This window comes from Candidatus Chloroploca asiatica (genome assembly GCF_002532075.1).
Taxonomy (GTDB): Bacteria; Chloroflexota; Chloroflexia; order Chloroflexales; family Chloroflexaceae; genus Chloroploca; species Chloroploca asiatica.
Map to the genome: position 1 here is coordinate 1 of NZ_LYXE01000031.1, position 55,056 is coordinate 55,056.

Below are 55,056 nucleotides of genomic sequence, written 5' to 3' on the forward strand. Positions count from 1 at the left end.
AAGAAGGTCTGCGGTTTGCCATCCGTGAGGGTGGACGTACCGTTGGCTCCGGTGTCGTCACCAAGATCATAGCGTAAAGGGTACGTACCCTGGGTAGGTTACACTCGCTAGCGTAGTGTTTTATAGAGGAACACCATGGCCAAACAGAAGGTGCGTATTCGCCTCAAGGCATACGACCACAAAATCCTGGATCAGTCGGCACGCCAGATTGTTGACGCTGCCGAACGGACTGGTGCGTTGGTCGCCGGCCCTGTGCCGTTGCCAACCCGCATCGAGAAGTATAGTGTGATGCGATCACCGTTTATCGATAAAGACTCGCAGGAACAGTTTGAGATTCGTACGCATAAACGCTTAATCGACGTACTCGATCCGAGTCAGCAGACGATTAATGCGTTGATGAAACTCAATCTGCCCGCAGGTGTTGATATCGAGATCAAACTGTAGTTGTAACTGAAAGAAAAGGCAGCCGCTGCGCAACGACGTAAGCTGCGGAGGTAGCAGTATGGTTCATGGAATGTTGGGTCGCAAGGTGGGGATGATGCAGGTCTTCACCGAAAAAGGGGAGGTTGTCCCTGTTACGGTGATTAACGCTGGACCCTGCGTTGTGACACAGGTACGCGTAGCTGAACGCGATGGCTACGATGCAGTGCAGATTGGCTTTGAAGAAGTCCCAGCTCGTAAGTTGACCAGGCCTCAGCAGGGTCACTTGAAGCCAGCTGGTGTCCTGCTCCGCATTTTGCGTGAATTCAGTGCCGATCACCCACAAGACCATAAGCCTGGCGATGTTATCAAAGCTGATCTCTTCCAGCCCGGTCAGAAGGTTGATATTGCGGGTAATTCCAAGGGTCGCGGTTTTGCCGGTGTTGTCAAACGCCACGGCTTCCGCGGTGGCCCCAAGACCCACGGACAGAGTGACCGCCATCGTGCCCCAGGTTCGATTGGTGCCGGCACGACCCCTGGTCGGGTCTGGAAGGGGCAGAAGATGGCCGGTCGTATGGGTGGCAAACGGGTGATGGTTCAGAATCTCGAAGTGGTTGATGTGCTGCCCGAGAAAAACCTCATCCTGGTCAAGGGCTCTGTCCCTGGTGCCCGCAACGGCCTGTTGCAGATCCGCAAGGCAGTGAAGGGCTAAGGGGGAACAAAATGCAGGCAGAGTTGTATAACCAGTCAGGTGAGCAGATCGGGACGATCGAGCTCAATGCGTATATCTTTGGCGTTGAGCCAAATGTGACGTTGATGCATCAGTACGTGGTGATGCAGCAAGCGAATGCTCGCCTTGGGACACATAGTACGCGTGGACGTAGTGAGGTCAGAGGCAGTACCCGCAAGCTTTATCGCCAGAAGGGTACCGGTCGTGCGCGCCAGGGTTCGGCACGTGCCCCCCATCGCACCGGTGGTGGCGTTGCCCACGGTCCGCACCCGCGCTCCTATCGGCTCAATATGCCCCGTAAGATGCGTCGCCTTGCAGTGCGCTCCGCTCTTTCGGTCAAATACGCGGCGGCTCAGATCCGTTTTATTGACGACTTGAGTTTTGAGCGCCCACGTACCAAAGATACGATTGCGTTTCTCAACGCACACGGACTGGAGGGTAAAACCCTGATCGTGCTCGATAGCAAGAGTGAGCAGAATATGGTTGTTCGCCATTCGGCGAGCAATCTTCCCAAAGTTGGAACCCTGCTCGCCAGTTATCTCAATGTGCGCGATCTTCTGCACTACGATAATATTGTGATGCCGCAAGCCGCGTTGACCGTGGTTGAAAGCATCCTGGGTAATGGCACCGGCGCGGCGGCGGCGGTGAGCGAGGAGGAGTAGCGATGCCAACGCCGCACGAAATTATTGTGCGCCCTCTCATCACTGAGAAGAATACGGGCCTGATGGAGTATGGCAAGTATTCGTTTGAGGTGCTCCGTGCTTCTTCGAAACCGGAGATTAAGAACGCGGTCGAGACCATCTTCAATGTCACCGTGCTCAAAGTTCATACCATGGCGGTGCGTGGCAAGATGAAGCGCCGCGGTCGTGAGTCTGGCTATACCCGCGATTGGAAAAAAGCAATTGTCACGCTCGCTCCGGGTGATCGTATCGAGATCTTCGAGAGCTAACGGAGGAGATCTATGGGTGTGCGCAAATATAAACCAACTTCGGCAGGTCGCCGGAATATGTCAGTCTCAACCTTTGATGAACTGACGAAGAAGCGACCTGAACCGGGTTTGATCGAGCCCCTGCGTAAACGCGCTGGGCGTAATAATCGGGGGCGCATTACGGTGCGCCATCGTGGCGGTGGACACAAGCGCTTTTATCGCATTATTGATTTCAAGCGCAATAAGGTTGGTATTCCTGGCAAGGTTCAGGCACTCGAGTACGATCCTAATCGCTCGGCTCGCATTGCCCTGATTGCCTATGTCGATGGCGAAAAACGCTATATCATCGCTCCAGTTGGCTTGAAGGTCGGCGATCAGGTGATGAGTGGTCCCAGTGCTGATATCCGAGTGGGCAATGCGCTGCCGCTGAGTGCTATTCCCCTTGGTACGCAGATCCATAATGTCGAACTCGAAATCGGCCGTGGCGGGGTTCTGGTGCGCAGCGCCGGTACGTCGGCTCAGTTGATGGCAAAAGAGGGCGATTATGCCACGTTGCGGATGCCTTCAGGTGAAATGCGGATGATCCACGTCCGCTGTATGGCGACGATTGGCCAGGTTGGCAACCCCGATCACCAGAATGTCCGCATTGGTAAAGCTGGCCGTTCGCGTTGGCTCGGTCGCCGCCCAACCGTCCGCGGTACGGTGATGAACCCCCGTGACCATCCCCACGGTGGTGGTGAGGGCCGCGCACCAATTGGAATGAGTACGCCAAAGACTAAATGGGGCAAGCCAGCTCGTGGCGTCAAAACCCGCAATAATAAGCGCAGTGATCCCTTCATTGTGCGTCGGCGCAAGCCAAATCGTGGCTAAGGTAGTGATGGAGGAGTGTTATGTCCCGTTCGTCCAAGAAGGGGCCGTACGTAGATATTAAACTGCTTGAGCGGATCGAGGGCATGAACCGCGCGAACGAAAAGCGGGTGTTGCGCACCTGGTCGCGTGACTCGACCGTCTTTCCGCAGATGATTGGACACACGATCGCAGTGCATGATGGCCGCCGCCATGTGCCGGTCTATGTCACCGAAAATATGGTTGGCCATAAGCTTGGTGAGTTTGCGCCCACCCGCCTCTTTCGTGGTCACGGTGGCAAGAAGGCTGATAAGCGCGGTAAGATGAAGTAGGCTAGGCCACAGCAAGCCGTTCGGCTTCCTGTGGTACAATGGACGGGTTTGTGCCTCGTGCTGCCCGTGCCTGGAGTACAAACGAGTACAATGATGGAAGTCAAAGCTGTTACCCGTTATGTGCGCATCTCGCCGCTCAAAGTCCGTCTGGTGATGGATGTCGTGCGTGGGATGCCTGTGGATAAAGCCCTGGCAACGCTCGATTATATGCCCCAGAAGGCGGCACGTGAGGTCGCTCGTACAATTAAGTCGGCTGCCGCTAACGCTGAGCATAATTTTGATCTTGATCGCGATACCCTCACGATCAAACAGATTTATGCCGACCAGGGGCCAGTGCTCAAGCGCTTTATGCCTCGTGCCCGCGGTATGGCAAATCAGATTCGTAAGCCGACGACCCATATTACAGTGATCGTTGATGATGGATCTGAGTACTAAGAGCCTTTCCGGGATCATCGTCTCGGCTAGCCTGGTGGCTCACGACAAGTAGGTGGCCCGGATTGATGCGAAGTACCAGAAGTGAGGAGGTCCTCGTTGGGACGTAAAGTGCATCCGATAGGCTTTCGCCTCGGTTATATCAAAGATTGGCAGTCCAAGTGGTTTGCCGAGGGCGAGATGTATACGGCGCAACTTCACGATGACCTTGCCCTCCGCAAGTTGATCGCGAAGGAGTTGGCGAATGCCGGAGTTTCACGGATTGAGATTGAACGCTCGGCTAATAAGGTCGAGGTGACAGTCTATACCGCGAAACCAGGGATTGTGATTGGGAAACGTGGTGCAAATGTTGATCTGCTCAAGAGTACGCTTGAACAGCGCACAGGCAAAAAGATTAAGCTGAATATTCAAGAAATTCATCAGCCTGAACTGGATGCCCAGCTTGTTGCCGAAAGCATTGCTGAGCAGATTAGCAAGCGTGTCAGTTATAAGCGTGCGATGAAGCAGGCTGTGCAGCGGGCGATGCGCCTCGGTGCTCAGGGTGTGCGCATCAAGTGCTCGGGTCGCCTCGGCGGTGCCGAGATGTCACGTATCCAGAGTGAGAGTGAAGGTCGGGTTCCCCGCCATACCCTGCGCGCTGATATTGATTACGCTCAGGTTCATGCCCATACGACCTATGGACGCATCGGCGTCAAGGTCTGGATCTATAAGGGTGAGGTCTTTCCTGATCAACTCGCGAAGCTTCAGGCTGAACAACAACTTGCAGCCTCGAGCCAACCCGAACGCAGTGAGCGCAGTGAGCGCGGTGAGCGCCGTCCGAGGAGGGGTGATAATGCTTCTGCCTAAGCGTACGAAATATCGCAAGATGCAAAAAGGCCGCAGCGAAGGCCTCTCCTATCGTGGCAATAGCGTTGCGTTTGGTGATTATGGCCTCATGGCGCTTGAACCAGTCTGGATTACCAGTCGTCAGATTGAGGCGGCCCGCCGTGCAATTACTGGTTATGTGAAGCGTGGCGGTAAGGTCTGGATTCGGATCTTTCCCGATAAGCCTGTTACCCAGAAACCTGCCGAGACCCGTATGGGTGGTGGCAAGGGGAGTGTTGATCACTGGGTGGCTGTGGTCAAACCAGGACGTGTGATGTTTGAATTGGCGGGTGTCCGCGAAGATATTGCCCTTGAGGCGATGCGCCGCGCCGCCCAGAAATTGCCGATCAAGTGCAAAGTTATTACACGTGATGAAGTTGAAGCGGAGGTGAGCAGTGAAGAGAGCGAGTGAACTGCGTAGCCTCGAGGACCCTGAATTGCGCGATCAACTCAAGGCGAATCTTGAAGAGTTGTTCAATCTGCGCTTTCAGAAGGTCATGGGGCGAATGACCAATACCGCTCGCCCGCGCCAGGTCAAAAAAGAGATCGCACGGATCAAGACCATCTTGCGTGAGCGAGAGTTGGAGCAGGAGTAGGCGATGAGCGAGTTGGTACAGCAAGGCCCACGCAAAGTCCAGAAGATTGGCCGGGTCGTGAGCGATAAGATGGAAAAAACAGTGGTGGTGGCCGTCGATTATCTTAAGCCCCATCCCCTCTATCGCAAGATTATTCGGAAAACCAGTAAGTTTCATGCCCACGATGAAGAAAATGCGTGTAAAGTGGGCGATCTGGTGCGGATTGAAGAGACTCGACCCCTCAGTCGTACGAAACGGTGGATGGTCGTCGAGATTATGCAACGTGGCGAGGAGTAACTGCTATGATCCAGCCTCAGTCACGCCTGAAGGTGGCCGATAATACCGGGGCCAAGCAGATTATGTGCATCCGTGTGCTTGGTGGCTCATGGGTAAAGTATGGGCGCGTTGGCGATGTTATTGTCGCTAGCGTGAAACAGGCTGCACCCGGTGGATCGGTTAAAAAAGGCGAAGTTGTACGGGCCGTGATTATCCGTACTGCGAAAGAGTTTGGGCGCCCTGATGGTTCGCATATCCGCTTTGATGATAATGCGGCCGTGATTATTGGGAAAGAGAATAATCCTCGCGGTACCCGTATTTTTGGCCCGGTGGCGCGTGAACTGCGCGAAAAACAGTTTATGCGCATTATTTCTCTGGCCCCTGAGGTGCTCTGAAAGACGTGTGACCCGCGTCTTGTACCGCCGCTCCAAGCGGCAAGGTGCTGCGCAGTTCCTACGGTAACTGGGCCACCTAACCAGGAGAATGTCTTATGCATGTCAAGACCGGAGATGAAGTCCTGATCATCACGGGCAAAGATAAGGGCCGCAGCGGTAAGATCAAACGGATGTTTCCGTCTGAGGGCCGTGTGGTGGTTGAGGGTCTCAATATCGTGAAACGGCATACCAAAGCTCGTGGCCCCGGTAAGCCCGCTGGCATTATTGATATTGAGGCGTCCCTCGATATGTCGAATGTGATGCTCATTTGCCCTAGCTGCAAGCGTGCTTCACGTACTGGGTACCGCTTTCTCGAAGAGACTGACCATAAAGGTCGGCCCCGTAAGGTTCGTTTCTGTAAGGCGTGTGACGCGACCATTGATTAGGACGTTTATCAGGGCCGGAGTCGTCTCGTGGTTCGATGCCTCCAAGCCCCTGGAGATGTAGTATGACCGTTCGTTTGCGCGAGAAGTATCAGCAAGAGGTTGTCCCCGCGCTGATGCAAGAATTTAAGTTTACGTCAGTGATGCAGGCACCCCGGCTCACCAAGATTGTGATCAATATTGGTGTCGGTGAGGCGGTGCAAAATTCTAAGGCGCTTGATGCCGCCGTGAATGATCTGACGATCATTACCGCTCAGAAACCCGTGATTACCCGGGCGCGTAAGTCCGTTGCTTCGTTTAAGCTCCGTGAAGGAATGCCCATTGGGGTGATGGTGACGATTCGCGGGAATCGGATGTATGACTTCTATGATCGTTTGGTTAATCTGGCCCTGCCCCGCATTCGTGATTTTCGTGGGGTGAGCCGCCGTTCCTTTGATGGCCGTGGTAACTATAGCCTCGGCCTCCGTGAGCAAATCGTGTTCCCTGATATCGACTACGATAAGATTGATAAGCTCCGTGGCATGGAGGTAGTCATTGTGACGACTGCCCCTGATGATGCTCAGGCCTATGCCTTGCTCAAGCGCCTCGGAATGCCATTTCGTGATTAGTCTGGACCAGGAGCAAAGGCTTACCAGTCCAACGGTTTAGGAGGAAATACCTTGGCGAAGACGTCCTGGATCGTTCGTTCAGAACGCCCACAAAAATACAAGGTGCGTGAGTATAACCGCTGTAAGGTATGTGGTCGCTCGCGCGGCTATATGCGTAAGTTCGGCATGTGTCGCATCTGCTTCCGTGAACATGCGCTCAAGGGCATGATTCCGGGTGTGGTCAAGTCGAGCTGGTAATAGCATCTGTGAGGAGGCTCGCTGTGAGCGTGAACGATCCCATTGGTGATATGCTGACTCGTATCCGTAATGCCTGTATGGCCCGCAAGACGGTCGTTGATGTTCCGGCATCAAAGATGAAAATTGCGATTGCGGATATTCTTAAGCATGAGGGTTTTATCAAAGATTACACCGTGATCGAGGGGACTCCGTATCATACGATCTCGATTACGCTGAAGTATATGCCGGATCGGCGCCCGGCTATTACTGGCCTGCGCCGGGTGAGTAAGCCGGGTTTGCGGATCTATACCGGTCGTGATGAAATTCCGCGTGTCCGCGGTGGCCTGGGTCTCAGTATTCTCTCGACACCCAAGGGGGTGCTCGCTGGTCACGACGCCTGGCGCGAGCGCGTGGGCGGTGAGGTGCTCTGCTATATCTGGTAGAGCCTACAGGGAGGCTACAATGTCGCGAATTGGAAAAAAACCAGTCACCCTCCCCAAGGGTGTAGACGTGCAGATTGCTGAGGGGAATTTGGTGACGGTGAAGGGTTCGAAAGGAACCCTCACCCAGCAATTGCATCCCGATATGATTATTGTGCAGGAAAATGGTGAGTTGACAGTGCAACGGCCCTCTGATACTAAGTTGCACAAGTCGCTCCACGGTTTGACGCGTACGCTGATCGCGAATATGGTGGTCGGTGTAACTGATGGCTGGCAGCGTGCTCTCGAGATTAATGGCGTTGGCTATCGGGCGGTGCTCGAGGGCCAGACGCTGGTGCTCAGCCTGGGCTTTTCACACCAGGTGCGCCGTGAGCCGCCACCAAATGTGCAGTATATCGTTGGTGAGCGTAAGAGCGCGAATGAGCCGCTCGGGTTGATCGTCCGAGGAATCGATAAGCAGGTTGTTGGGGAAGAGGCGTCCCGTATTCGAGCGCTCCGTCCACCTGAACCCTATAAGGGTAAGGGTGTGAAGTATGCCGAAGAGAAGGTGCGTCGTAAGGCTGGTAAGGCTGGTAAAGCACGGTAGTGCAAGGAAGATAGACGTATGGCAAGGCGATCTCCCCGTGAGTTGCGTGTCCGGCGCCACTTTCGCCTGCGAAAGCGGGTCAGTGGTACTCCGGAACGCCCACGGCTCAATGTTTTTCGCAGTAATGCCCATATCTATGCCCAGGTGATTGATGATGTCGTTGGCCAGACCTTGGCTGCTGCATCATCGAATGAAAAGGGTTGGGCAGGCGAAGTAGGAACCAAGACCGATGAGGCCGCTGTGGTGGGCCGGCTTGTTGCCGAACGCGCCATCGCAGCTGGGGTCTCGAAGGTGGTCTTTGACCGCGGTGGCTATAAATATCACGGTCGTGTGAAGGCGCTCGCTGAGGCGGCGCGTGAAGCTGGCCTGAACTTCTAATGGCCCCCAAGGGCCACACGTGCGGAGGCAATGTGAGACGAGAACGTATTAACGCCGATGCCCTTGAGCTCGAAGAGCGGGTTGTCCAGATCAATCGTGTTTCCAAAGTGGTCAAGGGCGGTCGCCGCTTTAGCTTTAGCACCGTGGTGGTGGTGGGCGATGGCAAGGGCCACGTGGGCGTCGGTATGGGTAAGGCCTCTGAGGTTCCTGAAGCTATTCGCAAGGGAACTGAGGCCGCCAAGAAGAATCTGATCCGTGTGCCACTTGTGGGGAGTACGGTGCCCCATGATGTGCAGACGAAGTATGCCGCAACCAAGGTGATGATCCGCCCGGCTGCCCCCGGTACCGGGGTGATCGCCGGACGTGGGGTTCGCCCGGTTGTTGAGGCCGCCGGAATCAAGGATGTGCTCTCCAAAGTCTATGGCAGCAATAATCCGGTGAATGTGGTCAAGGCTGCGTTCCAGGCCCTCAGTGAGCTCAGTTCGCTCAGTGATATGGCCCGACGCCGCGATATGACGCCGCAAGAGTTGCTCGCACGCCGTTCTCGCCGGGAGTCTGCACCAGTCAAAGAGGAGACGTCGGCATGAGTAAGCTGCGTATCACATACCGTAAAAGTATGATTGGTTACGCTAAAGACCAGAAAGAGACGATTCGTTCGCTTGGTCTGCGGCGTCTTGGCCAGTCAACGATTAAACCCGATAATCCGTCGATCCGGGGCATGATCTTTAAGGTCAGGCACCTTGTGGTCGTTGAGGAATTACCTGATGAGGTGACAGCATGAAGCTGCACGATCTGCGTCCCGCCGAGGGCTCACACCGCAAAAGCAAACGTATCGGTCGCGGTCATGGCTCGGGCAAAGGCAAGACGAGCGGCAAAGGTATGATGGGCCAGAAAGCCCGCCGTGGCCCCGGCCCCTATCGTACCTTTGAGGGTGGGCAAAATCGCCTCGTCAAGCGAATGCCTTTCCGTCGCGGTTTTACTAATATTTTTGGGATCGAGTACGAAATTGTTAATCTCGAGCGCCTGGCGGCATGGCCCCAGGACGTTGAGGTGACGCCTGAAGCGCTGCTTGAACAGCGTGTCGTCCGTAAGAAGAATCTTCCGGTCAAGGTGCTTGGTCAGGGTGAGCTTGCATTGCCCTTGACGGTCAAGGCACATAAATTTTCGGCTAGTGCCAAAGCAAAGATCGAAGCTGCTGGCGGCACCGTGGTTGAGTTGCCATGGGTCGTTGAACGTCACTCGCGCTCACGAGGGCCAAATCCCTCGATGCGCAATGCCGAGCCGCGTGAGTCTAAACGCACGCGCGAGCAGGCTTGATTTCTTCATACTAAGGGATACATAACCAATGCTCCAGGCTCTTGTTCGCGCCATTCAGTTGCCCGATCTGCGAAGACGTGTTCTCTTTACCCTGGGAATGTTGATCGTCTTTCGCTTTATCGCGCATATCCCGGTGCCGAATATTAATCCTGACTCGCTCCAGCAGTTGCGTGATGCGCTGGCTTCGAACCAGTTGGCGCAGTTGCTCAATATCTTTGCGGGTGGGGCACTGCAGAATTTCTCGGTCGCGGCTATGGGAGTCTATCCCTATATTACCGCTACGATTATCATGCAGTTGCTCCAACCGCTCATTCCTGCGCTTCAGGAGTTACAAAAAGAGGGTGAGCAGGGTCGCCAGCGTTTGACCCGGTATCAGGTTATTTTGACCATTCCACTCGCGTTTTTGCAGGCCTATGGTCAGACCCTGACCCTCGAACGAACGATTAATCCGACTGGTGATCCTTTTCAGTCGCTCTTTCGCTCGCCCTTTGATCTGGTCAATAACTTTTTTCCTACCTTTACGATCCTGGTTTCGATGGTCGCAGGAACAATGTTGCTGGTCTGGCTCGGTGAGCAGATTAATGAGCGTGGTATCGGGCAGGGCATTTCGGTGATTATCTTCGGTGGCATTGTCTCTGGTTTGCCAGGCCTCTTGGTGCAGGGTTGGCAGATTAGCTCCACTGGTGATGTGGGGACGATCCTGGGGCTGATTGGGTTCCTAGTGATCGGGTTGCTGACGATTGTGGGCATTGTGTTGATCCAGGAGGGTCAACGCCGCCTGCCTGTCCAGTATGCGAAACGCGTCCGTGGCAATAAGGTCTACGGTGGGCAGAGTAGCCATATTCCGCTGAAGGTCAATATGGCTGGGATGATCCCGCTTATCTTTGCCCAGAGCATTATTATCTTCCCTGGGATCGTTGCTTCCTGGTTCTACCGTGAAGGTGAACCTGGCATTGGCAACGCCATTGCAGGCTTCTTTTATAACACCTTTAACCCGACAGGGGTGGGTGGTGGCTTTGTCTATATTTCGTTGCTTTTCCTGCTGACAGTGGGTTTTACCTACTTTTATACGATGGTGCTTTTTCAACAGCAGGATATTCCAGATAATCTGCAGCGCAACGGGGGTTTCATTCCGGGTATTCGCCCAGGAAAAAATACCGAGATCTATCTCAAGCGGGTGTTGAACCGGATCACGCTTGCCGGCGCACTCTTCCTTGGTTTGATTGCTGTCTTGCCTTTTATTACACAGTCGGTGACCGGGCTACAACTCGGTCTGGGCAGTACAGCACTTCTCATTGTCGTGGGTGTGGCTGTGGATACAATGCGCCAGCTCGAATCGCAGTTGATAATGCGTGACTATGAGGGTTTCTTGAGCCGGTAGATGTGGACGGTGGCGCGGGCCATGTTCGCCGCCACCTTCTGCACCTCATTGTATCGGAGCAGCTTACAATATGGGAGTATCAGGCCTGATGTCTGGCAATGGTGCCCTGAGATCGACCTGCAACGTAGCCTTCTCAGGCTGAACATCAACCGTATGGGTTGCGCCGATGGGTGTTGCAATCTACTGAGCGAAAAGAGAGCTGTTATGACTACCAACGTAATCTTGCTAGGGCCTCCAGGAGCTGGGAAAGGAACACAGGCAAAAACGCTCGCGGAACGTACCTCATTATCTCATGTTGCCAGTGGTGATCTCTTTCGGGCGGCCCTGCGTGAAGGTACCGAGCTCGGCATGCTTGCCAAATCATATATGGATCGCGGCGAGTTGGTTCCTGATGAGGTGGTCATTAATATGATCCTTGAGCGTATTCAGGCTCCTGATTGTCTGGCCGGGGTCATCTTTGATGGCTTTCCTCGTACGCGCGAACAGGCTGTGGCCCTCGGTGAGTCGCTCGCCGCCCACGATGGCAAAATAGATGCTGTACTTTATCTTAGTGTGCCTAATGAGGTGCTCCTCCGACGGATAGCTGGTCGTCAGACTTGCAAAACCTGTGGGGCTACGTATAATATCTATTACTTCCCGTCCCATCGGCCGGGAATTTGTGATGCCTGTGGTGGCAAACTCTATCAGCGGAGCGATGACTCGATGGAGACGGCGCAGCATCGTCTTGATGTCTATTTTGAACAGACGATGCCTTTGATTGAGTATTATCAGCGCCAGGGTATTTTGCACGAAATTGATGGACAACGTGAAATTACCTGGGTAAATGAAGAAATGCTGAAGGCTTTGAGCCAGTATCTGGTCACCTCGCCTCAGCCAGAGGAGTGATATGTCGAAAAAGAAGGATGTGATCGAAATGGAGGGCACTATTACGGAGCCGCTGCCCAATGCGATGTTCCGTGTAGAGCTTGAGAATGGACATGAGGTGCTTGCCCATATTTCGGGCAAAATGCGCATGAACTATATACGTATTTTGAAGGGCGATCGGGTGCTTGTTGAGCTTTCACCCTATGATCTGACCCGTGGACGTATTACATATCGTTATAAATAAGGTGCGAGCGATGGTATGGTTTTCGGGAGATCGACTGCCGGAACCCATATCGACGTGGAAAAATCGCTCGGGAGAGATGCGAACAAGGAGGCTGTTGTGAAAGTGCGCGCTTCAGTAAAGCCTCGCTGTGAATATTGCAAGGTCATCAAGCGTAAGGGTGTGATCCGTGTGATCTGCTCACGTACGCCCAAGCATAAACAGCGTCAGGGCTAAGGTACACCCATGGAAGGATCGGGCTGGTTGATCCAGGCCAGCCACGGCTTCGTACACGAGGATAACACGTGGTTTCTCGTATCCGTGCTTGACTAGAAGCCGGGTAAGGTTCCAGGAGGACGAAAAGTTCATGGCACGAATCGCCGGGGTTGATATCCCCCGCAACAAGAAGGTTGGTATCTCGATTACCTATATCTTTGGGATCGGGCGCTCGAATGGTGCCGATGTTTTGCGTAAAGCAAATGTCAATCCTGATGCGCGGGTACGCGATCTAACCGAAGAGGAAGTCGGTCGTATCCGTGAAGTGGTTGATCGTGAGTATCGCGTCGAGGGTGACCTGCGCCGTGAGGTGCAACTCAATATCAAGCGTTTGATGGATATCGGCTGCTATCGTGGCCTCCGTCATCGCCGTGGGATGCCTTTGCGCGGTCAGCGTACCCGTACCAATGCACGTACGCGCCGTGGTCGTAAGGGCCAGGCCATTGGGATCAAGAAGAAGGTCAAGAAGTAAGCGCGATCCGACAACTTTTGTGGGCACAGGTTGGTGCAATGCACCTGGCCTGTGTTCGTGTGTGTTGAAAAAGCTCAAGGTAGTCAGTCAGTTAGGTAAGGAGAGCGAACATGCCCCCAAAGGGACAGAAGAGTGGAGCAGCAAGTCGGCAGCGCGGCAAGCGTCGTGAACGCAAAAATGTGCCCCGTGGTCAGGCACATGTGCTGAGCACTTTTAATAATACGATTGTTACGATCACTGATCCACAGGGTGCAGTGATTTGCTGGGCGAGCGCCGGGCAGTCAGGCTTCAAGGGTTCACGCAAGAGTACCCCCTATGCGGCCCAGGTGACCGCCGATACTGCAGCCCGCAAGGCGATGGAAAACGGGATGCGTTCACTTGAGGTCTTCGTCAAAGGTCCAGGCTCTGGGCGTGAAGCAGCAATCCGGTCGCTCCAATCGGCTGGTTTGCAGGTCTCATCGATTACTGATGTGACGCCGATTCCGCACAATGGGTGCCGTCCACCCAAGCGGCGGCGTGTGTAGTGATCGTGGACATTGGTGTGATCCGGCGAGATGTTGTGCGGACGGTACCGCAGGGTTATTGGCCCTGGCGCCCCCCGCGCTGACAGAAAGCGCCCTTCTCGTCGCACTGGTAGGAATAGTTGCTGTTTTTGGGGCAGCGTTTGGCTGTCTCTGTCTATGGAGGTTGTAAGCAGGTATGGCGCGTTATCATGGACCGGTCGGCAAGGTTAGCCGACGACTTGGCATTGGTATTACCGAAAAAGGTCAGCGCATTCTGAATAAGCGCCCCTTTCCCCCTGGGCAACACGGCCCGTCGGCTCGCCGCCGTCAGGTCTCTGACTATGGGTTGCAGTTGCTTGAAAAGCAAAAGGCAAAATATATTTATGGCGTGCTAGAACGACAGTTCCGCCGCACGTTTGAACAGGCTTCGCGGCGCAGTGGCGTGACAGGTGAGTACCTGCTCAGTTTGCTCGAGCGTCGTCTTGATAATGTGGTCTATCGCCTTGGCTTGGCCACGACGCGTGCTCAGGCCCGCCAGCTTGTCGCCCACGGGCATATTATGGTTGATGGCCGGAAGACGAATATTCCCTCGTATACGGTCAAGATTGGGCAAACGATTTCGATTCGCCCCGAGAGTCGCCGTCGAACCTATTTTAAGAATCTGGTTGATAGTGGTGAACTGAATAAGTATCGGGCTCCTGAATGGCTCCGCCTTGATGCTCCTGAAATGACGGGAACGATTGTTTCGTTACCCCGCCGTGAAGATGCAGAGGCTGGCATTAATGAGCAGTTGATCGTTGAGTTCTACAGCCGCTAGACCAGCGCGATGGATGTCGGCTGGCGAGACGGTAGCTGTGGGTGCCTTAAGCCAGGATGGTTATGCGTGTTCAGAGAGCGAAGTGTCGCTTGCTGTTGCGGTGATCTTCTGGTTGTGCCTAATGCTGGTAAGCCGTGTCAACCCTGGCTTCTGTCTGCGACTGCTATAAAGGAGGCGTGACGTGCTTGACATCGCCATGCCCAAGATCGAGGTTGTGCAGACGGCCGAGAACTACGGGCAGTTTCGAATCGAGCCCCTTGACCCAGGCTATGGTCATACGCTCGGCAATGCATTGCGACGAGTCTTGCTCTCGTCTATCCCAGGATATGCGATCACCAGAATTAAGCTTGCAGGCGTGTTTCAAGAGTTTGCACGGCTTGAGGGTGTCACAGAAGATGTGACCGAGTTTGTCTTGAATGTCAAAGGGGTGCGTCTCCGTGTCCATGGGCATCAGCCGGTCAAGCTTCAGTTGAGTCGCCATGGTGCGGGATATGTGACCGCTGGCGATTTGATTATTCCTGAAAATGTGGAGGTGATCAACCCTGATCACTATCTCTGCACGCTTGAAACAGATGATGCTCGCTTTGAGGTTGAGATGACGGTGGAACACGGGCGTGGCTATCTTGCTGCTGATCAGCGTGAGATTGTACCGCTTGGTGAAATACCTGTTGATGCGATCTTTACGCCTGTGCCACGAGTCATCTATACGGTAGAGAATACTCGTATCGGGCAGGCAACCGACTTTGATCGTCTGCTGCTTGAAGTTTGGACCGATGGGACGATCAAACCTGGTGATGCCTTAAGCTATGCGGCCCGCGTCCTAGTGCAGTATAGCCAGACCGTAGCTGATTTTAATCGGCTGGGGGCTGAACCTGAGCCTCAGTTGGCACCGAGTGGGCTCACTATTCCGGCGGATGTGTATGATAAAACCATTGAGGAACTGGATCTTTCGACCCGCACCTATAATTGTCTGAAACGTGCCGAAATTACACGGGTTGGCCAGGTTCTGCAAATGGATGAAAAAGCGCTGCTTTCGGTACGAAATCTCGGCCAGAAATCAATGGAAGAGATTCGCGATCGCTTGATCGAACGTGGGTATATTCCACGGCTGACGATAGCCCTGGATGGAGTGTAAGTGCAGGGCAATGAGTGGCCGCAAGGTTGCTGATTGCACTGGTGAGGATATAAGTATGCGACACCGACACGCTGGTAAGTTGCTCGGCCGTTCGTATGAGCACCGTAAGGCGCTCTATCGCAATTTAATGATTGCACTGATCGAGCATCGCAAGATTACAACCACCCTCGCTAAGGCGAAGGCAGTTCAGCCCGAGATGGAAAAATTGATTACGCTGGCCCGTGAGGATACCCCTCATACGCGGCGGATGGCCCTGTCGAAGTTGTCAAGCAAAGATGCCATGCGTAAGCTCTTTACCTTTGCGCCTCTCGACTATGCGGATCGTAATGGGGGCTATACCCGCATTACCAAGCTCGGCCCTCGCCTTGGTGATGGGGCACTGATGGCCGTTATCGAGTTGATCTGATGCGAAATATTGCGCTACTGCTCGCCTATGATGGCACTGACTTTATTGGCTCGCAGTGGCAAAATCAGGGCCGCTCGGTACAGGGTGCCCTGGAAGAGGCCTGGGAGGCCCTGACTCAGGAACAGAAACGGATAACTCTTTCAGGCCGCACTGATGCTGGTGTCCATGCCTATGGTCAGGTGGCAAGTATCCGTAGCACGACCCGTCATCCTCCCTTGACGATTGTCCGTGGTTTGAATGCCAGGTTGCCCGAGGATCTGCGGGTACAGGATGCTTGTGAGGTTACGCCTGATTTTCATGCTCGTCATAGCGCAATCAGGCGCGACTATCGTTATCTGATTGATGCGAATATGGTGCCTCTGCCCGCCTTGCGTCATATGGTGTTGCATGTGGAAGGACGTCTTGATCTGGCGCACATGGCCGAGGCGCTGCAGATTCTGGAAGGGACGCACGATTTTGCGGCCTTTACCGTTCAGTCACCTGACCAGAAACGTACGGTTCGCACGATGCATTGTGCCAAATTGACCGAGATCGAATTGCTGGGCGGCCGTTTGATTGCGCTTGATGTAGCCGCAAACGCGTTTTTACAGCACATGGTGCGGGTGATCGTCGGTACAGTGCTGTTGGTGGGGCGGGGACGAATGACGGTGAGTGCGTTTCAGCAGGTGCTCGAAGGCGGCGAACGTAAAGCGGCAGGGCCAACCGCTGCGGCCCACGGGCTCACCTTGATGGCGGTACACTATCCGCCGGGCTTGGTGCGCTGGGAGAGTAGACAGGCGTGAGCCTCTCACGAGCAATAAGGATTGGAAACAGTGAAAACATATCATCAGAAAGCCTCTGAAATCCAGCGCGATTGGTATGTCGTTGATGCGACCGACCAGGTGCTGGGGCGTTTCGCAACGCAGATTGCGACGTTGTTGCGTGGCAAGCATAAGCCAACCTATACACCCTCCAATGACGGTGGGGATTTTGTCGTGGTTGTCAACTGCGAAAAGATCAAAATCATGGGCCGTAAGGCCGACCAGAAGATCTATTATCGTCATACCGGCTATCCTGGGGGGCTGAAAGCCACCCCCTACCGGATGATGCTGGCCAAGCATCCGGATCGTATTTTGCGTACCGCTGTGAAGGGTATGCTGCCGAAAAATCGTCTGGGTCGTCGCCTGCTTGGCAAGTTGCGTATCTATGCTGGCCCGAACCATCCGCATACCGCTCAGCAACCCAAGATCTGGACGCCCCGTTATAGCTAAGGAGAGCTCGCCCTATGGAGGCTAAACGCTACTATCAAGGAACCGGACGACGTAAGACGTCGGTGGCGCGTGTGCGCCTCTTCCCTGGGAATGGGGAGATCGTAGTCAATAATAAGACACCCGAAGACTATTTTGGCCCTCGTGATCTGTTGCAGCACGAGATTCGTTCGCCACTGCAATTGACTGAGATGCTGTCGAGTTTCAATGTTCTGGTGAAGGTTCATGGTGGTGGTGTCCACAGCCAGGCTGGCGCAATGCGCCACGGGATTGCCCGGGCTTTGCTTGATCATGATCCTGAATTGCGCCCGGTGTTGAAAAAAGCAGGCTTCCTGACGCGCGATCCGCGTGTGAAAGAGCGCAAGAAACCTGGTCTCAAGCGTGCCCGTAAGGCTCCGCAGTATACCAAGCGGTAGCAATGTTCCTGTGCTGGCAAATAAGAGCGCACAGTGCTCTTGTTTGCCAGTACCAGACGAGGAACCTGATGCGAGTAATCACAGGTCGCGCCAAAGGCCATAAACTCAAAGCCCCGAAAGGTATGGGTACGCGCCCGATGCTTGACCGGGTCAAAGAGTCGCTTTTTTCGGTGCTTGAAGGGTATCGTCCGATGCGTGGACGGGTCCTTGACCTGTATGCTGGGACCGGATCGCTCGGGATCGAGCTCCTCTCGCGTGGGGCAAGTTTCGCTGACTTCGTCGAACAGAATCCTCATGTCTGTTCGATTATTCGGAGTAACCTTGTTCATACCCGGCTTGATGCGTTTGCCCGCGTGCATCATATGCCAGTCGAACGGTTTCTTCAGGCCCATCGTGGCAGTGCAGCCTATGACTATATCGTGATGGATCCACCCTATGCTGACCCGATGATCGAGCAGACCATCGCGACAATTGCGACAGGGGCCTTTGGCCGTCCTGAGATGCTGCTGATTGTTGGGCATTCGCCACGGGTGGAACTGGCCGAACAATATGCCGACGTGACACGGATCAAATTTCGTCGCCTCGGTGATTCTTGCTTTTCCATCTATGGGTATGGTGAAGAGGAAGCACAGGCTGAAGAGTTGACAACCGAAGAGGCCGCGTGTCCCACGGTCTCATAGTTACGCATCAGTGGGGTCGCGTCGCGAAGGAGAGTCAGGCCTGTCATGCGTATTGCAGTCTATCCCGGTAGCTTTGATCCGGTCACGTATGCCCATCTTGAGATTGCTGAGCGTACGTGCCGTATCTTTGACCGCGTTGTGATGGCGGTCTTTGATCAGCCTAAGAAGAACCTGCTCTTTTCAACCGAAGAGCGCCTGGCCCTCTTGCGCGCATCGCTGACCGATCTGCCGCAGGTTGAGGCGACCTCTTACACCGGATTGACCGTTGATTTTGCTCGTTCGATCGGGGCGATTGCGCTGGTGCGCGGGTTGCGGACAGTCAGTGACTTCGAGGTTGAATATAATATGGCGCAATTGAACCAGACACTTGATGCAGAGATCGAAGTGGTGGTTTTGATGGCTAGTCGTCAGTTTGCCCATATTAGCTCGAGTGCGGTTCGTGAAATCGCTGGACTCGGGCGAGACCCGGTCGAGTTTGTCCCGCCACATATTATTCCCGTGTTGCGGCAGAAGTTTGCACAAAGGGGGTGACAGCCATCGAGCTTGATGATTTAATCGACGAGCTAGAGGATGCCCTCGCCGAAGGTCGCCGGGTACCGTTTAGCACACGGCTCCTGGTTGATGAAGAGCGTATTCTCGATATCATTGATCGTATGCGTGTGGCGATTCCTGAGGAACAGAAGCGGGCGCGCCGGATTGTGCAAGAACAGGAACGCCTGATTGCCGAGGCGCAGATGCGCGTGCAACAAGTGCTTGAAGAGCGCGGTCTGCTCGAGGCAGTGGAGAGTGAGCGGAGCCGGTTGCTTGAGGCAGCCGAGTATGAAGCCTCGCTGGTGCGTGCCGGGGCTGATGACTATGCCCGCCAGGTGCTCGAAGAACTTGATGAACGCCTGACGCGTCTGGTGACAAGTGTGCGCAATGGCCTCTCGACTCTTGGCACGCGACAAACCGATGCGGATCACGAAGCTTGACAGGCAAGCCTTCTCTCGCCTATAATGCAGTGTTTGTAGCGCTCTGTTGCATTGCTGCGCTTGTGTTGCCATGACTGACCTGAAATTTAATGTTGCGCAACTGCTCCGTGAAGAGATGGGATCGCGTCGGGATTATACTTTTACCGAAGCAGCCTTGGCGCTTGATGAGCAGTTGACCTTGCGTGATATCAGTGGCACCGTTCGTTTTACCCGCACGGCGACAGGTGTGTGGGCGAAGGTGCATACCGAGGGGGTTGTTCAGCTTCTGTGTGTTCGTTCACTGGAAGAGTTTGAATACCCGATCACGGTTGAATTTGCCGATCAATTCCATTCGGTGGTAGATGTCTTCTCCGGGGGGGGCTTGCCGCCACCGATTGAAGAAGATCCGTTCTTTCTCAATGAGTTGCATATGGCCGATATCGGCGAAGCGCTCCGTGAGTATACCTTGCTTGCGCTGCCGCTCAATCCGGTCAGTCCAGCCTATCGCGATCGACCTATCCAGTATACGGTGCAGTCTGATGGGCTTGAAACTGATACCGAAGTTGCTGCGGGTGAGGGTGAAGAGACTGAAGTTTCGCTTGAGGCTTTGAAGGCCTGGGCTGAACGCCATAATCGTAAGAATAAATAGGAGAGTAGAGAGATGGGTGCAGTTCCAAAACGAAAAGTGTCGCGCCATCGTCGTGGCAATCGTCGCCAGCATCTGGCCCTGACGCCACCAGTGATGGTGACATGTCCGAATTGTGGCAAGCCAATGCGCGCTCACTACACCTGCAAAGCCTGTGGTACCTACAAAGGCCGTCAGGTTGTGGTGATGCCCCAGCCAGAATAGGCTGACTGGTGACACTCACTATGCCACGTTATGCGGCAATTACTGGCTGGGGCCTGGCCGTCCCGCGTCGTGTTGTGACCAATGCTGAGCTTGCTCGGCAGATGGAAACTTCTGATGAGTGGATTCAGAGCAGGACGGGGATTGCTCAGCGCTATGTTGCCAGTGCTGATGAACCGACTTCAATGTTAGCTGCGGCCGCTGGTCGTCATGCCCTGGCGCAAGCCGGTGTGTTACCTGCGGACGTTGATACGGTTATTGTCGCGACGTGTACGCCTGATCGTCCTTTTCCCGCTACTGCGTGTAGTGTTCAGCGCCTGCTTGAGATTCCTCGGGCCGGGGCGTTTGATCTTGCTGCCGCGTGTAGTGGGTTTGTGTATGGCTTGAGTGTTGGTTCCAGCCTCGTGCAGAGTGGGATGAGCCGGACGCTCTTGCTTATCGGGGCCGATATTTTCACCCACCTGATCAACTGGCAGGATCGTAATACGAGTGTCCTGTTTGGTGATGGGGCCGGGGCTGTGGTGCTACAGGCGACTGAGCAACCCCTGGGGTTGCTTGCCTCAAACGTAGGGTCGTGGGGTGATGGCGAAACCATGATGGCCGTGGATGCTGGTGGGACGCTGCTGCCCGCGACCCCCGAACTGCTGGCAGAGGGGCGCCAGTATGTCTATATGAACGGGCGCGAAATCTTCAAGCACGCTGTCCGTGGTATGTGTGAATCGTCAGAGCGGGCTCTTGCCGATGCTGGTATCACGCTCGATGAGATCGCCCTGGTGGTGCCACATCAGGCCAATGTACGCATTATTGAAGCGGTGGCAAAACGGTTGGGCTTGCCAATGGAACGCTGTTTTGTCAATCTGGATCGTTATGGCAATACGTCAGCTGCTTCTGTCCCGATTGCACTCAGTGAGGCGGCCCAGCAGGGGCGCATTGTTCCAGGTGATCTCGTGTTGCTGACTGCTTTTGGCGGCGGGTTAACATGGGGGTCGGCTGTGATACGCTGGGGTAGCCCGACACACCGTGGTTGAGGCGGGATTATTCGCAGGCATTGTTTGACGATCCGAAACGCAACGACGCAAAGTTGTCAGTCCAGTGCGCTTACGCCCACGTTCTGAACCTTTGCGTTTTTGTGTGCGGGTCACCAAAACCTATGAAAGGTGCAGTGGCATCTCTATGACACAGGCATGGATTTTTCCAGGGCAGGGCTCACAAATAGTGGGAATGGGACGGGATCTCTATGATCAATCGCCTGCGGCGCGGGCCGTCTTTGATGAGGCTGATGATGTGCTTGGGTTCGCATTGAGTCGTCTCTGTTTCGAAGGTCCTGAGCATGTCTTAATGGCGACCGAGAATGCACAGCCGGCCCTGCTCACGATGAGCACGGCCGTGTTGCGTTCGCTCGAAGAAGCTCGGGGGATGTCGCTACCGCCGCCAGCTGCTGTAGCCGGGCATAGTCTTGGGGAATATTCCGCCCTGGTTGCAGGTGGGGCGCTCGATTTTGCCGATGCAGTGCGGCTGGTGCGGCAGCGCGGCGAACTGATGGCCCAGGCCCGTGATGGGAGTATGGCTGCTGTAATCGGGTTACCCGAAGACGATCTCGACCAGGTTTGCCGGGAAGTGAGTGCGTCGCTTGCCGATCATCCTGAACCGGTACGCACGATTGTGGTTGCCAACTATAATGCGCCTGACCAGTTGGTGATCAGTGGCAGCACCCTGGCCGTTGAGCAGGCCTCGATCCTGGCAAAGATTCGTGGGGCCAAGCGCGTATTGCCGCTGCGGGTCAGTGCCGCCTTTCATTCGCCCTTGATGCGTCATGCCGCTGATGGCATGGCACGGGCAATTCGTTCGGTGGGCGTACGTGATCTGCATATCCCGTTGATTGCCAATGTTACGGCTGAGCCGCTGCTCAAGGCGGACGAGGTGCGTTACGAAGCCGTTGCTCAGGTGGTGGCCCCGGTACGCTGGATTGCGTCGGTACAGCGCATGGTGCAGGATGGTGTCTCAGCCTTTCTTGAGTTGGGCCCGGGCAAAGCGCTTACCGGGCTTGTCCGGCGGATCGCTCCCAACACCCGTTTGATCAACCTCAGCACGAGTGATGATGTCCGTGCCTTTGTGCTTGACCGCGAGGCGGAGTGAAAGTGCAGCGTCCTTCTTGTTATGGACGTGTGACGGCAAAAGCCGGAGGAACTTCCTCCGGCTTTGCACTGAATGAACAAGCTTTGTATTTCACGTAACAACCGATACCAAAAGTTCCAACGTGCGTGCAAGATCCGAGAGACTCCCATGTACGTTCAGTTTACCGAGCTTCCGTCATACGTACAAGTTCCCCTAGAAATACACCCTTCGTTCAGTTCCCTTCTGATTGCCGACGTGCAAATCCAACCTTATTTGATGCCTCAAGGGTATGTGATCGACCCTTTGAGTAGCGTAAACTTATCTACTTATCTCTAGCAGACCCTAGGCTGCTCCACCATTTGCAGGAACGACAAACATTCCTACTGGCTAGCTTTTGCTTGCGGGTATGGCTCATATCTATGCGTGGGTTTAGTTTCTGTACCACACGGCTTGAGCTTTGCCACGAGAGGCAACCATTGCACGCGCAGAGCATCTGATCACTCAGTCAGCGATCCAGCGCTTGTCTGTCAGTCTCCCTATGATAACACCCGGTGCCTATCATATTTCCCCTGACGTACGCAACCCCCTCAAAAAACCTTTTTCTTTACAACGAGAGGATAGCGCTTGTGCATTTGTTGCACGTTTTCGATTGTTTATGTACTCTGGTTTCGAGCTGTTCCCTTGAGGCTTCATCCAGATCATAGCATTCTTACGCCAAATATGCAAGACCTTCATCGCCTCTTAACGATAATAAACTTTTTTTTGCGGCATTACGCGCCTTGTATGCGCCAAAAGACACAAAGAATGCACACGGGTTTTTCTTGTAACTGTAAAGCGTTTATGTGCGAGGATGGGCGTGATCGGCGAGCACGCGTTCGGCCACAGCACGGCCAGAGAGCAGCACCAGGGGAATGCCGCCACCTGGATGGGTACCACCACCAACAAAATAGAGGTGACGGAGGCCACGTGCGCGCAGGGGAGGGCGGAGGAAGGCCGAGAAACGGTTATTCGAGGCAAGGCCATAGATAGCGCCGCCAGCGGCATTGTAGATCGTTGCGATCGTTGCCGGTGTCCAGATCTGCTCGTACACAATCTCGTCCTGCAAGTTTGTCAGCCCCATCCGTTCCAGCTTGCGCACCACCAGATCGCGGTATGGCTCAGCCTCGCGTTGCCAACAGACACGGTCGTTGACGACAGGGGCATTGACGAGGACAAAGAGATTCATGTGGCCGGGAGGGGCGTGGCCGGGATCGGTGAGGCAGGTGGCCGCCACGTAGACCGTCGGGTCAACAGGGGGGACACCTTTCTCAAAGATGGCTGCAAACTCGCCAGGATAATCAGTGCTAAAGAAAATGTTATGATGCGCCAACTGTTCGTAGATTCGTTTGACACCAAGAAAAAGCACGAAACCACTACATGATGGTTCGAGGCGGGCCAGTTGACGGGCTATGCGGGTTTGCCCAGGCAAGAGCGCCTGATACGCATAGCGTGGATCGGCATTGACAATGACCTGCTGTGCCCAGAGCACCGCGCCATCGGTGAGGCGGACACCCATTGCTGCACCGTCGTGCTCGAGAATCTCGGCGACTGGACTATGGCAGCGTATCTCGACGCCCAGTTCTTCGGCGAGGCGTTGCAGGGCAACCGCGAGGGCATACATGCCACCGCGCACATACCAACCGCCCTCGGCCATTTCGATATAAGCAATGACATTGAAGGTTGCCGGTGAGAGATAGGGCGAAGAGCCATTGTACGTAGCATAGCGATTGAAGACCTGGCGCAGATACGGGCTACGGAAGAACGAACGCACTGCGGCATCGACACTTCGCAGCGCATCAATGCGCGGGCCATCCTGCAGCAGGCGAGGGGTGATCAGTTCACGCAGACCATCGAAGGGTTTGAGTAAAAAATTATCGGCCACCGCATCATAGATTTGTGACGTATGGGCCAGAAAGCGAAAGAAACCGGTCACATCAGCGGGGGCGAGGTGCTGGATCTCCTGGATCAACTGAGGCAAGCGTTGCCAGGCATTGAACGACGTACCATCGGGCCACTGATAGCGGCAGGTTGGTTCGATCTGTTCAAGGTGCAGATACGCATCAGCCTGGCGCCCAGCGGCAGCGAAAAGCTCTTTGATGACCCAGGGCATCGTGAGCAATGAAGGCCCTGTATCAAAAGTATAGCCCTCGTCAGTCACGAGATTGAGCTTGCCACCGACGCGAGCATTCTTCTCGAGGATCAGCACGCGGTGGCCTTGTGCAGCGAGGCGAATCGCTGCAGCGAGGCCACCGAGTCCTGCGCCAACAATAATGATTGGTTTTGTTGTTGCCAGGGATGTACGCACCATCAAGCTTAGCGTCGTTTCTGGCCCGGGATCTGGGCTCCAAAAATACTGGGGGGCAACTTAAAGCCGTGGGCTTCGAGACGCGGAGTAAAGCGTGGGCGCACCCCGGTCGGACGCATTTCGGTCTCAATTTTGCCTTCGGGCGACTTGCCGAGCATTTCGAGCTTAAAGATATCCTGGAGGACCACCGTATCGCCTTCCATGCCCTGAACTTCGGTAATGTAGGAAATCTTGCGTTGCCCATCATCGAGGCGTGTCTGCTGGACAATAATATCAATGGCCGAGGCGATCTGCTCACGGATGACCCTGAGGGGCAGATCCATACCGGCCATCATCGACATCGTCTCCATACGGGCGAGGGCATCGCGGGGTGCATTGGCGTGGAGCGTCGTCAGCGAGCCATCGTGGCCAGTATTCATTGCCTGGAGCATATCGAGCGTTTCGCCGCCACGGCACTCACCGATGACGACGCGTTCGGGGCGCATACGCAGCGAGTTAATAACCAGGTCGCGGATCTGCACACGACCACTGCCGTCCACTTCAGCGGGCTTGGCCTCGAGGCGCACGACGTGATCCTGGGCTAGTTGCAACTCGGCGCTATCTTCGATGGTCACAATGCGCTCGTCCTCGGGAATGAAATTTGAGAGCACATTGAGCAGGGTCGTTTTACCAGAGCCAGTACCACCAGAGACCACAATATTGAGGCGTGACACCACACAGGCACGCAGAAACTCGGCCATCTCGACCGTGAGCGACCCATAGCGGATCAGGTCATCAATTTTGAGTTTATTCTTGGCAAACTTACGGATCGTGACGGTTGATCCATCAATTGAGCAGGGAGGAATAATCGCATTGACACGCGAGCCATCAGGCAGACGGGCATCCACCATCGGCCACTTGCGATCCACGCGGCGTCCAAGGGGGCGAATAATACGGTCAATCACTTTCAAAACATGCTCTTCGCTCGCAAAGTTCACGCTCGTAAGCTTAACCTTGCCCTTCTGTTCAACGTAGACCCGATGGGGCCCATTGACCATAACCTCACTGATGCTATCATCATTAAGCAACTGTTGGATTGGCCCAAAGCCCATCAGTTCATCACAAACCATCGTAAAGAGATGCTTGACTTGATCGGGCGGGAGACTCACGCCTGACTGCTGATAGACACGGGCGAACCGTTCTTGCAGCAATTTTTCGGTTTCAGGTGAATTGTTCAACTCGCTCTGATTACCGAGAGAAGCCTGAATGCGGTCGACACACCAGAGCGAGAGTTCGAGCATGCGTTGCTGATCATCAGGTTGAACCGCATCCTGCACCACCGGAGTGGAAATAGCGGTGCCACGAGGCGACTCAACCGGTGCAGCGGGCGGTGGCATGGGGGTTTGCACTGGTGGTGGTGGAGCCACAGTACTCAACGGAGTTGAGCGAGCTGTGACGGGTTCACTTGTTTGTGGAGCGCCACTATTGCCACCGAGCCGTTTCAGCAGAGACATACACCACCTCCGTTTGCTAGGGCCATGCGAGCCAGGGTCAAGAACAAATCAGTTTGCGGAAAGGAAGAGACGCGCAGCGTCAACGTCTTGGCCATAAAATCTACTTAGAGCATAGCATAGCACCATTACCCAAGCTGCACAAAATAGGCTTCGCAGGCGCGATCGATCAATTCACGGCTCATATTGGGAGGAATAGCGCGATACTTGGCTTCATCAAGGATCTGGTCGCAGAGATCGCGGGGATGGCAGGCGCGGAGATCACGTCCGACCTTCATATAATGTTCTTGCAACAGATGACGCAACCCCTCATCGCTATACGGAATCTTCTTGGACTTGCAAACGAGTTGAAAGATCGCACGAAACTCAGTTGGCGAGGGATTAGGAACCTCAATTTTATGCCGGATGCGACGGAGGAAAGCATCATCAACGAGGGCTTTCGGATCGAGGTTTGTCGAGAAAATAATCAAGACATCGAACGGCACCTGGAGTTTCTTCCCGGTCTGGAGGGCGAGGTAATCGACCTTCTTCTCGAGGGGCACGATCCAGCGATTGAGGAGATCCTGGGGGCGACACTTCTGGCGGCCGAAGTCATCGATGAGAAAGAGGCCCCCATTGGCTTTGAGTTGGAACGGAGCCTCATAGACCTTGGAGATCGGGTCATAGATCAATTCAAGTTGTTCAAGGATTAATTCGCCACCGACGACCACGCGGGGGCGGCGGCAGACGAGCCAGCGTGCATCGGGGAAACTGGCATTGCTACCGACGGCCTTGTTGCCAAAGGGTGTCGCAACAACTTCGACATGACCGACTTCATGCTGTTGCACAACCTGATGATTAAGTGGGTCAAAGAGTTTAATAATTTGCCCATCAATTTCGATCGCATACGGAATCAAAACGTAGCCGGCAAGCATGTTCGAAATACCTTCAGCGATCGTCGTTTTACCATTTCCGGGGGGGCCGTAGAGAAAGAGTGAACGCGCCGAATTTGCGGCGGGCCCGATGCGATCGAGCATCTTCTCATTGACCACCAGGTGGCTAAAGGCCTGGCGGATCGTCTGCTGATCAATGATCATATCACCGATCTGCTGACGCTGGCACATCTCGAGGTACTCATCAAGCGGAACGGGGGCCGCACCGGCATACTGGCTCCGTTCAATCGCCTCGTGGGCACGATTACGGCCTTTGGGGGTGATAATATACTGGAAGGAACGTTCGCTAAAGCCGCCTTCAGCCCCGATGATATCGGTAAACTCTTCGAGCTTGAGAAACTCAAGCACCTTATCGAGCACACCAAGAAACGGCAACTTGGTCATCTCCTCAAGGCGTTGTCCAGTAATCGAACCGGTAAAATAGATCACCTTGAGGACGTGATCGGTCAGGAACGCCATCGTGAGACCAGTTTCGGCAATGGACGAAGGTTGGCGCGGCATTGCAGGGAGCGCTGCCGCACCAGACTCACGCGATGTCTGGATAGGAGACTGGGAGCTAGGAATTTCGTGCAGCCTAATTGGCATGAGGCCTCCTTACATGACATCGAAGTGAGCCGGCCTTTAGCCGGCGTGATCATTCTTCAATGCCATCGTCATCGTCACCCATATCTTGTTCAATCTCTTCGAGGCCGATTTCCTCTTCTTCATCGGTAGTGAGATATTCTTCATCAACAACGTCAATCTCGTCGGTATGTTCTTCATCATCCAGGAGATCTTCATACTCCTCATAACGAAGACTAGAGACATAGGCAGCTGCCTCACCGAGTTTACCAGGAAACGAGATACGGTTGCGTTGGGCGGGATCCTGATACGTCTCACGAATCAACAAACGAACGCTTCGCGGGTCACTTTGGGCAATCGCGGCGAGATAGCGATTACCGCCATTGATCAACTCGGCGAGGCGTTGGCCAAGCTTTGGTTCAAGGCGACCAACCACCGTACCATCGGCATCGATCACATAGACATTGCGTCCTTCGACGCGAAAAGTCATCTTTTCACCAGTTACGAGCGCATCGACAGCAGGTGAACGAGGCACATCAACGAGGGTTGTGATGGCGGTTCGCCCTGTTTCGGTAATAAACATACGCATATCAACTTGCTGGCGTGGTTTCAGATGGACCTGGCCACTCTCGAAGCCGCGGGCAAGAAGGGCATCAAGGCGAGCGACATTTTTGCGAGCAATGCTATTCGTCGGCGTAATACGCAAGGCCTGTTGATAGGCATCGTGGGCATCACTGTAGCGACCGAGCTCCATCAGGGCCTTGCCAAGGCGATTGAAGGTATCAACATCTTCGCCGAGGCCAAGGATTTGTTGATTTGTTTCCAGGGCCTCTTCCCAGCGATTCATAGCTGCGAGTTCGACGGCCTTCTCTTGCAATTTGCGACGAATGCGCTGTTTTTCATCCTGTCTGGCCAAAGCGGGCTCCTCCACTCTCTATTGATGTTTGCACAAAAGACGGCACATTCAGCCAACCCGTCGCCCCTGCAGGCTCCAGGGGCCAGTATGGGTAATCTGCACCTGTACCACTTGACCAGTAAGGTCATCGGCATGGGTAAAAAAGACTAATTTATTCTGCGGGTTACGCCCACGCCACTTGCCCCGATTTTCACCCTCAACAAGCACGTCCACCGTCTGGTGAAGATACTGCGTATTGAGTTCGGTAGCAACCCGTTCGTGGAGTTGTTCGAGGGCGCGGCGGCGGGCCTCTTTTTCTGTTTCGGTGACGGCGAGCGTAGGATCTTGCTCTTGTTCAGCGGCGAGGGTTCCTGGGCGTGCCGAGAACGCAGCGATATGGATCTTATCAAAGCGGATCGTCGCGCAGAGGGCGAGCGTTTGCGCAAAATCCTCTGCCGTTTCACCGGGATGGCCAACAATAATGTCGGTTGTCAGGGCGATCTGAGGGATAGTGGCGCGAATTTTAGCAACCAAGGCCTGATAGCGTGCAGTTGTATAGCCGCGCCGCATACGCTTGAGCAGCGCATCAGAGCCTGCCTGCACAGGCAGATTAAGATCGGGCATACAGCGTGGCAAGCGAGCCATTGTTTCGATCAAGCGATCGGTCATCCAGGCGGGATGGGACGTGAGGAAGCGCAAGCGTTGGAGCCCGGGAAGCTCGTGGACGGCCTCGAGCAGATCGGCGAGTTCAGGACGGCCAGGGAGATCGTGGCCCCAAGAGTCTACGATCTGACCAAGCAGCGTAATTTCGCGGGCACCACGGTCAACAATGCGACGGCACTCTTCAACCAATTCAGCGAGGGGGCGTGAGCGTTCACGCCCCCGGCGCAGGGGAATGACGCAATACGAACACGTCATATTGCAGCCATACTGAATAGGCACATGCACCGAGACAGGTGGATGCGCCGTGTTGGCAACAGGGAGAACGGGCTCATCGAGTGTATAGATAGGATTCGGTGCGAGAGCCACGACCTCATCAACAGCTGAGGGCGAAATGAAATGGTCAACCATGGGCAACTGCTGCTCAAAGATCGAGCGATTTTCGGGGCCGACCATACATCCCCACAGCACGACACGGGTCTCGGGATGGGCTCGTTTGACCCGCATGAGTTCACCGAGTTTCCCAAAGATCCGCTCTTCGGCACTGGCGCGCACACTACACGAATTGAGCACAATAAACGAGGCTTCATCGGGATAGCGTGCCGGGCTATAGCCAACCCCCTGGAGGGCGGCTTCAAGGCGCTCAGAGTCAGACACATTCATCTGACACCCAACTGTCCAGACATAATAACGCCGCTCGCGAGGGGTTGGGTCGCGATCAGGCTGCTGGCGCAGGGAGAGTTTATCGATAAAGAGAAGATCTTGCATTGGTTACCAGACAATAATAGGCAAACCGGCATTCACGCTGGCTGAGGCTGCTGCCTGGAACAATTCAAGGCAGCGATACGCCTCGGATTGGGGTGAGACACCGGCTTTGATCAGCAGAGGACTCAGTTCGGCGAGTTCCTGTTGCAAACGATGAGATGATGCGAAATAGGCGCTATCTTCGTTTCCATCTTCATCTTCAAAAGCGAGCCAGACGGGTTGCGCAAACTCAACGGGCAAGAAATAGCTATTGATTCCTTGGAGATTGACGAGATGGGCAAACCGGGTCTGGGTTAACTCGTCCCAGATATCAGTCACCATCCGGTCGAGATCATCGTCATAGATCACCGGGCCATCTTCGATGACGTCAGCGATGTCTTCATCGTGTTCAAGATGGACAGCCATCCGTGAAAGCTGATAGAGCGCCCCCATGTGATGTAACCCGCCCTCCCAGACCTGAACCCCAGGCATGGCGAGCAGATCAACATCGATCCCCTGTTCACGGAGTTGATCCTGAACAACAGAGACGGTTTCATATTCTTCGTTATATGCTTCGCGATCCTCATCGGGTCGCACCGTAATCATTGAACCAACGGCAAGGTCAAGTTCAGCAGGCTGGTCATTCGGAACCATAGTTTCTCCTCGATGTGTGCATGATATGCAGCGTATAGTATACCATAGACATCTCTAAGAATGGAGCTTTACGGATTTGAGGTTGCCGCTGCCACACCTTTCTGCTACACTGTAGACTCTAAGAGCCATCGGCGAAATAGGTTTTGTGCAACGCCGCACCCCTGTTGTATAGCAATCCTAAACGACTTGTGTTTCAGAAGGATCGGCTTATGGATTTTAAGAATTACATCAGGTAGTGCCGACTTCAGTCGGCGGAGCCGGAAGCCGACTGAAGTCAGCACTACGGTATGCCCGATGTAATGCTTGATCTTCATTAGTAAAGTCGGCACTCCTGGATAGAACCCAAGCAGGACTGCTCTATGCGCGAATAAACGGGCGTCACATCTGTGAAGGGAAGCAGAGTGAAGCGATTAGCCGGTCAATGGCAGAGCCACCTGAGCGACCATGTCGTTTTCTTTAGCTATCGCTGGTTAGCGTGGATTTTTGCTGCCCTGGCACTCACCCTGCCGGGGCGTCCAACCGAGACCTTGCCACGTGATGCAGGCCTTTTATTGCTGATTGGCGTGCTCAATGTTGTTGCGACCGCTCTTGCGCAAGGATATGTCCAGTTGGCGCGTCAGCGTCCCACCTTGCTTGTGCTTGATCTCATTGTTGGTATCGCGATCCTCTGGTTAAGTGGGAGCACCATGTTGCCGTTCCTCCCCTTTGCCTTGGGGGCGCTGGTCTTGCCCGCACTGTTATATGGCTCACGAGGAAGCATTGTTGGCGGTTCGGTCTTCATTATCCTGGATCTCTTTGGGCTTGCTGTCATCAACCGTGGAAGTGAGGTGACGCTTGCCGAAGGAACCATTGTGCTACGGGTCGTGCTACCACTGCTCTTCAGTTTCTTCTGGTGGTGGGTCGCTGCAGTTGTGATGAAGGACCAGGCGCAGCAGACGAGTGAGGCGGAAGGTGCTCATGGCCCGTTCGCGAGTCCGTTGCTTGGCAGCGCTGATCCTGAGACGGCGCAACGGACGGGCGTACGAACCCGGGTGTTGGAGCGTCCACCGAGCGAGGATGCAGTGCGACGGCCTGTTCATCCGGGGGTGACTTCATCGCTTGTCGCGACGCGTTCAACCGAGCAGCGAGCCGATCCTGCGCGGAAGGTTTTTTATGAACTGATGGCTATCCAGGGCCGTGATCGTGATTTGATGGCGATGCTTGATCAATTAGGCGCGGCCATTGCCGATCAGGCTGGGATCGAGGTGCGGGTCAGCGTCATTGGTGAGCCGCGGCCTCTGCATCGGGCGATAGAGATGCTCTTGTTGCGGATTGCGCATGAGGCGTTGCTCAATGTGCAGCATCACGCGCAGGCACACATAGCGTTGGTGGTAGTGCGGTTTGCACCCAATCATGTCATCCTGATGATCCAGGACGACGGGGTTGGCCTGCTTGACGGTACGTATGAGCGACCGGGCGTGCATGCGTTACGGGTTGTGCGCTACCGTCTCGCCGAATTCGAGGGTGAACTTCACGTCGTTGAGCGTGAGAGCGGTGGCTTGACGGTTGAAGCCAGGATGCCCACGACTCACATATAAGCATGTCGCCACTGGCTCACTGCTTGAGCCCTTGAGACAGCTTGCAGACAAGGTGTCATGAACATGCGTTCCGGGCTTGCGGTCATCAGTATGATCGGGGCCATTGGGTTGATTACCTATGGTATTTTCCAGCCAGTTGAAGGCGAAGTGCGCTGGCTGCTCTGTCTCTGGGCATCTGCCCCTCTGTTCGGCTTAGCCGCATATCTAGCGACACGAACGGGTGAGACGAGGAGTCTATCACGTAATCTGACGAATCTGGGACTTGTCTTTCTGGTTGGTTTTGGCTTGATCAGCCTGCAACTCTTGCGGCAACAATTTGTGCGTGCATCGGCAATTGCGATGCATGTCGTGCAGGATGAAGAAGGTCAGGCGATAAGCAATATCCGCCCTGTCCTTGCCTCACAGAAAGTGTTGCGTGGCGAGATCCGTGATATGCGAGGGAGCGTGCTCGTGCAGAGCGAGCCAGTAGGCAATGCTGCGCGGCGTGTCTATCCGCTGGCTGATCGGTATGATCCGCGTGCCTTCAGCAATATTGTGGGCTTTTTTAGCACGCGGTATGGGCAGAGCGGTCTGGAAGCGACCTACAATGCCTATCTGAGTGGTGAGCGTGGCAACGAATGGCAGCGTCTGCGTGATAGCCTGCTGAGTGAAACTCCGCGTGGCAATCATCTGACCCTGACGTTGAATGCGGATCTACAAGCCGAAGCTGCGGCGGCCTTGGGAGGGCGGACTGGTTCAGTGGTTGTGCTTGATCCGTCTACTGGTGCAATCCGTGCCCTGGTGAGCAATCCTGGTTTTGATCCACGCGGCTTGAGCTTCAACCCTGGGGTGGCTGATCGCGAAGCAGAGAATGAGCGCATCACGCAGTATTGGCAAGAAATGCAGGTAGAAAGCGCAGGCCAGCCGCTCTTGAATCGTGCGACGCAAGGGCTGTATCCTCCCGGTTCAGTGTTTAAGACCGTCACGGCAGTTGGGGTTCTCGAGCACAGTGGGGTAGGTCAGCCAGAGACGATCACCTGTCCCGAGACGTATCTACCCGACCCGAATGCCCCAGCGATTGTCAATGCGGTAGGTGGTTTGGCGACGCGGACTGGTGATCCATCGGATCTCGAGCGGGTCTATGCTTTTTCGTGCAATACCGCCTTTGCGCAGTATGCCACACGGTTGGGGGCCGAGCGGATGGTTGAAACGGCAGGTCGCTTTGATATTGGCACCCCGCAGCGTATGACGACGACGTACCGTGGCCTGAGCGATCTTCTCGCTAATCAGAGCCTGCTCTATCGTGACGCAGGGTTTCTGAATCAGCCACGTGCCTTGGCTGACACGGGCTATGGACAGGGCCAGTTATTGGTGACGCCTTTGCAGATGGCCATGGTTGCGGCTGCCATTGCCAATGACGGGATCATGATGCAGCCATACCTGGTACAGACAGTGAAACGGCCTGATGGGGGGCTTATTCTCACCCACAGCCCGCAGCGGATCCGGCGCACGATGAGTTCGGCCACGGCGCAGACAATGTTGAACAATATGAGTGCCGTGGCCCGCTATGGGTTTGGGCAGAGTATCAGTAGCTTTGTCCCTGGGATCGCGGTGGGGGGCAAATCGGGGACGGCGGAGCACGTGGAGGGTGCTGTGCCGCATGCATGGTTTATTGCCGTAGCTCCACTCGATGCGCCACGGTATGCCGTTGCCGTGATGGTGGAGCGTGGGGGCGAGGGGAGTAGCGTGGGGGCGGAATTGGCGGGGCGTGTCCTGGCCGCTGCCTTTGCCACTGAATAGGCTGCTACTATTGTGGTTGGCGGAGGTCTGTGGTTGGGCATCAGCGTGTGGCAGCGCAATCTGGACGTGCGCTAGGCTCAACGGGATGGTAGGATCAATGGGTTGCATACGTGAAGCTAAAGATCTGCCCATAGGATGGATTGCCTCATGAAAAAGGGCAGGCTGGGTGGACTGTTATGGTTGGTGCTCGGACTCGTCATCATCCTGAGTGGATGTTCTGGTGCTGTGCCACCAATGGCGGCATCTAGGCAAGGATGGGCTGCGACGGCAACGGTGATCACGACGCGTGAACCTGCCGCACCTACGATCGTATTGCCCACACCAACGGATGTGCCTGTGCCTTCACGTCCACCTGAGCAATCGGTCGCAGTCGTTGGAACTGCTGTTGCTGAGCTCGCGCCAACGGCGCTATCCCAGGTCACACGGCTCGAGATTTTTACGGAAGTGTGGCGCCTTATACATGAATACTATCTCTATGATGATTTTGGTGGTGTTGAATGGCTCATGATCCGAGATGAATTTGAGCCCGTAATTCTTGCGGCGCCGACTGATGCAGCATTTTATGAGGCGATCACCCGCATGGTTGCGCGTCTTGGCGATAATCACTCACGTTTTGTGCCTCCACAGGCGGCACGGCGCGAAGACGCGATCACCAGTGGGCGTGAAGAGCAGGTTGGGATCGGAGTTATCGTTTTGCCGTTGGGTGATGGGTTGATGATTCAGCACATCTTTCCTGACAGCCCTGCCCTGCAGTCTGGGTTGCGTCCACGCGACCGAATTGTTGCGATTGACGGTGCTTTTTTTTCGCATGGTGATCTCGAAGGGCCTGACGGAAGCCAGGTACGTCTGGCGGTGGTGCGGCCTGGAGAAGAGAGTCGCGATATTCTTATTACCCGGCGACGGGTAGAGGGGGCCATCACGCCGACGGCACGGCTCTTGCCTGGTGGCATTGCCTATGTGGGTATCACCACGCTCTGGGTGAGCAATATGGATCAGCAGGTGACCGCGTTGCTCACCGAGATAGTTGCTGCGCAGGAGTTGCGTGGGGTTATTCTTGATCTACGGAGCAATCCCGGTGGATGGCGCACGGTTCTGGCGGGGATCCTGAGCCATTTTGTCAGTGGCGAAGTCGGCTACTTTACGAATCGCCAGGGCGACGTTCCCCTCGTGATTGAACCAGGGAGTCTTGACGCCCTGCGCGGGATGCCGCTGATCGTCCTTGTTGATCGCAGTACAGCCTCGTATGCTGAACTGATGGCCGCCATCCTGCAGAGTCATGCTGGTGCGGTTATCGTTGGCGTACCGACGTCAGGCAACACCGAAACCATCTATTCGTACGAACTGAGTGACGGCTCACGCCTTTGGATTGCGCAGGAGGGGTTTGAATTGCTCGATGGCACTGATCTAGAGGGTGTTGGCGTACAGCCGGATGTGATCGTCAACGAGGATTGGACGCGTTTTCGAGAGGAAGATGATCCAGGTATTCTGACCGCGTTACGGTTGTTAAACCCATAGGGGGCAGACACCGAGCGGCGTGGAGCGGGAACGTGGGTAGCGGTGGTGATGGCACGCCCCCACGTTCAGGATGGAGCGTCTACTTGAGCATCCGCATCAATTCGCGAGGGTCAATCCCCCCGGGCCCACCGGGGCCACCACGACCACCGCGACCGCCGCGGCGACCGCCTTTGCCGCTCCCGCCACCAGTGAGTTGCTTCATCATACGTTGCATCTGCTGAAACTGTTTGATAAGAGCAGAGACATCCTGTTCAGAGGTACCGCTGCCACGCGCAATGCGGGCGCGGCGGCTCTGCTTGATAATCTCGGGATTGCGTCGTTCGAGGGGAGTCATCGAGAAGATCATCGCCTCGACGCGCTTGAGCTGGCTCTCATCGAGCAACTCCTCATTGCGAGCGATCTGGCTCATACCTGGGATCATTGCCAGGATCTGTTGAAGTGGACCGAGCTTACGCATCTGTTGCATCGCATTGAGGAAATCCTCGAAGTCGAACTTACCTTTGCGGAGCTTCTTCTCCATCGCTTTGGCCTGGTCGGCATCGTACATCTGCTCAGCCTTTTCGATAAGGGAGAGCATATCGCCCATGCCGAGGATGCGTGAAGCGAGGCGATCGGGGAAGAAGGGTTCGAGGGTATTGGTATCAATTTTCTCGCCGGTCGAGAGGAACTTGATCGGCACCCCGGTCACAGCACGCACCGAGAGGGCGGCGCCACCACGAGCGTCACCGTCCATCTTGGACATCACGAGGCCGGTAATCTGGACGCGCTGATTGAACGTATCAGCCACACGCACCGCTTCCTGCCCGGTCATAGCATCAACGACGAGCAGGCGCTCGATTGGATCGACCCGGGCAATAATCTGGTCAAGCTCGACCATCAGGGTCTCATCAATCTGGAGGCGTCCAGCGGTATCAACAATCAGTACATTGACCTGATCCCGTTTCGCCTGCTCGAGGGCATTGGCGGCGATATCAGGTGGTTGGCTGCCAGCGGGCTCACTATAGACTGGCACATTCAATTGCTTGCCGAGGGTCTGGAGCTGGGTAATGGCGGCAGGGCGATAGATGTCACAGGCGGCCATCATCACACGGCGGCCCTTTTTACGTAAATGAAGAGCGAGCTTGGCGGCGAGGGTCGTTTTACCCGTACCTTGGAGACCAACAAGCATGATCACCGTCGGACCAGGGCGTGACTCCTGGAGGGGGGCCGGATCATTGCCAAGGAGGTTAATCAGTTCTTGATGAACAATTTTGACGACCTGCTGATGGGGCGTCAGGCTCTTGGTTACCTCTTCGCCAATCGCCTGCTCAGTCACCTTGGCGACAAAGTCTTTGACGACCTTAAAATTAACATCAGCCTCAAGGAGCGCGAGGCGAACTTGCTTCATAGCCTCACGGACATCATCCTCATCGAGGCGGCCTTTGCTCCCGAGTTTTTGAAAGACCGTCTGGAGACGATCAGAAAGACTTTCAAACATAGCATGCGCTCGTTTCTCTGCTGCGCGTATACGAAACTATCATTTATTGTAGCCGCTACCATGGGGTTGCGTCAATTGGCAAGATTCTGAGGCAATTGCAATTGCGTGGGCACGGACGAGGGCGATCGCAGTAGCATGCGAACAGACGAGGCCCTCGATTTCAGCGATCATGGTCAAGAGGCGGCGATAATTGCGACGTAATTGCTGCTCATCGGCATCATCGAGCATACCGAGACCGGCACGCCAGACATCAAACGACGCATCGGGATCGCCAAGTGGCCGCAGGCGATCGAGGGTTGCGTAGAGTTGGGCCGCACTATCAGTTAAGAGACGAATGGTATCAATTGCCATAAGTGTATCATGAGGCTCATTCCATATTGAAAGGTATGGTAGCCTACCGGCACGTTTGTGAGATCAGTCGCAAGTTTTATTTCTGGGGGTAAATCTCTCAGCCTGTGGGCTGACGCACGAGGCCTGTTTCTGGTATAATCCAATGGGAAGAAGAAGAATATGCAGGTATGACGCAACAAAATACAATCCGGCCTGAAGCCGATACGCCTTTCACCCCAGATCAGACAGCGGTCCCTCGCCCGAGTGCAGCGCCGGTGTTTCGCCCGCGCCAGCGTTTTTTGCGGGTTTCGCTCTTTTTTCTGAGCGTAGTGATCCATATCTATATCTGGGACATCTTTCTGGCGCGCTTTACGCTGTTGCGCTGGTATGTGCGACGTTCGGCGGCAGCGCGATGGTCGCGCCTTGCGCGTCGTTTTCGCTTTCTTGCGCTTGAGCTTGGCGGGATGCAGATCAAGCTTGGGCAGTTTCTCTCATCGCGGGCTGACATTGTGCCCGATATGGTTCGGCGCGAACTTGCCGGCCTCCAGGATGAAGTTCCTCCTGCTCCGGCTGGGCATGTGCTGGAAGTGATTATTGAGGAACTGGGCGCACCACCGAGCGAGATCTTTCAGCGTTTTGACCAGGAAGCTGTGGCGGCTGCTTCACTTGGGCAGGTTCACTTTGCCACGCTGCACAATGGCCGTGAAGTCGCCGTCAAGGTGCAGCGGCCTTATATTGAGCGCATTATTGAAGTAGATCTGAGCGCCGTTGCCTGGGTCATCCGGCTGATCAAGAATTACCCGCCGATTCGACGGCGGGCCGATCTTGATGCGCTGCTCGCCGAGTTTGCACGAGTGCTTGTCCAGGAACTGGATTATGTTCAGGAAGTGCAGAGTGCGGCTCGTTTCCGCAAGAATTTCGCGGGAGTCTATGGCGTTCATGTCCCTGAGCCAATTCCTGAGTATTCGACGCGCCGTGTCCTGGTGATGGAGCGGATCAGCGGGGTCAAGATCAATGATCTGCCTACGCTTGAGGCGCTGGGGGTGAGTCGGATTGAGTTGGCGTCGCGACTCAACAATTGTTATCTGAAGCAATTTTTTGTTGATGGCTTCTTTCATGCCGATCCGCATCCAGGCAATCTCTTTGTGCGGATCGATCCAGAGTTACCGACGGTTGCCTATACGAATGGGCAAACCGAACCGATGAAGCAGAGTGACGATTTTAGGAACGGGCTTCTGTCTGATGGGCATCTGCTTGATGATGCCGAAGCCCATACGGTTCAACGTGGGCGTCCGTTCACCCTGATCTTTATTGATTTTGGGATGGTTGGTTCCTTGCCGCCACAGACGATGGAGGTGATCCGTGGAGGGGTCGTTGGTCTGGCAACCAATGATGCTGAGCGGATTGTCGATACGTTTGAGCGCTTGAATATGCTGTTGCCCGGGGCTGATCGGCGGCTGATCGTTCATGGGGTCGAGATCATGCTGCGCCATTCGTTTGATCGCACGATGCGCGAGATGACGAATATTGATGTTGATGCCATTTTTGCCGAGACCAAAGGCATTATCTATGATCTGCCTTTCCAGATTCCGCAGAATCTGCTCTATTTTGGCCGTGCGATGAGCATGGTGGCGGGCCTTTCGACCGAGCTTTGCCCTGATATCAATCTGTTCCAGGAACTGCGCCCCTTTGCGCGGATGTTGCTTGATCAAGAGCGGCGGAATGGTAATTGGTCTGAGCAGATCCAGAAGGAATTGCGCGAGCTTGGGCAGATTTTGCTCACCTTGCCGCGTCAGATGGATGCCTACTATCGGGCTGGCAATCGGGGCGAGTTGCAGACACGCTCGGATATGAGTCGGCTGGAACGCGGTCTTCGCCGGGTGGAACGGTCAAACGATCGGCTTGCCGGCGGGATGCTGGCAACCGGGCTCTTCTTGGGGGGCGTGCAACTGCGCACGCGTGGTTTTGAGAAAGAGGCTGATCGCGCCTGGTGGGCTTCGGTTCTCGCGACGATCTGGATACTCTGGCCCCGTGGTGAACGGTGAACATCGGGTGATCTGGGGCGGCGCGATCATTTTGCTGGTGATCGCGCTGGTGATGGTGGTGTGGTGGCCCCGGTCTTCTCCAGATCCACTTACGCAGGCTGATGCGTTGTTCGCTGCCGGACGTTATTACGAGGCACTTGAGGCGTATCAGGGGCTGGCTGGAGATCATCCGGCGGCATTGTTGCGTGTTGGGATGCTCCGTGTCATTCGTGGCGAAGCAGTGCTGGCTGAGCGGACACTCAGGTCGGCGATGGTGCGGGGGCTTGCGCCAGGTGACTATCACCTGGCCTTGCTGTATCTGGGGCAAGCGCTAGTTGACGATGGGCGTGTGGCGCAGGCTGAGCGTACTTGGGCCTTGCTAGAAGATTGTCGGGTTGGCGAGGCATGTGTGTATCGCGGGCCAGGACGAGTGTTGATTGCCGAGGCCTACCTGAGGCATGGGGCATATGGCGCTGCAGCCGAGGCGTATCGTGACGCACTGACCTTGCCGATGCCATCAGGCTGGGCCGAACGAGCGCGGTATCAACTGGTGCTGTTGCAGGCGGGCGACGATCCTGGCGAGGCGCTGGCGACCCTGATGGCAACCGACGACGTTGTGACCTCTGGCGTGCTGGCGAAGCCTCTCTTGTCCAGGCTGGAGGGGGATCGGGCGCACTTGAGGGCGGTACTTCAGGTTGAGGAGGGGTTGCGAGCACAACTGCTTGGGCAGACCTATCTTGAAGCGGGCCTGTATGATCTGGCGATTACCCAGTTTGCCCTGGTTGACCCTGACAGCCCTGAAGGCTTGAGTGCAGCGGCATACCTTGCGTATGCGCACTGGCTTGCTGGTCACACGGGCGAAGGGCGTGAAGCGTTGGCAGCAATGGTGGGGTTGCATCCTGATACCCCACAGGCACGAGCTTTGCTGGCGCTGATTGCGGTGGCGGAGGGAGCGGACGAAGTCGCCTGGCTGGAACTTGATGCGCTTGCGCAGGGGCATCCGCAGACACCCGATCGTCATCTAGCGCGGGCGAGTTGGTACGCAGCGAAGGGCGAATACGCCCAGGCTAGCCTGGCATATGAGCAGGCGCTGGGAGCGGCACCGTTTGAAGAACAGGGCCGATATGCGCTGCTGGCCGCCCGCTTTCACCTGGCGACGACCTACGAACTTTGTTCTGCCGGTCTGCCACTCACCGAACTCGCGTTAGAGCGGCTTCCAGAGGAGATTGACGCCCTCGTGCTTGCGGCAGGAGTGCGGTATCAGTGCAGCGATGGGCGTGGAGCGATTGAAGCGGCACAGGCTGCTGAGGCGCGGGAAGCGCGGGCGGATGCAGCCTTTTACCTGGGGGCAGCCCTGGCGTCAACTGGCGAGTACGAAGCAGCCCGAGCGGCGCTGATACGGGCAAGCGATCTTGCTCCCGCCTCGCGCTGGCGGGAACGCGCAGAGTTGCTCCTGGCGACGCTGCCACAGCGGCATAACTTGACGCCAACAGCAGATCGGGTAAGATAGACGCGCTATGCAAGAAAATTTCTTTGTCTACCAACGGCGTGCGTTACGTCCACTTCTGGTATGGGGCATTGGGAGCAGTGTGCTCGGCGCACTGATGCTACCTTTTGCCGGTTTCTGGCGGCATTTTGGCCTTCAGGCCGTGGCCTGGGGTGTCATTGATGTGTTGCTGGCGATGATTGGACGGCGGAGTGCGCTGCTCAAGGCTGAGCGGATGGCTACGGGTGAGCTGGAAGAGCGTGATGCGCTGCGTGAAGCCGAGCAATTCCGCAAGATACTCACCGTTAATGCGGGCCTTGATGTTGGGTACATTCTCGTCGGGCTAGCGGTGGCTCTGCGTTATGCCGAGCGCCCTGATCGTCAGGGTCTCGGGTATGGTATTGCGACGCAGGGAGCCTTTTTGCTGGTCTTTGATGCACTGCTGGCACGCCAGGTAGGCCAGCGCATGGACGCCGATGATCACGAATGAACTCTATGGACTATTGCAGTGCCCGACATGCCACTCACGGGCATTGTATGTACTTGACGACGGAGTGCATTGTGCTTCGTGTGCCACGATTTATCCGTTGCGTGAAGGCTATCTTGATCTGATGCCACGGGGGACACACTACGACTATGTGTCGAAGTATGTCACCGATGAGACCGAACTGGCAGAAGAGTTGGACTATCGTGAGTTGGCCCCACCGTTGCTCGCTGCCGGGGTGCGTGACCGAGCGTTGCGGCGTTTGCTGCGGTTTCGCCCGACTGATGTTGTGCTCGACAACGGATGTGGCACAGCCAAGCACGCAGTCTGGAATGCCGACCAGGTTCACCTGATGGTTGGCAGTGACCCGGCTACGCTCTTTGCTGACCGAGCGGTGGCCGAGGTTGCCCTGGCCCAGGCCGACTCGCGGAGCCTGCCTTTCGCCGAGGGGACTTTTGATAAAGCCTTTGCGATTGATATTCTCGAACACTTCCCGCTTGAGGTGATTGACGCGTATCTGGCGGAAACGGCGCGGGTTTTGCGCCCTGGTGGGCGGATGCTCGCCTTCTCGAACACCCGCGAGATGTCGCCCATCCAGCCGATCATCAATCTCAGTCGCCGCCTTGGGCGGCTCTTTGTGCGGGCAGGGTTGTATGATTTTTCGCGAGAGGCGCGGCGGAAATCCGACCATATCAAAGCACTTGAGACCTGGGAAGATGTCGTTGCGGCCTTTGAGCGGGCCGGTCTGCGCCCGGTCAAAGTCGTCTTCTGGAATAGCCTCTTTACCACCTTTGTTGAGCATGTGGTGATGAAGCTCGGCGAGGCTGTGCTAGGGCGCACGGCGAAGAAACCATCGCAGCCACAGCCTAACGTGGCTGAAGAGGCGGGTCTTGATCCGTACCTCTCGTCCCTTGCTACGCAGACGACACCCGAAGGAACGGCTCGCGAAATTCGGGCACGCCAGCGGGTGCGTTCACACCTGCGCCCTGGTAGCCTGGTCTATCGTGCCTTACTGGTGATCACCCTGGTGATGGAACTCGATCTCTGGTTGTTTGGCTGGATGCGTTGTGGTAGTTACTTTATTGTTGTGGAGAAACCGCGATGATCGAGTATCGGCCATTCACCCCTGATGACCGTGACCGCTGTCTGGCGCTCGAGAGCTATGCCTTTCAGGTGAACCCGGAACTGGTACCGCTTGATGCCGAGGAACTGGCTCAGTTCCGGGGGCTATTTGTTGACGGGCAACTCGTGGCCCAGTTGCAACTGCACGATCTACAGGTTCAGCTTGGGGCAGGGGTACAGGCTGCGGTTGGCGGTATCGGTGCGGTCGCCAGTACCCCCGAGTTGCGGCGACGTGGCTATATCGGAGCCTTGCTGCGGCACGCGGTTGACGAACTACGCTCCTCTGGGGTGGCATTGGCGATGCTCTACCCCTTCAAGGTCTCATTTTACAGTCGCTACGGCTGGGCGACCTGCATGGAGCAGAAGATCTACAGTGGGGAGCCAGCCCTCTTTCACTCGTTTCGTCGGGCACCGGGGCGCTGGATTGCTGTTGGCGAAGACGAAGTTGACGAGCTTGATGCGATCTACCGTGAGGCGCTGCGTGGGCGTTTTGGCCCGGTTGTTCGTACACCGGCCTGGTGGCGCAACCGCATCATGCGGGACTGGCAGCAGCGCCCCTACTATGGTTACATTTGGCGCGATGAGCAGGGCAAGGGGCGTTCGTATACGATCTTTCGTTTTGAGCGTGAAGCCCGCGGTGATGTGATGCATTGCCGTGAAATGGTCGCGGTTGATCCGATTGCGCGCGCCCAACTCTTTGTCTTTCTTGCGGGGCATGAAGGCCAGGTTGCCAGGGTGGAATTTCGGGCGCCTGCGGATGCACCGGTCAATTTACTCTTTCCTGATCCATTGGAATGCCGCGTCCAGCCCTATTTTATGTTGCGCCTCCTGGATATTGCCGCCGCGTTTGAGGCGCATCGTTATCCAAAAGATTTGCAGGGCCAGGTAACGATCGCTGTGACCGACGACTGGCTTGTCGAGAACCAACAGATCTTTGCGCTGGAATTTGCGGCAGGTGCCTGTCAGGTACGCCAGATGCCACTTGGAACATTGCCTGATATCCAGTGTGACAGCCGCATTTTGGCGCAGATCTATAGTCGTTACCTGCGACCACGGACAGCGGCGACCTTTGGCACGCTCGAGGTCTATAATCGGGATGCTCTGGCTCTCTTTGATCGGGCGTTTATGGGCCTGGTGCCATTTAGCGTAGATATGTTTTGAGCGCCTGCTGACAAGGTTGCTCAGCCTGCTGATGGGTAGATAAGGTTTCTTCTGGCGAAAGAGGCCAGCAAAGCCGGCCTCTTTCGTCAGAAGAAACCTAGCTTTTGTTGGTCAAGGTGGAGGTTGATGGTGCGACCGCTCTATATTTCACCACTCGGGCGTGGAGGGGTGGATTTTGGCATTCAGAACATTGTGCGCTCGGTGCGTGCGGCAGGGTTACAGCCAGAGTTGTTGCGGTTGCCCGAGATCTACAACTTTCTGCCTTTTCTGATTCGTCGTGCCTTGCCTGAAGGGTGGTGGCGCGGGTTTGATCTGATGCAGGGGCGGTCGCGGGTCGCCTTTAGCTTCAAAGCAACTGGTTTGCCGGTGGTGACGACGGTGCATCACTTGACGACAGACCCTGATTTGCAGCCCTACAGTTCATTTGCCCAACGTCTCTTTTATCGCCTAGTCGAGTCGCGTTACGACGGCCTTTCGGTCGCGTATGCTGATGCGGTCGTGTGCGTCAGCCGTTTCACGCAGCGCCAGGTCGAGCAGACGTATGGGCGTGCCGATAGTATCATCATTTACGATGGTATTGACACAGATGTCTTTGTGCCAACACCTGATTTTGCACGTCGGGACGATGGCCTGCCCCCGGCGGACGGGCGGATCAGGTTGCTCTTTGTGGGCAACCGAACGCGGCGCAAAGGGTTTGATCTCTTGCCAAAGATCATGGAACAACTGCCGTCTGACTATCGGCTCTACTATACGGGTGGTTTTCAGGGGAACGAAACGGCACCGCCGCACCCCCAAATGACGCCGCTTGGTTCACCTGATCGGGCCGGGCTCGTTGCCGCCTACCAGAGCTGTGACATCCTACTCTTCCCATCGCGGTTAGAGGGCTTTGGCATTGCACCGGCGGAAGCGCTGGCGTGTGGGCGTCCGGTGGTAACCACACGGGCGGGTGCGTTGCCTGAAGTTGTGGATCAAGGGCTCAACGGTTTTCTCGTTGCGCGGGATGATATTGCCGGTTATGCCGAAAAAGTCCGGATCCTTGGTGAAGACGCCGCGATGCGTCGGAGCTTTGGCGACCATGGGCGTCACAAAGTTGCCAGCAACTTTGGGTACGACCAACTGGGCAACCGCTTTCGGAGGTTATACGAACGGCTACTGGGGCGTTGAAGGCGCTGTGGTGAGGCCTCAGGTAGAGTGTTTTTGACTGGCGACGCCCGTTCCTCCACGCGGGGGAGGGGGCATCAAAGGGGTTCACCAGCCCTCCGCAAGGCTGCCTGATGCAGCCCTCACCGCAGCGGTGCGGGCCACGACATGGTTGGCGCAGGACGGCCCCCAGACCTGGGTTCCCGCGCACGCGGGAACCCAGGTCTGGGCCGTCCCACCGGTCATGCCCGCGTCATCCCCATATCATGCCCGCGCAGGCGGGCATCCAGCGGGCCATGGTGGTGAAACCCTTTGAGGGGGAGGGTAAAGGAGGCTTATGACCCGAGCAATTCTTCGGCCTCGATGATAGCCTGGGCGATATCCTTCATCTTGGCACGCTTATCGCGGGCGCGTTGACGGAGGCGCTCGTAGGCATCGCGTTCATTGAGCCCAAGGCGTTGCATCAAAATCCCCTTGGCGCGCTCGATCAACTTGCGTGCCTCGAGTGACTCTTCGAGTTCATCAACCTGGTTCCGCAGCGTTTGCATCTCCTTGAAGCGTGCGAGGGCGATATTGATCGCCGGGGGTAGTTCGATCTCATTGATCGGCTTGACGAGATAGGCAAGCGCACCAGCAGCCTCGGCTTTGCGCACCGTATCTTTATCAGCGTAGGCCGTGAGCATAATGATGGGCACGGGAAACTGGTCACGGATGCGTGCGGCAGCCTCGGTACCTTCCATTTCAGGCATTCTGATATCCATCATAATCAGATCGGGCTTGAGGCGACCGGCCAGGTTCACCGCCTCAACGCCTGAGCGTGCGATCCCGATGACATCGTAGCCGAGCCCTTTGAGTTGTTCTTCGAGTGTTAGTGAGACAAGGTCATTGTCTTCGGCAATCAGAATGCGGATAGCGCTCACGGTTTTTCCTTTTGCACAACGTGCCTCATATGTCTGTCAATGCTATGTTCTGACATGCGCGCAGCCTTGTCATGCTGAGCGGTTTGTAACCTGAGTTTTCTGACGTTCCTGGGCTCGCAGCCTTGTCATCACTCGCGGTGTCACTGGCCCGTGGATTATGCTAATGATACCACACCAGCGGCCCGACAAGGACGAAAAGGTCTATGCTATAATCGAGACAGTGCTTGTGGCAAGGGAGGGATGGCGTGTTGAATTGGAATAATTTCGGATCGGCGTTCAATACACTACGTGAGCTAGATGTCACGGCGATTCGTGAAGAGAGCGAAGTTGTTGTACGGATTGCTGGTCTTGGCTCGCGGCCACTGTTTCAGCGGGTGGTCGAGATCCTGCGCATGAGTGGCAGTCATCATTTTGGACCACATGGGCCAGATCCATTTTCGTATCAACCTCTGCCGTATGGTGAACCTGAGCCTGGCTTGCGCGAGGCCGACCTCTTGTTGGTGACGGTGGATGGACGTGCGCCGCTCACTGCTCGTGATGCCGAGGCCATCGGGCGTCTGGCGCTGCTCGCCTTGCCAACAGTGATCATCATTGCTGGCGTTGCGGCCCCGGATGAGACAGAGCCTGTGCGACCCGAGTTTGCCCATGCGCGTATTCTTGTGCTACCTGAGCTTGGCGCTTCTGACGTTGCCGAGCAGATCGCGACGGCCATACTTGATCGGTTGCCGAAAGACCGGCAGCTCGCGGCGGCGCGGGCGGTCACCGGGCTGCGTTCGGTGTATGCCCGTACCCTGGTCAACTCAATTTCGAATACCAACGCCACCTATGTTTTGCTCTCATCGATTCCGATGCAAATACCGATCTTATCGGTGCCAATCGCCACAGCAGACATGCTGGTTCTGACAAAAAACCAGGCCTTGATGGTCTATCGGCTGGCGCTAGCGCACGGGGCTGCACCTGATTTCCAGGCGCGGATGCGCGAGATTTTGCCGGTGGTAGGCGGGGCGTTTGCGTGGCGTCAGCTTGCACGAACCCTGATTGGCCTGATTCCCTTCTGGGGGATCTTGCCGAGGGTCGCTGTATCGTATGCGGGCACATATGCAACAGGGATGGCAGCGTGGCGCTGGTTTGCTGAAGGTGAGCTCGTCTCGCGTGAACGGATGAAGGCAATTGCTGAGGATGCATTGCGGATCGGGCGTGAGCAGGGTGCGGTGTTGATTGCCACGATGCGTGCCCAGGGCAACAAACCTGGTTTGAGTCTATTCAGGCGCAGGCATAAAGAGTGAGGCCCCGGCCCACTTTTTCGTATGCTAACAACGCCAGCTTAGCTGGCGTTGTTAGCATACGAAGAGACTACTTATCTTCGGGATCGAGGCGAGTTGTCTCACCGGTGACGGGCCCACTTGCTGGTGGGTCTTGCTCGTTACGAATCCGGGTCACAAAAGCGGCAAGCTGATCATTGAGTTGGGCAATGCCACGAGCGAGGGTTTCCTGGAAATCCTGGGTCACCTTGCTTTGCTGGGCCTGATTCACGGCCTGCTCACTCTTTTCGACCAGTTCCTGGATGCGAGGATTCTCTTTGAGTGACTCGACGGCAGACTGAAGCTGGGTGCCAATCTCGCGCAGGCCTGAGGAAAGATCCTTTTGGATCTGTTTGGCCTTATCGTTTTCCATGGCATTGCGGACGGCATTTTCGAGTTGCTGGCCCAATTCACGCAATTCGCTGGCGAGATCGCTCTGAGGCTGATCTGATGGATCCGACGGATTCGGCTGATCGTCTGGCTGACTCATCTGACTTCTCCTTCTAATGATTTGCACTTAGAAACGGCGGCGCCAGCGGCGGAGCACCCACCATCCACTGGCAAAAGCAAAGATTCCGGCACGGAGGGCTGCGCGTTGGTGCGTCTGGCCGGGAGCATTGGGGGCGGATGACTGAAAGGATGGGCGAAGCGAGGCCTGAGCTTGTACGGCGAGGCCAGGCAGCGCTACCTGCGTGACAGGCAACCTATGCTGACGGGCTGCCGCATAGATTTCGGCATGGACAAAAAGGTCAGAGCCGGTTGGTTGACAATATTGACGCAGATCACTGCGCAGAAGAGCGAGCCCAAGGGCCGGGTCACGCAAGGTCGCATCGTGGCGACGGCCAAGCAGGGCCAGCAGGCGATCGCGCAGCGTGTGTGCTGGAGGTTCGCGATAGGGCATGACTGCAGCGTATCCCGGGGCACTTGCAAGAAGGCGTGGAAGCGAGGAAGGCAGCACTGGCCTGCTGAGATCGAGCGTGATCAGATACGTTCCGCGTGCGGCACTCCAGGCATCATAGAGCGCAGACCGGTAACCACGGCGTCGCGGATAGCGCATCAGAACAATCGGAGCGTGGAGGGCCGCAAAACGGTCGATCTGTTGGGCCAGATCGCGGGAACAGCCATCATCAACGAGGATAATCTCGGTCTCGGCTAGCCGCCCAGCCACACATGCAAGGCATTCGGCCACCGTTGCAGCAAGCCCCGTTGACCGATGACTGACTACCAAGACAATGGAAAGAGGGAACTGTTCCATACGACAGCAACTACTCCACTTATGGTACAAACCTCGCGTAACTAGTATAGCATGCCTTGCGGCAGCGTTTTTTGACGCAGAGGTGCAGAGGCGCAAAGGCGTAACATTAGAAGATTGATTTTTTGAAGCAAAGGCGCAACATGTCTGACGTGTGCCTACGGTGCTTGCTGGTAGCACTGGCGACAGCGTGCCTCATAGAGATCGAGCCCGCCGACAACGAGGGTTTCAGCTTCGCGGGGGGCCGGGTCCCCATTGATAAGCCGTTGCGAGCGTGTGGCATAGGCCCCGCAGCGTACGCAGATAGCATAGAGCTTGTCAACCTGTTCGGCAACCGCCATGAGTTGCATCATCCCCGGGAAGGGCTCGGCCCGATAGTTTTGATCGAGCCCAGCCACAATCACCCTGAGCCCCTGGTCGGCCAGAAACTGACAGGCATCGAGAATCGCCTGTGGCGAGTCTTCGAGGAAATGGATCTCATCGAGGGCGACAACCTGAACATCCTCGGCGGCGGCAAGAACCTGTTTGACCGAGGTGATCGGCACAGCCTCGAGTTGTGAGCCGGTGTGGCTGGCGATATGGGCGGCACTATAGCGCGTATCCATCCGAGGGGTAAAGATACGGCAAGGCTGACGGGCGATCATCACCTGTCGCATGCGCCGAATTAACTCCTCAGTCTTGCCACTATACATACATCCACAAATGACTTCGATTCTTCCACCGGAACCAGGTCGAGTCATAAAAATAATCCTTGAAGATAGGCAGATTTCATTCTGGTCAATATACGTACATCTGTACAATGTGTCAAGTTGTTGGGCAGTGCCAGGGCCGCAGGCCCCTGGCACCACCCGTGCCGAGCTCGTGCTCTACACCCAGTTCTTCTTTGGGGGTTGACAGCCAGTATACCGAGTGGTATACTGGCTGATATGGATAACCGTCAAGCAATTTTAGCGCACGCACTCGACCTTTTTGCTTCTCGTGGCTATGATGCGGTTGGGGTACAAGCGATCTGCACGGCTGCGGGGATCACGAAACCAACCCTCTACCATTATTTTGGGAGTAAGCAGGGTCTGCTTGCGGCGCTCGTCGAAGAGCGTATCGCGCCTTTATTGGCCCAACTCGCTGAAGTGACGACCTACAGGGGCGATCTTCCGCACACACTGACGCAGCTTGTACATATCTATTTTGGCTTTGCGCGCACAGAACCTGTCGTCTATCGGTTGATGTTAGGCCTCTGGTTTGGGCCTACGACGGGGGAGGCGTTCCAGATCATTGTGGCATGTATTCAGGAGCAACATCGCCTGGTTGAGGAGCTTTTTGCATGGGCTACCGCTGATCATGGCAACATGCGTGGACGGCAGCGTATTTATGCCGCCACCTTGCTTGGCACAATCAATATCCGGGTAACGATGGCGCTCAACGGATTTGGTGACCTTGATGACACTGTTGTCTACCAGACAGTTCACCAGTTTTCGCATGGTATCTATTCATAATTTAAGGATCTACATAATGACTCACTGGTCACATGACGCCATCTTTTACCATATCTACCCGTTGGGCCTGTGTGGTGCGCCGCATACGAACCCTTTTGATGGGAGTGTTGCGCCACGGTTGCGCGAGCTCCACGACTGGATTGAACCGATGCGCACGCTTGGCGTGAACGCACTCTATCTAGGGCCTTTGTTTGAGTCAACCAGTCACGGATATGACACCGTTGACTACTATACCCTCGATCGGCGCCTTGGTACGAACGCGATGCTGGCAGAGCTTGCCAATGAACTGCATCGCAATGGGATCAGACTGATCCTTGACGGTGTGTTTCACCATGTTGGGCGTGATTTCTGGGCGTTTCGCGATCTCTTGACGCACCAGGAGGCTTCGGCCTACCGGGATTGGTTTGTGGAGATTGATTTTAGTCAACGGAGCCCTTACGGTGATCCTTTCAGTTATGCGAGTTGGGATGGATACTTTAATCTGGTGAAACTTAACCTGCGCAATGCAGAGGTGCGGGCGCATCTATTTGGGGCGGTGCAGAACTGGATCGAGCAATTTGACCTTGATGGTTTGCGGCTTGATGTGGCCGAACTGCTTGACCTGGAGTTTCTGCGTGAGTTGCGCCAGGTTTGCAAAGCACGCAAACCTGATTTCTGGTTGATGGGTGAGCAGGTCCATGGTGATTATCGGCGTATCGCCAACCCCGACATGCTTGATGCAACAACAAACTACGAAGTCTACAAGGGTCTCTACTCAAGCCACAATGATCACAACTACTTTGAAATTGCCCATTCGCTCAAGCGGCAATATGGGTCAGAGGGTGTCTACCGGGGGCTGCCGCTCTACAATTTTGTTGATAATCATGATGTACCGCGTGTGGCCTCGATCTTGGCTGAGCCAGCGCATCTCGCCCCAATCTATGCGTTGCTCTTGACGATACCTGGGGTGCCAGCGATCTACTATGGGAGTGAGTGGGGGTATGGTGGCGTGAAGAGCGATGATGACGCGCTCCTCCGCCCGCAGTTACGTCTGCCAGAAGCACGGGTGCAGGCGCCGTACCCTGAACTAGCCGACACCCTGGCGCTTCTGGCTGATTGCCGCCATCGTTTGCCAGCCCTTCGTTATGGCGACTACACCCAGGTGCATGTTGCTGCCGAGCAACTCGCTTTTGTCCGCCGCTACCACGAGCAGTTTGCGCTGGTTGCGGTCAATGCAGCTGCTTCACCAGTGGATCTCGTGCTGCCGATGGAGCTACCCAACGGAACCGTGCTGATGGACTGGCTGAACCAGGGTAGCGACCTGATCGTCAACGAAGGTCGGGTCACCCTTCACGTGCCCGCTCGGTGGGCGAGTCTGCTCACAAGGGCCTCAGCGACCTAACCATCTGGCATATAATGAAGCAGACAACCGCACACACATCGCTGAAGGATTGGGTATGTCTGCTTCAAAACCCCGTCGGCGCTCGCCGTCTTCGTCATTCTGGGCTCTGTTGCTTGTGGTGGGACTGGTTACCCTCGGCTACTTGTTTAGCCAGGGTGTTTTCAATCCGCTGTTGCGTCGGGTGGGGCTTGATCCGGCCTGGTTTGGCCTGGAGCATACTGCGCAGCCAGCGGCCATCATTGCGACTGATGCTGGCTCGCTCGAGGTCTTTTTTACCACCCCCGAACTCGTCTATCCTGATGTGCCACGGAACCGACTTGCCCCGGCGCATGAACGGGCGTTGCTGGCTGATCTTCGGTCGGCGACGCAGAGCATTGACTTTGCCAGCTTTGAGTACAATCTGACGAGTCTTGCCGACGCACTGGTCGCGGCTCGGCAACGGGGAGTGAAGGTGCGCCTGGCGCTTGACCGTGGCAACCTCGAAAATCCAGTGATGGCGAAATGGGCCGGAATTGTGGAGGATGCAGGGATTCCGATCAGTTGGGAAGAGAGTAGTAATTTTCTGCACAGCAAATTTGTTGTGATTGATGAGCGCATTGTCTGGACTGGTTCGTGGAATCCGACGATCAATGATACCTACCGGAACAACAATAATATTCTGCGTAGCACCATCCCCGTGCTCGTGGCCAACTATCGTGCCGAGTTCGAGCGGATGGCTGACGGAGATTTTGGGAAACGCAAGAGGGGCGCTACGCCTTATCCAACGATCCAGATGGGCGATGTGTTGATCGAGAATTATTTTTCGCCAACTGAACCGGTGCGTGACCGCATTGTGGCGTATCTGGCTGAAGCTGAACGTAGTGTTGATGTGATGGCCTTTTCGTTCACGGCTGATGAGATCGGTGAGGCGATGGTTGAACGCCATCAGGCAGGTGTTCCCGTACGAGTTGTCTTTGAAAATCGCAATGCCGCTGGAATTGGATCGGAATTTGATCGCTTGTTTGATGCTGGTATTGATGTGCTCAAAGACGGCAATTGTTATACCATGCACCACAAGGTGATCATCATTGATCAGCGGATTGTCATCACCGGCTCGTACAACTTCACGGCACGGGCCGAGAATGTGAATGACGAGAATCTTTTGATCATCAATGATGCGGCGCTTGCGGCGGGGTATCAAGAAGAATTTGCGCGAGTCTATACGCAGGCGCGCAATCCGCTACGTTGCAATTAGGTTGCGGGGTCACGGCAGCGCCGTGCCCCAACCGGACATATGCTTAAAACTGGTATAATCGAGCAGAGCATCATGCTGATATTGACAGTGCTTCTGATCTGGTGAGCGTGCCATGATCGCAATTCTTGAGCAACTCAATCTGCTCCTCGCGGCAGTAGTTCTTATTGTTACCTTCTCGCTTCTGGCCTATATCGCCATGCAGAACTGGCGCAATGATATTGCCCGGGCGCTCGTGGTTCTGCTGGCGGGGGTGGTCATTGTCTATGGCGGCGATCTGTTGCTGGCGCGGGCAACCCGTGCGGCCACAATGGATGTCCTTGGCCGAGCCCAGTGGCTTGGCATTGCGATGGTTCCTGCCGCCTATATTCATCTTGCCAACGGGCTCTTTGCGATCAGCGAGTCTCAGGCACTGGCCTTGCGCAGCCGCCGCCTCGTTTATCTGGCCTATCTTGGGAGTCTGATCTTCTTTTTGCTGGTTGCCCTCGGGACCGATCTGGTGGTGCAGGGTGGCTTGCCAAGTGGCCCGATTGCTCAGTTTCGCCCGGGGCCGCTCTTCTGGTCATATGCGCTCTTTTTCGTGATCGGTGCTGTCGTGGCATTTGTTGCGATTGTGCAGTCGCAGCGGAGTGCCTTGACCGCCAATCAACGCCGCCGCCTGATGTATCTTGGGGCCAGCTTTGCGGCCCCGGGGATCGGGGTCTTTCCGTTTCTCGTCGTTGGGATGCCGGCCGCAGTTCCGATCAGTGTTGTGCTCTTTCTGCAAGCGATTGCCAGTGTCATCGTGACGGTGATGATCACGATCATGACTTATAGCATCGCGTTTCAAGGCGTGCTTTTGCCTGATCGCCTGATCAAGCAAGATTTTCTGCGCTGGTGGCTCTATGGACCCTTTATTGGCATTTCGATTGTCCTGTTTATTCAAGTTGTGCCCCTCTTTGAGCGCCTGCTCGGCTTTCCGCAGAATACGCTGCTGACCTTTGGCGTGATGTTGATGACAGTGTTGATGCCGCTCTTTGTGAGCCGCGTCAAGCCCTACCTGGATACGCTGGTCTATATGCAAGACCAGGACGAGATTGATTATCTGCGTAAATTGCCGCGCAGTACCTTTACCCGCGCAGATCTGCGCGCCTTGCTTGAGAATTCGCTGGTGGCGATCTGTGGGGCGTTACGGGTCGAAACAGGGTTTGTGCTGGTGCCCGACGCGAACGAGTATAGTATCCGAGCCGTCTGTGGCTCGCGTCGTGAGGTCAAGCGGTTTCTTGGTGACTGTCCGTTGCCCGATCTTTTGCCCCAGTTGCAACAGTTGCCACCGCGTGGCCGCGGGTTGTTGCCGCCGACTGATGCCTTTGTGGCCTGTGGCGGTTTTTGCCTGCTGCCCCTCCATAGCCCCGATGGGCTTTTTCTTGGTGCCGTCGCGGTCGCGTATCAGCCCGAAACGTTGCAAAGCGAGACTAGTTTGATGCCCGAGACGCGCCAGTTGATCAGTGTGTTGACCCATCAGATGGAACTGGCCCTTTCGACCGTGCAGATGCAGCAGCGCATCTTTGATGCCCTGCGCGGCCTTGCGCCCGAGATGGAGTCGTTGCAACATGTGGTGAGTCAACTCGAACAGGGTACAGCCCCCGATCTGGCCGCCACCGATGGCGAGATGGTGCTCAGCCCCGATTTCCCTCAATTGGTGAAAGATGCGTTGACCCAGTTCTGGGGTGGCCCCAAACTTGCCGATAGCCCTCTGATGGGCCTGCGTACGGTCAAACGGGTGATCCAGGATCAAGGAGGCAGCCCCACCCGCGCTTTGCAGGTTGTGCTCCGTCAGGCGATCAGCAATCTGCGCCCCGATGAACAACTTGCCCCTTCCGGTCAAGAGTGGCTGCTCTATAATTTACTTGAAGGGCGCTTTCTCCAACGCAAAACGGTTCGTGATGTCGCCAATCGCCTGGCGATGAGTGAGTCGGATTTTTATCGCAAGCAACGGATTGCCATCGAAGAGGTTGCCCGCCAACTGGCCTTGATGGAAGAAGATGTCCGTTCATAAGGTGTGTACCAATGGCGGTATGACCTTGACCGAAGAGGAAGCACCATGAAGGTGTTGCTCGCCGAAGATGAACCAGATATTCGCTTGATCACGCGCCTCGCCCTCGAAGATGCTGGCTGTACCGTGGTCGCGGTCGCTGATGGACAGGCTGCCGTAGAGGCTGCCATGCGCGAGAGGTTTGATGTTGCGTTGCTTGATGTGATGATGCCCCGTATGGATGGCTTCGCTACATGTACGGCGCTCCGTAGCGATGCAGCGACTAGGGCGCTGCCAATTATTTTTCTCACGGCACGTTCGCAAGAGCCTGAAGTGCAACACGGGTTGGCTCTCGGTGCCGCTGGCTATATCGTCAAACCATTTGATGTCTTTAGCCTGGTTGAGTTGATGACCTATATTCTTGAGCAGCAACAGCAGTAGATAGAGCTTATGGATGCACCTGCTACCAGTCTGTCGGATTTGACCCCTCAGATGCTGCACGCTCTCTATCAGGTGAGCCGCCAGCTTGCCCGGAGTCAGAGCGTGACTCAGATCGAGCGGACGCTTGTCACGGGTCTGTGCGAGGTAGTGCATTGTACCGGAGTTATCTGGTATACGCTGGTCGAGACCGAGGCGGGCGGTTATCTGGCCTACGGTGATAGCCTCGGGGCACCTGACGTCTTGATGCGCGATCAGCACATCTGGCACGATCAGATCGTGCCTTGGCGTGTGCCGCTGGTGGAAGATGCGCGGGTGCTATCAGTAGCGACCCTGCTCAATCTCTATCAGGATCAGTGCGCCGCATTTGAAGGGTGTGGGGCGCTCATCACCGGCGAAAAAAAGGCCTATGCACTTGTCGTCGTGCTCTGGTCAACGCACATACAGCGCCCCACAGGTTGGCAGCAGGCGTTAGTAAGTCTGGCCGAAGATTGTGGTTATGGGTTGGATCGCCTCAACGTCAAGCTTGGTCTTGCCACATTTATGCTTGATCAGAT

69 protein-coding genes (1 of these 69 only partly in view) are annotated in these 55,056 nt (G+C 55.6%); 57 read left to right on the forward strand and 12 right to left on the reverse strand.

Annotated features, from left to right (window positions below):
• The 41 genes from A9Q02_RS02330 to fabD all read left to right on the forward strand — a co-directional run.
• On the forward strand, positions 1–77 hold a 77-nt coding region (locus tag A9Q02_RS02330), incomplete at its 5' end, for an EF-Tu C-terminal domain-related protein (protein WP_141508654.1).
• A gap of 58 nt (positions 78–135) precedes the next feature.
• Positions 136–444, forward strand: a complete 309-nt coding sequence (rpsJ, locus tag A9Q02_RS02335; RefSeq protein ID WP_097650758.1) for a 30S ribosomal protein S10 — start codon at positions 136–138, stop codon at positions 442–444.
• Positions 445–502: 58 nt separating this feature from the next.
• The gene (gene rplC, locus A9Q02_RS02340; protein WP_097650759.1) at positions 503–1,132 is read left to right on the forward strand and encodes a 50S ribosomal protein L3; all 630 of its coding nucleotides are present in this window, start codon (positions 503–505) and stop codon (positions 1,130–1,132) included.
• Between the two features lie 11 nt (positions 1,133–1,143).
• Positions 1,144–1,812, forward strand: coding sequence for a 50S ribosomal protein L4 (gene rplD, locus A9Q02_RS02345; protein ID WP_097650760.1), 669 nt, complete (start codon positions 1,144–1,146; stop codon positions 1,810–1,812).
• 2 nt (positions 1,813–1,814) lie between these two features.
• Positions 1,815–2,099, forward strand: coding sequence for a 50S ribosomal protein L23 (gene rplW, locus A9Q02_RS02350; protein ID WP_097650761.1), 285 nt, complete (start codon positions 1,815–1,817; stop codon positions 2,097–2,099).
• Between the two features lie 12 nt (positions 2,100–2,111).
• On the forward strand, positions 2,112–2,948 hold the full coding sequence (gene rplB, locus A9Q02_RS02355) for a 50S ribosomal protein L2 (RefSeq protein ID WP_097650762.1): 837 nt from the start codon (positions 2,112–2,114) through the stop codon (positions 2,946–2,948).
• Positions 2,949–2,968: 20 nt separating this feature from the next.
• Positions 2,969–3,256: a 30S ribosomal protein S19 gene (rpsS, locus tag A9Q02_RS02360; protein WP_097650763.1), complete on the forward strand. Its 288-nt coding sequence runs from the start codon at positions 2,969–2,971 to the stop codon at positions 3,254–3,256.
• A gap of 93 nt (positions 3,257–3,349) precedes the next feature.
• Complete coding sequence (gene rplV / locus A9Q02_RS02365) at positions 3,350–3,691, forward strand: 50S ribosomal protein L22 (protein ID WP_097650764.1); 342 nt, start codon at positions 3,350–3,352, stop codon at positions 3,689–3,691.
• 96 nt (positions 3,692–3,787) lie between these two features.
• Positions 3,788–4,534: a 30S ribosomal protein S3 gene (rpsC, locus tag A9Q02_RS02370; RefSeq protein ID WP_097650765.1), complete on the forward strand. Its 747-nt coding sequence runs from the start codon at positions 3,788–3,790 to the stop codon at positions 4,532–4,534.
• Entirely contained in the window at positions 4,521–4,964 is a 444-nt protein-coding gene (gene rplP, locus A9Q02_RS02375) for a 50S ribosomal protein L16 (protein WP_097650766.1), read from the forward strand. The genes rpsC and rplP overlap by 14 nt, the downstream gene beginning before the upstream one ends.
• Positions 4,948–5,148, forward strand: coding sequence for a 50S ribosomal protein L29 (gene rpmC / locus A9Q02_RS02380; RefSeq protein WP_097650767.1), 201 nt, complete (start codon positions 4,948–4,950; stop codon positions 5,146–5,148). Before rplP ends, rpmC begins: the two co-directional genes overlap by 17 nt.
• A gap of 3 nt (positions 5,149–5,151) precedes the next feature.
• The gene (gene rpsQ, locus A9Q02_RS02385) at positions 5,152–5,424 is read left to right on the forward strand and encodes a 30S ribosomal protein S17 (RefSeq protein ID WP_097650768.1); all 273 of its coding nucleotides are present in this window, start codon (positions 5,152–5,154) and stop codon (positions 5,422–5,424) included.
• 5 nt (positions 5,425–5,429) lie between these two features.
• Positions 5,430–5,798 (forward strand): 50S ribosomal protein L14, encoded by a 369-nt coding sequence (gene rplN / locus A9Q02_RS02390; RefSeq protein ID WP_097650769.1) that lies wholly within the window; start codon positions 5,430–5,432, stop codon positions 5,796–5,798.
• 95 nt (positions 5,799–5,893) lie between these two features.
• On the forward strand, positions 5,894–6,223 hold the full coding sequence (gene rplX, locus A9Q02_RS02395) for a 50S ribosomal protein L24 (protein ID WP_097650770.1): 330 nt from the start codon (positions 5,894–5,896) through the stop codon (positions 6,221–6,223).
• Positions 6,224–6,285: 62 nt separating this feature from the next.
• The gene (rplE, locus tag A9Q02_RS02400) at positions 6,286–6,828 is read left to right on the forward strand and encodes a 50S ribosomal protein L5 (protein ID WP_097650771.1); all 543 of its coding nucleotides are present in this window, start codon (positions 6,286–6,288) and stop codon (positions 6,826–6,828) included.
• A gap of 51 nt (positions 6,829–6,879) precedes the next feature.
• Positions 6,880–7,065, forward strand: coding sequence for a type Z 30S ribosomal protein S14 (locus tag A9Q02_RS02405; RefSeq protein WP_097650772.1), 186 nt, complete (start codon positions 6,880–6,882; stop codon positions 7,063–7,065).
• 23 nt (positions 7,066–7,088) lie between these two features.
• On the forward strand, positions 7,089–7,487 hold the full coding sequence (gene rpsH / locus A9Q02_RS02410; RefSeq protein WP_097650773.1) for a 30S ribosomal protein S8: 399 nt from the start codon (positions 7,089–7,091) through the stop codon (positions 7,485–7,487).
• Positions 7,488–7,506: 19 nt separating this feature from the next.
• Positions 7,507–8,070 (forward strand): 50S ribosomal protein L6, encoded by a 564-nt coding sequence (gene rplF, locus A9Q02_RS02415; RefSeq protein WP_097650774.1) that lies wholly within the window; start codon positions 7,507–7,509, stop codon positions 8,068–8,070.
• Positions 8,071–8,088: 18 nt separating this feature from the next.
• Positions 8,089–8,448, forward strand: a complete 360-nt coding sequence (gene rplR / locus A9Q02_RS02420) for a 50S ribosomal protein L18 (protein ID WP_097650775.1) — start codon at positions 8,089–8,091, stop codon at positions 8,446–8,448.
• Between the two features lie 32 nt (positions 8,449–8,480).
• Complete coding sequence (gene rpsE / locus A9Q02_RS02425) at positions 8,481–9,035, forward strand: 30S ribosomal protein S5 (RefSeq protein ID WP_097650861.1); 555 nt, start codon at positions 8,481–8,483, stop codon at positions 9,033–9,035.
• A complete protein-coding gene (rpmD, locus tag A9Q02_RS02430; RefSeq protein WP_097650776.1) occupies positions 9,032–9,229 on the forward strand; it encodes a 50S ribosomal protein L30 in 198 nt (65 codons plus the stop codon). Before rpsE ends, rpmD begins: the two co-directional genes overlap by 4 nt.
• Positions 9,226–9,765, forward strand: coding sequence for a 50S ribosomal protein L15 (gene rplO / locus A9Q02_RS02435; RefSeq protein WP_097650777.1), 540 nt, complete (start codon positions 9,226–9,228; stop codon positions 9,763–9,765). The genes rpmD and rplO overlap by 4 nt, the downstream gene beginning before the upstream one ends.
• A 28-nt stretch (positions 9,766–9,793) precedes the next feature.
• Complete coding sequence (gene secY / locus A9Q02_RS02440) at positions 9,794–11,146, forward strand: preprotein translocase subunit SecY (RefSeq protein ID WP_097650778.1); 1,353 nt, start codon at positions 9,794–9,796, stop codon at positions 11,144–11,146.
• 204 nt (positions 11,147–11,350) lie between these two features.
• The gene (locus A9Q02_RS02445; RefSeq protein ID WP_097650779.1) at positions 11,351–12,031 is read left to right on the forward strand and encodes an adenylate kinase; all 681 of its coding nucleotides are present in this window, start codon (positions 11,351–11,353) and stop codon (positions 12,029–12,031) included.
• A 1-nt stretch (position 12,032) separates the two neighbouring features.
• The gene (gene infA, locus A9Q02_RS02450) at positions 12,033–12,254 is read left to right on the forward strand and encodes a translation initiation factor IF-1 (protein ID WP_044199231.1); all 222 of its coding nucleotides are present in this window, start codon (positions 12,033–12,035) and stop codon (positions 12,252–12,254) included.
• 96 nt (positions 12,255–12,350) lie between these two features.
• Entirely contained in the window at positions 12,351–12,467 is a 117-nt protein-coding gene (gene rpmJ, locus A9Q02_RS02455; protein WP_012258254.1) for a 50S ribosomal protein L36, read from the forward strand.
• A gap of 130 nt (positions 12,468–12,597) precedes the next feature.
• Positions 12,598–12,978, forward strand: a complete 381-nt coding sequence (gene rpsM / locus A9Q02_RS02460) for a 30S ribosomal protein S13 (RefSeq protein WP_097650780.1) — start codon at positions 12,598–12,600, stop codon at positions 12,976–12,978.
• Between the two features lie 110 nt (positions 12,979–13,088).
• Entirely contained in the window at positions 13,089–13,502 is a 414-nt protein-coding gene (rpsK, locus tag A9Q02_RS02465) for a 30S ribosomal protein S11 (protein ID WP_097650781.1), read from the forward strand.
• Positions 13,503–13,677: 175 nt separating this feature from the next.
• Complete coding sequence (gene rpsD / locus A9Q02_RS02470; RefSeq protein ID WP_097650782.1) at positions 13,678–14,298, forward strand: 30S ribosomal protein S4; 621 nt, start codon at positions 13,678–13,680, stop codon at positions 14,296–14,298.
• Between the two features lie 181 nt (positions 14,299–14,479).
• The gene (locus A9Q02_RS02475) at positions 14,480–15,433 is read left to right on the forward strand and encodes a DNA-directed RNA polymerase subunit alpha (RefSeq protein WP_097650783.1); all 954 of its coding nucleotides are present in this window, start codon (positions 14,480–14,482) and stop codon (positions 15,431–15,433) included.
• 55 nt (positions 15,434–15,488) lie between these two features.
• Positions 15,489–15,839 (forward strand): 50S ribosomal protein L17, encoded by a 351-nt coding sequence (gene rplQ / locus A9Q02_RS02480; protein ID WP_097650784.1) that lies wholly within the window; start codon positions 15,489–15,491, stop codon positions 15,837–15,839.
• Positions 15,839–16,621, forward strand: a complete 783-nt coding sequence (truA, locus tag A9Q02_RS02485) for a tRNA pseudouridine(38-40) synthase TruA (RefSeq protein ID WP_097650785.1) — start codon at positions 15,839–15,841, stop codon at positions 16,619–16,621. Before rplQ ends, truA begins: the two co-directional genes overlap by 1 nt.
• Before the next feature lie 30 nt (positions 16,622–16,651).
• Entirely contained in the window at positions 16,652–17,089 is a 438-nt protein-coding gene (gene rplM / locus A9Q02_RS02490; RefSeq protein WP_097650786.1) for a 50S ribosomal protein L13, read from the forward strand.
• Between the two features lie 14 nt (positions 17,090–17,103).
• On the forward strand, positions 17,104–17,502 hold the full coding sequence (gene rpsI / locus A9Q02_RS02495) for a 30S ribosomal protein S9 (protein ID WP_097650787.1): 399 nt from the start codon (positions 17,104–17,106) through the stop codon (positions 17,500–17,502).
• A gap of 68 nt (positions 17,503–17,570) precedes the next feature.
• Positions 17,571–18,182 (forward strand): 16S rRNA (guanine(966)-N(2))-methyltransferase RsmD, encoded by a 612-nt coding sequence (gene rsmD, locus A9Q02_RS02500; protein ID WP_097650788.1) that lies wholly within the window; start codon positions 17,571–17,573, stop codon positions 18,180–18,182.
• A 45-nt stretch (positions 18,183–18,227) separates the two neighbouring features.
• Positions 18,228–18,713, forward strand: coding sequence for a pantetheine-phosphate adenylyltransferase (gene coaD / locus A9Q02_RS02505; RefSeq protein WP_097650789.1), 486 nt, complete (start codon positions 18,228–18,230; stop codon positions 18,711–18,713).
• On the forward strand, positions 18,710–19,153 hold the full coding sequence (locus tag A9Q02_RS02510) for a hypothetical protein (RefSeq protein WP_097650790.1): 444 nt from the start codon (positions 18,710–18,712) through the stop codon (positions 19,151–19,153). Before coaD ends, A9Q02_RS02510 begins: the two co-directional genes overlap by 4 nt.
• A 70-nt stretch (positions 19,154–19,223) precedes the next feature.
• Positions 19,224–19,781 (forward strand): YceD family protein, encoded by a 558-nt coding sequence (locus A9Q02_RS02515; RefSeq protein WP_097650791.1) that lies wholly within the window; start codon positions 19,224–19,226, stop codon positions 19,779–19,781.
• A 12-nt stretch (positions 19,782–19,793) separates the two neighbouring features.
• Complete coding sequence (gene rpmF / locus A9Q02_RS02520) at positions 19,794–19,982, forward strand: 50S ribosomal protein L32 (protein WP_097650792.1); 189 nt, start codon at positions 19,794–19,796, stop codon at positions 19,980–19,982.
• Positions 19,983–20,002: 20 nt separating this feature from the next.
• Entirely contained in the window at positions 20,003–21,007 is a 1,005-nt protein-coding gene (locus tag A9Q02_RS02525) for a beta-ketoacyl-ACP synthase III (RefSeq protein ID WP_097650793.1), read from the forward strand.
• A 145-nt stretch (positions 21,008–21,152) separates the two neighbouring features.
• On the forward strand, positions 21,153–22,115 hold the full coding sequence (fabD, locus tag A9Q02_RS02530) for an ACP S-malonyltransferase (protein WP_097650794.1): 963 nt from the start codon (positions 21,153–21,155) through the stop codon (positions 22,113–22,115).
• Between the two features lie 817 nt (positions 22,116–22,932).
• Here the strand turns inward: fabD and A9Q02_RS02535 are convergent.
• From A9Q02_RS02535 to A9Q02_RS02560, 6 genes are all read right to left on the reverse strand, one after another.
• Positions 22,933–24,441 (reverse strand): phytoene desaturase family protein, encoded by a 1,509-nt coding sequence (locus A9Q02_RS02535; RefSeq protein ID WP_097650795.1) that lies wholly within the window; start codon positions 24,439–24,441, stop codon positions 22,933–22,935.
• Between the two features lie 5 nt (positions 24,442–24,446).
• Entirely contained in the window at positions 24,447–25,931 is a 1,485-nt protein-coding gene (locus A9Q02_RS02540; RefSeq protein WP_167857463.1) for a TadA family conjugal transfer-associated ATPase, read from the reverse strand.
• A 125-nt stretch (positions 25,932–26,056) separates the two neighbouring features.
• Positions 26,057–27,445 carry an ATP-binding protein gene (locus tag A9Q02_RS02545; RefSeq protein ID WP_097650796.1) on the reverse strand — a complete coding sequence of 463 codons (1,389 nt, stop codon included), beginning with the start codon at positions 27,443–27,445 and terminating at the stop codon, positions 26,057–26,059.
• Positions 27,446–27,494: 49 nt separating this feature from the next.
• Positions 27,495–28,337, reverse strand: coding sequence for a tetratricopeptide repeat protein (locus A9Q02_RS02550; protein WP_245860210.1), 843 nt, complete (start codon positions 28,335–28,337; stop codon positions 27,495–27,497).
• Between the two features lie 48 nt (positions 28,338–28,385).
• Positions 28,386–29,744 (reverse strand): tRNA (N6-isopentenyl adenosine(37)-C2)-methylthiotransferase MiaB, encoded by a 1,359-nt coding sequence (gene miaB / locus A9Q02_RS02555; protein WP_097650797.1) that lies wholly within the window; start codon positions 29,742–29,744, stop codon positions 28,386–28,388.
• Positions 29,745–29,747: 3 nt separating this feature from the next.
• Complete coding sequence (locus tag A9Q02_RS02560; RefSeq protein WP_097650798.1) at positions 29,748–30,374, reverse strand: hypothetical protein; 627 nt, start codon at positions 30,372–30,374, stop codon at positions 29,748–29,750.
• 401 nt (positions 30,375–30,775) lie between these two features.
• Here A9Q02_RS02560 and A9Q02_RS02570 point away from each other — a divergent pair, with 401 nt between their 5' ends.
• The 3 genes from A9Q02_RS02570 to A9Q02_RS02580 all read left to right on the forward strand — a co-directional run bounded on the left by A9Q02_RS02570 (position 30,776) and on the right by A9Q02_RS02580 (position 35,245).
• On the forward strand, positions 30,776–31,951 hold the full coding sequence (locus tag A9Q02_RS02570) for a sensor histidine kinase (RefSeq protein WP_097650800.1): 1,176 nt from the start codon (positions 30,776–30,778) through the stop codon (positions 31,949–31,951).
• A gap of 63 nt (positions 31,952–32,014) precedes the next feature.
• On the forward strand, positions 32,015–33,730 hold the full coding sequence (locus A9Q02_RS02575; RefSeq protein ID WP_097650801.1) for a peptidoglycan D,D-transpeptidase FtsI family protein: 1,716 nt from the start codon (positions 32,015–32,017) through the stop codon (positions 33,728–33,730).
• A gap of 147 nt (positions 33,731–33,877) precedes the next feature.
• Entirely contained in the window at positions 33,878–35,245 is a 1,368-nt protein-coding gene (locus tag A9Q02_RS02580; RefSeq protein ID WP_097650802.1) for a S41 family peptidase, read from the forward strand.
• Between the two features lie 79 nt (positions 35,246–35,324).
• On the opposite strand, the gene ffh is transcribed toward A9Q02_RS02580, so the two are convergent.
• Both ffh and A9Q02_RS02590 read right to left on the reverse strand, forming a co-directional pair.
• Positions 35,325–36,722: a signal recognition particle protein gene (ffh, locus tag A9Q02_RS02585; protein ID WP_097650803.1), complete on the reverse strand. Its 1,398-nt coding sequence runs from the start codon at positions 36,720–36,722 to the stop codon at positions 35,325–35,327.
• Positions 36,723–36,761: 39 nt separating this feature from the next.
• Positions 36,762–37,073, reverse strand: a complete 312-nt coding sequence (locus A9Q02_RS02590; RefSeq protein WP_216361430.1) for a hypothetical protein — start codon at positions 37,071–37,073, stop codon at positions 36,762–36,764.
• 167 nt (positions 37,074–37,240) lie between these two features.
• On the opposite strand from A9Q02_RS02590, the gene A9Q02_RS02595 reads away from it, so the two are divergent.
• The 6 genes from A9Q02_RS02595 (at position 37,241) to A9Q02_RS02620 (ending at position 44,493) form a co-directional block, all read left to right on the forward strand.
• Positions 37,241–39,097, forward strand: a complete 1,857-nt coding sequence (locus A9Q02_RS02595; protein ID WP_097650804.1) for an ABC1 kinase family protein — start codon at positions 37,241–37,243, stop codon at positions 39,095–39,097.
• Positions 39,087–40,586, forward strand: a complete 1,500-nt coding sequence (locus A9Q02_RS02600; RefSeq protein WP_141508666.1) for a tetratricopeptide repeat protein — start codon at positions 39,087–39,089, stop codon at positions 40,584–40,586. Before A9Q02_RS02595 ends, A9Q02_RS02600 begins: the two co-directional genes overlap by 11 nt.
• 7 nt (positions 40,587–40,593) lie before the next feature.
• Positions 40,594–41,052, forward strand: a complete 459-nt coding sequence (locus A9Q02_RS02605) for a DUF6992 family protein (RefSeq protein ID WP_097650806.1) — start codon at positions 40,594–40,596, stop codon at positions 41,050–41,052.
• Positions 41,039–42,151, forward strand: a complete 1,113-nt coding sequence (locus A9Q02_RS02610; protein WP_097650807.1) for a class I SAM-dependent methyltransferase — start codon at positions 41,039–41,041, stop codon at positions 42,149–42,151. Before A9Q02_RS02605 ends, A9Q02_RS02610 begins: the two co-directional genes overlap by 14 nt.
• A complete protein-coding gene (locus A9Q02_RS02615; protein WP_097650808.1) occupies positions 42,148–43,329 on the forward strand; it encodes a GNAT family N-acetyltransferase in 1,182 nt (393 codons plus the stop codon). The genes A9Q02_RS02610 and A9Q02_RS02615 overlap by 4 nt, the downstream gene beginning before the upstream one ends.
• 126 nt (positions 43,330–43,455) lie before the next feature.
• Positions 43,456–44,493, forward strand: coding sequence for a glycosyltransferase family 4 protein (locus tag A9Q02_RS02620; RefSeq protein WP_097650809.1), 1,038 nt, complete (start codon positions 43,456–43,458; stop codon positions 44,491–44,493).
• 311 nt (positions 44,494–44,804) lie between these two features.
• Here A9Q02_RS02620 and A9Q02_RS02625 read toward each other — a convergent pair whose 3' ends face one another.
• Positions 44,805–45,389 (reverse strand): ANTAR domain-containing response regulator, encoded by a 585-nt coding sequence (locus A9Q02_RS02625; RefSeq protein ID WP_097650810.1) that lies wholly within the window; start codon positions 45,387–45,389, stop codon positions 44,805–44,807.
• A 245-nt stretch (positions 45,390–45,634) separates the two neighbouring features.
• Here A9Q02_RS02625 and A9Q02_RS02630 point away from each other — a divergent pair, with 245 nt between their 5' ends.
• Complete coding sequence (locus tag A9Q02_RS02630) at positions 45,635–46,675, forward strand: hypothetical protein (RefSeq protein WP_097650811.1); 1,041 nt, start codon at positions 45,635–45,637, stop codon at positions 46,673–46,675.
• Between the two features lie 67 nt (positions 46,676–46,742).
• On the opposite strand, the gene A9Q02_RS02635 is transcribed toward A9Q02_RS02630, so the two are convergent.
• From A9Q02_RS02635 to A9Q02_RS02645, 3 genes are all read right to left on the reverse strand, one after another.
• Entirely contained in the window at positions 46,743–47,180 is a 438-nt protein-coding gene (locus A9Q02_RS02635) for a hypothetical protein (protein ID WP_097650812.1), read from the reverse strand.
• 27 nt (positions 47,181–47,207) lie between these two features.
• Entirely contained in the window at positions 47,208–47,945 is a 738-nt protein-coding gene (locus A9Q02_RS02640; protein WP_097650813.1) for a glycosyltransferase family 2 protein, read from the reverse strand.
• A gap of 155 nt (positions 47,946–48,100) precedes the next feature.
• The gene (locus A9Q02_RS02645; protein WP_097650814.1) at positions 48,101–48,682 is read right to left on the reverse strand and encodes a thymidine kinase; all 582 of its coding nucleotides are present in this window, start codon (positions 48,680–48,682) and stop codon (positions 48,101–48,103) included.
• A gap of 186 nt (positions 48,683–48,868) precedes the next feature.
• Here A9Q02_RS02645 and A9Q02_RS02650 point away from each other — a divergent pair, with 186 nt between their 5' ends.
• From A9Q02_RS02650 to A9Q02_RS02675, 6 genes are all read left to right on the forward strand, one after another.
• Positions 48,869–49,435 (forward strand): TetR/AcrR family transcriptional regulator, encoded by a 567-nt coding sequence (locus A9Q02_RS02650; protein WP_097650815.1) that lies wholly within the window; start codon positions 48,869–48,871, stop codon positions 49,433–49,435.
• Positions 49,436–49,451: 16 nt separating this feature from the next.
• Positions 49,452–50,816: an alpha-amylase family glycosyl hydrolase gene (locus tag A9Q02_RS02655; protein WP_097650816.1), complete on the forward strand. Its 1,365-nt coding sequence runs from the start codon at positions 49,452–49,454 to the stop codon at positions 50,814–50,816.
• A gap of 55 nt (positions 50,817–50,871) precedes the next feature.
• Positions 50,872–52,050, forward strand: coding sequence for a phospholipase D-like domain-containing protein (locus A9Q02_RS02660; RefSeq protein WP_097650817.1), 1,179 nt, complete (start codon positions 50,872–50,874; stop codon positions 52,048–52,050).
• Positions 52,051–52,162: 112 nt separating this feature from the next.
• Positions 52,163–54,085, forward strand: a complete 1,923-nt coding sequence (locus A9Q02_RS02665) for a histidine kinase N-terminal 7TM domain-containing protein (protein ID WP_097650818.1) — start codon at positions 52,163–52,165, stop codon at positions 54,083–54,085.
• 45 nt (positions 54,086–54,130) lie between these two features.
• The gene (locus tag A9Q02_RS02670) at positions 54,131–54,502 is read left to right on the forward strand and encodes a response regulator (protein WP_097650819.1); all 372 of its coding nucleotides are present in this window, start codon (positions 54,131–54,133) and stop codon (positions 54,500–54,502) included.
• Between the two features lie 9 nt (positions 54,503–54,511).
• A protein-coding gene (locus tag A9Q02_RS02675; protein ID WP_097650820.1) for a hybrid sensor histidine kinase/response regulator crosses the window boundary here: on the forward strand, positions 54,512–55,056 show its beginning. 1,534 nt of this gene lie beyond the right edge of the window; the window shows 545 of its 2,079 coding nt (coding positions 1–545); its start codon is at positions 54,512–54,514; the stop codon falls past the right edge of the window.

Excerpts from the sequence above, each read along its gene's own strand:
- A9Q02_RS02640 (WP_097650813.1), bottom strand. The coding sequence starts at position 47,945 with ATGGAACAGTTCCCTCTTTCCATTGTCTTGGTAGTCAGTCATCGGTCA.
- A9Q02_RS02650 (WP_097650815.1), top strand. The coding sequence starts at position 48,869 with ATGGATAACCGTCAAGCAATTTTAGCGCACGCACTCGACCTTTTTGCT.
- coaD (WP_097650789.1), top strand. The coding sequence starts at position 18,228 with ATGCGTATTGCAGTCTATCCCGGTAGCTTTGATCCGGTCACGTATGCC.
- A9Q02_RS02525 (WP_097650793.1), top strand. The coding sequence starts at position 20,003 with ATGCCACGTTATGCGGCAATTACTGGCTGGGGCCTGGCCGTCCCGCGT.
- rpmF (WP_097650792.1), top strand. The coding sequence starts at position 19,794 with ATGGGTGCAGTTCCAAAACGAAAAGTGTCGCGCCATCGTCGTGGCAAT.
- rplP (WP_097650766.1), top strand. The coding sequence starts at position 4,521 with ATGCTTCTGCCTAAGCGTACGAAATATCGCAAGATGCAAAAAGGCCGC.
- A9Q02_RS02580 (WP_097650802.1), top strand. The coding sequence starts at position 33,878 with ATGAAAAAGGGCAGGCTGGGTGGACTGTTATGGTTGGTGCTCGGACTC.
- rplE (WP_097650771.1), top strand. The coding sequence starts at position 6,286 with ATGACCGTTCGTTTGCGCGAGAAGTATCAGCAAGAGGTTGTCCCCGCG.
- A9Q02_RS02605 (WP_097650806.1), top strand. The coding sequence starts at position 40,594 with ATGCAAGAAAATTTCTTTGTCTACCAACGGCGTGCGTTACGTCCACTT.
- A9Q02_RS02660 (WP_097650817.1), top strand. The coding sequence starts at position 50,872 with ATGTCTGCTTCAAAACCCCGTCGGCGCTCGCCGTCTTCGTCATTCTGG.
- A9Q02_RS02515 (WP_097650791.1), top strand. The coding sequence starts at position 19,224 with ATGACTGACCTGAAATTTAATGTTGCGCAACTGCTCCGTGAAGAGATG.
- A9Q02_RS02665 (WP_097650818.1), top strand. The coding sequence starts at position 52,163 with ATGATCGCAATTCTTGAGCAACTCAATCTGCTCCTCGCGGCAGTAGTT.
- A9Q02_RS02560 (WP_097650798.1), bottom strand. The coding sequence starts at position 30,374 with ATGGTTCCGAATGACCAGCCTGCTGAACTTGACCTTGCCGTTGGTTCA.
- A9Q02_RS02545 (WP_097650796.1), bottom strand. The coding sequence starts at position 27,445 with ATGCCAATTAGGCTGCACGAAATTCCTAGCTCCCAGTCTCCTATCCAG.
- ffh (WP_097650803.1), bottom strand. The coding sequence starts at position 36,722 with ATGTTTGAAAGTCTTTCTGATCGTCTCCAGACGGTCTTTCAAAAACTC.
- rplQ (WP_097650784.1), top strand. The coding sequence starts at position 15,489 with ATGCGACACCGACACGCTGGTAAGTTGCTCGGCCGTTCGTATGAGCAC.
- rpsD (WP_097650782.1), top strand. The coding sequence starts at position 13,678 with ATGGCGCGTTATCATGGACCGGTCGGCAAGGTTAGCCGACGACTTGGC.
- rpsM (WP_097650780.1), top strand. The coding sequence starts at position 12,598 with ATGGCACGAATCGCCGGGGTTGATATCCCCCGCAACAAGAAGGTTGGT.
- rplD (WP_097650760.1), top strand. The coding sequence starts at position 1,144 with ATGCAGGCAGAGTTGTATAACCAGTCAGGTGAGCAGATCGGGACGATC.
- rsmD (WP_097650788.1), top strand. The coding sequence starts at position 17,571 with ATGCGAGTAATCACAGGTCGCGCCAAAGGCCATAAACTCAAAGCCCCG.
- rpsI (WP_097650787.1), top strand. The coding sequence starts at position 17,104 with ATGGAGGCTAAACGCTACTATCAAGGAACCGGACGACGTAAGACGTCG.
- A9Q02_RS02575 (WP_097650801.1), top strand. The coding sequence starts at position 32,015 with ATGCGTTCCGGGCTTGCGGTCATCAGTATGATCGGGGCCATTGGGTTG.
- A9Q02_RS02590 (WP_216361430.1), bottom strand. The coding sequence starts at position 37,073 with ATGGCAATTGATACCATTCGTCTCTTAACTGATAGTGCGGCCCAACTC.
- rplF (WP_097650774.1), top strand. The coding sequence starts at position 7,507 with ATGTCGCGAATTGGAAAAAAACCAGTCACCCTCCCCAAGGGTGTAGAC.
- rpsS (WP_097650763.1), top strand. The coding sequence starts at position 2,969 with ATGTCCCGTTCGTCCAAGAAGGGGCCGTACGTAGATATTAAACTGCTT.
- A9Q02_RS02635 (WP_097650812.1), bottom strand. The coding sequence starts at position 47,180 with ATGAGTCAGCCAGACGATCAGCCGAATCCGTCGGATCCATCAGATCAG.
- rpsQ (WP_097650768.1), top strand. The coding sequence starts at position 5,152 with ATGAGCGAGTTGGTACAGCAAGGCCCACGCAAAGTCCAGAAGATTGGC.
- truA (WP_097650785.1), top strand. The coding sequence starts at position 15,839 with ATGCGAAATATTGCGCTACTGCTCGCCTATGATGGCACTGACTTTATT.
- rplX (WP_097650770.1), top strand. The coding sequence starts at position 5,894 with ATGCATGTCAAGACCGGAGATGAAGTCCTGATCATCACGGGCAAAGAT.
- rplB (WP_097650762.1), top strand. The coding sequence starts at position 2,112 with ATGGGTGTGCGCAAATATAAACCAACTTCGGCAGGTCGCCGGAATATG.
- A9Q02_RS02595 (WP_097650804.1), top strand. The coding sequence starts at position 37,241 with ATGACGCAACAAAATACAATCCGGCCTGAAGCCGATACGCCTTTCACC.
- A9Q02_RS02655 (WP_097650816.1), top strand. The coding sequence starts at position 49,452 with ATGACTCACTGGTCACATGACGCCATCTTTTACCATATCTACCCGTTG.
- A9Q02_RS02445 (WP_097650779.1), top strand. The coding sequence starts at position 11,351 with ATGACTACCAACGTAATCTTGCTAGGGCCTCCAGGAGCTGGGAAAGGA.
- rplC (WP_097650759.1), top strand. The coding sequence starts at position 503 with ATGGTTCATGGAATGTTGGGTCGCAAGGTGGGGATGATGCAGGTCTTC.
- rpsK (WP_097650781.1), top strand. The coding sequence starts at position 13,089 with ATGCCCCCAAAGGGACAGAAGAGTGGAGCAGCAAGTCGGCAGCGCGGC.
- secY (WP_097650778.1), top strand. The coding sequence starts at position 9,794 with ATGCTCCAGGCTCTTGTTCGCGCCATTCAGTTGCCCGATCTGCGAAGA.
- A9Q02_RS02620 (WP_097650809.1), top strand. The coding sequence starts at position 43,456 with ATGGTGCGACCGCTCTATATTTCACCACTCGGGCGTGGAGGGGTGGAT.
- infA (WP_044199231.1), top strand. The coding sequence starts at position 12,033 with ATGTCGAAAAAGAAGGATGTGATCGAAATGGAGGGCACTATTACGGAG.
- rplV (WP_097650764.1), top strand. The coding sequence starts at position 3,350 with ATGGAAGTCAAAGCTGTTACCCGTTATGTGCGCATCTCGCCGCTCAAA.
- rpsJ (WP_097650758.1), top strand. The coding sequence starts at position 136 with ATGGCCAAACAGAAGGTGCGTATTCGCCTCAAGGCATACGACCACAAA.
- A9Q02_RS02645 (WP_097650814.1), bottom strand. The coding sequence starts at position 48,682 with ATGACTCGACCTGGTTCCGGTGGAAGAATCGAAGTCATTTGTGGATGT.
- fabD (WP_097650794.1), top strand. The coding sequence starts at position 21,153 with ATGACACAGGCATGGATTTTTCCAGGGCAGGGCTCACAAATAGTGGGA.
- rplN (WP_097650769.1), top strand. The coding sequence starts at position 5,430 with ATGATCCAGCCTCAGTCACGCCTGAAGGTGGCCGATAATACCGGGGCC.
- A9Q02_RS02540 (WP_167857463.1), bottom strand. The coding sequence starts at position 25,931 with ATGTCTCTGCTGAAACGGCTCGGTGGCAATAGTGGCGCTCCACAAACA.
- A9Q02_RS02535 (WP_097650795.1), bottom strand. The coding sequence starts at position 24,441 with ATGGTGCGTACATCCCTGGCAACAACAAAACCAATCATTATTGTTGGC.
- miaB (WP_097650797.1), bottom strand. The coding sequence starts at position 29,744 with ATGCAAGATCTTCTCTTTATCGATAAACTCTCCCTGCGCCAGCAGCCT.
- A9Q02_RS02615 (WP_097650808.1), top strand. The coding sequence starts at position 42,148 with ATGATCGAGTATCGGCCATTCACCCCTGATGACCGTGACCGCTGTCTG.
- rplW (WP_097650761.1), top strand. The coding sequence starts at position 1,815 with ATGCCAACGCCGCACGAAATTATTGTGCGCCCTCTCATCACTGAGAAG.
- rpmD (WP_097650776.1), top strand. The coding sequence starts at position 9,032 with ATGAGTAAGCTGCGTATCACATACCGTAAAAGTATGATTGGTTACGCT.
- A9Q02_RS02610 (WP_097650807.1), top strand. The coding sequence starts at position 41,039 with ATGATCACGAATGAACTCTATGGACTATTGCAGTGCCCGACATGCCAC.
- A9Q02_RS02670 (WP_097650819.1), top strand. The coding sequence starts at position 54,131 with ATGAAGGTGTTGCTCGCCGAAGATGAACCAGATATTCGCTTGATCACG.
- rplO (WP_097650777.1), top strand. The coding sequence starts at position 9,226 with ATGAAGCTGCACGATCTGCGTCCCGCCGAGGGCTCACACCGCAAAAGC.
- rplR (WP_097650775.1), top strand. The coding sequence starts at position 8,089 with ATGGCAAGGCGATCTCCCCGTGAGTTGCGTGTCCGGCGCCACTTTCGC.